We start from the raw sequence: 57,504 nt of genomic DNA, 5'->3' as shown, positions 1-57,504 counted from the left end.
GCGCAACCGTCACTTTCTACAGTGTTGTTCCGCGCAACAAATTCTAATGAGCAATTAGGAAACAGCGTCACGGACTTAGACGAACTGAACAAAACTCTAAGATTAGAGGCGCTCACGCGTGGCGTTGCTGTGCTTGGAGAAACAGTAGTAGACGGTAAGTCTGCACTGAAATTTACTATTTTGAACCCGTGTTTAAAGATTTCGGACTTCGAATCTTTGCTAACTAAAATCCATACACTAGCGGCTGAGCTAGCAAAATAAAGGTAACGAAAACGATGGCAATTCTACAGATTGGTGCAGGTGGCGTAGGTTGGGTAGTTGCACATAAAGCAGCACAAAACAACGACGTACTAGGTGATATTACAATTGCATCACGTACAGTGAGTAAATGTGAAAAGATCATCGAATCTATTCAGAAGAAAAATAATCTGAAAGATGCATCTAAGAAACTAGAAGCTCGCGCAGTCAATGCTGACGACGTAGAGGCACTTGTTGCTCTTATTAAAGAAGTTCAGCCAGATCTAGTGATTAACGCGGGTCCTCCATGGGTAAACATGACTATCATGGAAGCGTGTTACCAAGCTAAAGTCTCTTATCTAGACACATCAGTAGCGGTTGACTTATGTTCTGAAGGTCAGCAAGTACCGCAAGCGTATGACTGGCAGTGGGGTTACCGTGAGAAGTTCGCAGAAGCGGGTATCACAGGTATTCTTGGTGCAGGTTTCGATCCGGGCGTTGTGTCAGTATTCGCTGCGTACGCAGTTAAGCATCTGTTCGATGAGATTGATACCATTGACGTAATGGACGTTAACGCGGGTGACCACGGTAAGAAGTTTGCAACTAACTTCGATCCAGAAACAAATATGCTTGAGATCCAAGGTGACTCTTTCTACTGGGAAAACGAAGAGTGGAAACAGGTTCCATGTCACTCTCGTATGCTTGAGTTTGAGTTCCCGAACTGCGGCTCTCACAAGGTTTACTCGATGGCGCACGACGAAGTTCGCTCAATGAAAGAGTTTATCCCTGCAAAACGTATCGAGTTCTGGATGGGCTTTGGCGATAAGTACCTAAACTACTTCAACTGTATGCGTGACATCGGTCTGCTTAGCCCAGATCCGCTAACACTGCATGACGGTACGGTTGTTCAGCCTCTACACGTACTAAAAGCGCTGCTACCTGACCCAACATCTCTAGCACCAGGCTACACGGGTCTAACGTGTATCGGTACTTGGGTTCAAGGTAAGAAAGATGGTAAAGAGCGTAGCGTCTTCATCTACAATAACGCTGACCATGAAGTCGCTTACGAAGATGTTGAGCACCAAGCGATCTCTTACACAACTGGTGTACCAGCGATCACTGCTGCGCTTCAGTTCTTCCGTGGCGAATGGGCAGACAAAGGTGTGTTCAACATGGAGCAGCTAAACCCGGACCCGTTCTTAGAAACTATGCCTAGCATTGGTCTAGATTGGCATGTTCAGGAGCTAGAAGCAGGTCAAGGATTACCATTGATCCACGAACTGAACAAAGAAGCTTAACTTGTTATTTCTCTTCATTTCGTTGTCGTGTGTGCTCATTTATGCTTATAAACTCCGCGCAGACTCCTAGAACTGAAGAGAAATTCTTGAGTTAATACAAGAATCAAAGAGGTCAGTGATTGATCCCTTTTTGATTAAGACTGTTACTCGAGTGGTGGTGTTTGATATTTTGATTTTGTCTTGTTTGAACGCAGTGAGTTACAAAATGAAAAATATTGAATGGCACCACTAACTGCTCTGTTGAGTGTGTAAAATGACATTTAAGAAAGAAGAACTTAAAACCCCATACTTTATGATCAACGAAGATAAGTTGATTGAGAATCTAGAGAAAGCAAAACAGCTCAAAGAGATCTCTGGCGTTAAGCTAGTGCTGGCGCTGAAATGTTTCTCGACTTGGGGTGTGTTTGACATCATTAAGCCTTACTTAGATGGCACGACAAGTTCTGGCCCTTTTGAAGTAAAGCTAGGCTACGAAACCTTTGGTGGTGAAACTCATGCGTATAGTGTTGGTTACAGTGAAGACGATGTTCGTGAAGTGGCGGAAATCTGTGACAAGATGATCTTCAACTCGCAGTCACAGCTTGCGGCGTACCGCCATATTGTAGAGGGCAAAGCTTCAATCGGCCTGCGATTAAATCCAGGCGTAAGCTATTCAGGTCAAGACTTGGCAAACCCGGCGCGTCAGTTCTCTCGCTTAGGCGTACAAGCTGACCATATCAAACCAGAAGTATTTGAAGATATTGATGGCGTAATGTTCCACATGAACTGTGAAAACAAAGATGTGGATGCATTTATCGGCTTGTTAGATTCAATCTCTGAGCAGTTTGGTGAGTATCTCGATAAGCTAGATTGGGTGAGTATGGGCGGTGGTGTGTTCTTTACATGGCCGGGCTATGACATCGACAAACTCGGTCTTGCGCTTAAAGCATTCTCTGAGAAACACGGTGTTCAAATGTACTTAGAGCCGGGTGAAGCGATCATCACTAAGACAACTGACCTTGTGGTGACGGTTGTTGATATTGTTGAGAACGTGAAGAAAACAGCGATTGTTGACTCAGCGACAGAAGCGCATCGTCTAGATACGCTGATTTACAACGAGCCAGCATCAATCTTAGAAGCATCAGAAAATGGTGAGCACGACTACGTGATTGGTTCGTGTTCTTGTCTTGCTGGTGACCAGTTCTGCGAAGCAAAGTTTGAAGCGCCTCTAAAAATTGGTCAGCGCTTACATATTCTCGATAGTGCAGGTTACACCATGGTTAAGCTCAATTGGTTTAACGGATTACGCATGCCATCGGTCTACTGTGAGCGCTCAAATGGTGATATACAGAAGCTAAACGAATTCGACTATTCAGACTTTAAACGTTCACTGTCACAGTGGTCAGTTGAGTAAGTTGCTAATAAAGAATAAGAACCTCGCCAAGTGCGAGGTTTTTTATTTTTGGTGTTGCCATAGCAAATTCGCGATGTCTTCCTTAGTACTTGTTGTCAAACTAAGAACTGAGTCTCTACCGCGACAAAAGCGTGGTCACTCGCCTGTTTATCGCGATCATAAATTGGATTAATCAGGTGCTGATCTTGAACAAGATAGCTGATTACTTCTGCAATAGAGCGTTGGGAGTCAGGCTGAAACTCTTGAGAGAGGATAACGTAATCGAGCACGTTTCCTTGTGAAAAGTGGTAATGAGTAGCTGCGCGGGCAGGGGAAGAGTCCGCATCTTTGTAAGCATGCCAGCTATCGGTTAAAACCAAAGCTTCGCCTTCATTGTCTGCTTGTTGAGTAAGTAACCCTGTGATATCGCTAGTAAGGGGTTGGTTCATGTCCCCTAGCAAAGCTGTCGGCATTGGTGACTTCTGATACTGCTTGTCCATATACAGTTTAAGCATCACCGCTTCCCAGCCTCTTAGTTGACTTGATAGCCACTGGCCAAGGAGCTGACTTGTCTCGCCTTGCATTGCAGGTTCAGTGGCACGTTGAGATTTCAAGTGACACACATACACAGACACTTCGCCAATAGTTGGCACTTTGATAACGGCGTAGATAGGTTTGCGACTAAATTCAGGTAACTTGACTTGATAGGCTTTAGCCCACTCGTTTAAAGGTTTGACGGCCTCTGCGTGATTGATCGGATACTTCGACGCAAGAGCGACGACGGGGCGAGAATAAATATAATCATTTTCTGATTTTGGCGTATCGACAGTAACGAAATAGGGGAAACCAGATTCCGCGAGAAGCTGTTGTGTGGCCTCGATACTAAAGACTTCTTGAAGGCCAATGATATCGGCATTTAGCTTCGTGATTTGAGACTTTGTCCACTGGCACTTAGCTTGCCAATCTTGCAGATCATAGATATTAGAGAACTCATAAAAAGCGTCGGGTGGTTTAAGGAAATTGAACAAGTTGGCGCTAGCAAAAGTAAGTGTTTTCGTTGCGTTCAATGCGGATGCCTTGCAAAGGTTGACTGACTAGTATGAGAGTAGCAACTGTTAAGGAGTAATTGAACAGATAAGAGTAAACAGCCATCAATAGAGATACTGATGGCTGTATATTGGCTAAGCTTCAACCATCACGCGTGTATCTTCACTCAGAGCTTCTAACTCTTTGGCGACATCGTCGATTAATACTTCCGTCGGGAGGCGCATTGCGATGTTGGCCGTAAACAAGCTAGAGCTAACGCCACCACCACCCGCAATGAAGACGCGTTGGCAGTCCATATCTAAGATGCCAATGCCTTGTCCATCCAGTACGTGAGTAATTTCATTTACGATACCCGCTCGGTCGTTGGAGTCGAGTCGTAACTGGTAAATGGTATCTGCACTGTGGCTATGCAGATCAGAGTCTGTAATCTGCACCAGCAAATCTGGATGGGAAGAAAATGCATCTTTTACTAATTGAACGTTATCAGCAGGCAACTCGACTTTAATAACTGCTGCAACCTGATCTTCGATGAAGTTGACTTTACTAATAAGCCATTTGCCATCGTTTTCATGTGTAATGGCAGCAAGTTGCTTGATGGTTGCTGGGGTTGCTTTACCGACAAAATTTACAATGAATGTGCTGTTCATATTGGGCCTCCTAGCGCTGAGTAAGGCATGACTATTCAATCTCTACAGCGATGAAAGACGAATCGGTGCCTAAAATCAGTTTAGGAAGCTCTGGGGATTTAGGTTTGAGCCAGGTCAACTTTTGGCCCTAATCTATTGTTGGTATTACGGTTATTTTAAGGAGAGCACAAAAAAAACGACGTATGAACGTCGCTTTTTCAAATAACGTGAGCGTGTTAGAAGCTGATCTTCATTTCGACGCCGTAGAATACGTTGTCATAGCTTGCGCCTGCGTCCATCGCGAATTGCGCGGCGTCTTGGTTACCGAACCATGGAGTACTGCTGTATTGGAATTCTGCACTGCCGCCCCAAGCATCACTTACCCAGCCATGAATGTGGCCTACTGGGTTCAGGAAGAACAGAGTTACGCCACCCATGGTTTCAGAGCCCATGACTTCGCCACCGGAAGCGACGATGTCTTGCTCAGCTTCAAACATCATTTCACCGACAACCGCACCGAAGAACGGAGTAATGAAGATATCTTGCCAAGATGGTACTTCAGCGAAAGCTTCTACACCGTATTCCCAGAAGAAAGTCGACATAGTGGCAGAGTAAAGGAAAGACTCAAACTCATTAAAACCAGCATGGCGCGCAGCGGTATAGTAAACACCACCAAAGTATGGGTGCATAACGTAGTTTAAGAAGTGCTCATCACGGTCCCAAACTGGGCCTGAAGTGACGTTGTCCTTCCATTTTGAGCCTAAGCCGCTTAAGTTACGATCTTCCTCATCCCACTTAGTGATTGATTCTGGTAGTAGAGTCATTAAACCTACGGTCGCTACACTCAAACCAAGAATGGTGTAAGTCTGGCCCATTAAGTAATCCCAATCTTTTTCACTTGAAGCTGTAAGGTATTTTGGTAAACCTGGGTCTTCTAGCTTTAAGTTGTCTTCAGTAAGGCTTAATGAATACGGGTCTTGAGAGGTGTACTGATAAGAGTTGTAAGAGAGCGTGTCGAACTCAGCTTGGTCTACAGTGTACGAAAATTCAATATGCTGATTTGAGTCAAAGATATTGGCGTTGGCACATGCAGATGCTGACATCAATAAAGCGGCGATGCTTTTTTTAAACACGGAAAACTCCACAGTTATTATTTTTTAATGATCGGGTTCACAATTATCTATTAAAGTCAGAGTAATGGGAACCAGTATTTGTTCTAAATTAGAAACTTAGACGTTTTTTACCGGATTGCCATAGGAATTAACGGTAAACTCATCAAATGTGTGACATTTCCCACTAAGGATAAACGATGTTGAAAATTGCAATGCTAAGCACTGGGGAAGAGGTCCTCCACGGAGATATTGTTGATACCAATGCCGCTTGGCTGTCTCAACGTTTCTTTGAGCATGGTTACAGCGTGACCAAGCGTTCGACGGTAGGCGATGAAATGCCTTCGCTAGTCGAAGAACTGATGATGCTGAGCTTTAATTGTGACGTCGTTGTGGTCAATGGTGGCTTAGGGCCAACGGCTGACGACCTGAGTTCTGAGGCGGCGGCTGTCGCTGCAGAAACGGAACTGACTCTTTTCCCAGAATGGCAGGCTCGCTTGGAGCAATTTTTTGCTGCTAGGGGAGTTACAATGCCAGAAAGTAATATCAAGCAAGCGATGCTGCCGAAAGGGTCGCAATTACTTGATAACCCAATAGGTACGGCTTGTGGCTTCAAGGTCACCTTTAATGACTGTGATTTCTATTTTACGCCAGGTGTGCCGAGTGAATTTAAGTTAATGGTAGAACAGCAAATTCTGCCAGATATTAAGCGTTGTTACCCAGACATCATTGGTCATGAGTGTAGCAAGCTCTACACCTTTGGTACTTCGGAGTCGGCGCTGTCAGATAAGCTCGATAAAATGCAGCTTCCTGAAGGGTATAGCTTAGGTTATCGCTCATACCTTCCTTATATTGAGGTTAAGCTGTTTGGGCCAAAAGAAGATCTAGAGAGACGTGTAAAGCTGCTTCAAATGATTTTCAGCTTAGTGGAAGCCAATGTTGTGAGCATTGATGAGTCTATGCGAGATCACGTTGCCCATTTGATTTTAGAGAAGCAGCAATCAATCTCGACCGCGGAACAATCAACCTATGGCGCGCTATCTCAGTGGGTTCAGTCTAATGAAGGTGCAGCAGAGTATTGCGGTCACGGCTGGGTACTGGGTGAAAAAGTCGCTTTAGCGGAAGGCAGTGAAGATGCGTTAGCCTCGGTACTCGCGTTAGTTGGGGCGACTAAAGAGAAGTGCGCCACTGATATTGCCATAGTGACAGGGAAGGTGGTCAATAAGACATTTTCAGTTGCCTTGGCGACACCTGAAGGGGAGTGGGGACAGACGCTCACATTTAATCGTGACTACTCGCGCAAAGAGCGCACTCTTGTGATCACCACGATTGCGGCGGATATGCTTAGACGTTACTTGAGCACTAAGCCTATGTTTGCAAACTACAGCTCATTAACTCGCGAAAAAGAGATGTTTATTCCACGAAGTATAATTGGCGCATAATAATTCAATGATCTGACTATTTATATTTGTCAATTCCGCGTGGGTTGGCATTCTGTAATAAGCAAATGAATGCACTTGATATTTCATATTCATCAGTTAAATATTTTTTTATAGCGTATTCATATATGGCTTAACTCAATGATTTTAAATAGAAGCCAAAATTGTCTCACTTTTGGTACTTATTTTTGTTGGAGAAGAGGATAAACTGATTACTCGAATTGCTATTTTCACGGAGGGGTTAGTATGTTTAGTCAGTCAAAAATCCTTGTATGGTACCAAGTTGCTAGTCAAAAAGTTATTTTGGGTGAAGCACTTAAGGATGAACGTCAAGATGTAATCTCTTTGTGGCGACAAGCACCAAAAGAAAAAATCGTTGGAGATAGCTTAGGTTATCATCTTTCGCTTTTTGATGATGATGGTAGAGAGATCGGTGATAAAGCGGTGTCTATGCTGACCGCTGATGCATTTTTGTCACGTGAGCCAGCTAAATTAAATGCATAAAGGTTAACGCGAACCTTAGTCTTTTATAATTTGTATAGTTATGCACTTCACCATTCTTGTCTGAACTCGAGTTGCTCGCTTGCACACCTTATTCTTTATATACAAAAAGCCCTTTAGTGATGAACTAAAGGGCTTTTTTTGATGACTAAAAATGTACTATGCGCGTTTTTCTTTTAGCGCATAGTGAACACCTTCAATCTCGATATCAGACTTCGCTTTGCAGATGCACGGTAAAATTTCGCGCTCTTCGGTGTAAGCCATAGCAAAACCAACGTATTCCACTTCACCTGAGATCAACTTACAGCGACAAGCGCCGCAGTGTCCATCTCGGCAATTGTATTCTGGCTCTACACCTGCGTTTTCCATTGTTTCTAAAATGGTATTCGAAGGGTGAGACTGAATAGGAGTCATCCCGTTGATTTTGATTGTTGGCATTACAGTTCGAAGTCCTTAAAGTCATCCGCACGAACATCACTATCAATCTGACCAACTAGGTAAGATGAAATCTCTGCTTCCTGAGGAGCAACCTGAACGTTATCAGAAGATAACCAAGCGTTGATCCATGGAATTGGGTTCGATGTAGCTTCTGGGTAAGCTGCGCCAAGGCCAACAGCCTGCATGCGGATGTTGGTAATGTACTCAACGTACTGGCAAAGAATGTCTTTGTTCAGACCGATCATTGAGCCATCTTTAAATAGGTATTCTGCCCACTCTTTTTCTTGCTCAGCAGCTTCTTTGAATAGGTCGAAACACTCTTGCTTACATTCTTCTGCGATTTGCATGAATGAGAAGTCATCTTGACCGTTACGAAGCAGGTTGATCATGTGCTGAGTACCCGTTAGGTGTAGCGCTTCATCACGAGCAATTAGCTTGATGATTTTTGCGTTACCTTCCATCAGCTCACGTTCAGCAAATGCAAACGAACAAGCGAAACTTACGTAGAAACGGATCGCTTCTAGTGCGTTCACTGACATTAGACAGACATACAGCTTTTTCTTCAGGTCATGAAGAGTGATAGTCACTTCTTCGCCGTTGATTGTATGTTTGCCTTCACCGTAACGGTGGTAGTCGTTAGTCAGTTGGATCAAGTCATCGTAGTAGCGAGAAATATCTTTAGCACGCTTTAAAATGTGCTCATTTTCTACGATGTCATCAAACACAAGACCCGGATCATTAACGATGTTACGGATGATGTGAGTGTATGAGCGCGAGTGGATAGTTTCAGAGAAAGACCAAGTCTCAATCCATGTCTCTACTTCTGGTAGAGAAACCAATGGCAATAGCGCAACGTTAGGGCTACGACCCTGGATAGAATCCAGTAGCGTTTGGTACTTCAGGTTTGAGATGAAAATGTGTTTTTCGTGGTCTGGTAGCTTGTTGTAGTCGATACGATCGCTCGATACATCCACTTCTTCTGGACGCCAGAAGAAAGACAGTTGCTTCTCGATTAATTTTTCGAAAATTTCAAATTTTTGTTGATCGTAACGTGCAACGTTTACCGATTGACCTAAGAACATAGGTTCTTTTAACTGGTCGTTCTTAGTTCGGTTAAAAGTACTGTAAGCCATGATGCCTCAATTCCTTTTATGCCCCTCAAGCCGAGGGGCGAATATATTTGTTAAGCCTAATAATCCCAACTGGGGGATTATGGGTTAAATCTTACAACCGCCGCCCGCACAATCGTCGTCTTGTGGTTGCACAGCGTCTTTCTGGTCATCGCTCGCACCATCACGAGTGTTATGGTAGTAAAGCGTTTTAACACCATATTTGTACGCTGTTAGAAGATCTTGCAGCAGTTTCTTCATCGGTACTTTACCGCTTTCGAAACGAGTTGGGTCATAGTTCGTGTTCGCTGAAATAGCTTGGTCAACGAACTTCTGCATGATGCCAACTAGGTGCAGATAACCGTCATTAGAACCGATGTTCCAAAGCAATTCATAGTTATCTTTGTACTCAGTAAATTCTGGTACAACCTGCTTCAAGATACCATCTTTAGAAGCCTTAACTGATACGTAACCACGTGGTGGTTCAATACCATTTGTCGCGTTAGAGATCTGCGATGATGTCTCAGAAGGCATTAGCGCTGTCAGTGTTGAGTTGCGCAGACCGTGAGTCACGATCTCTTCACGTAAACCATCCCAGTCGTAATGCAGCTGCTCATCACATACTAAATCGATATCTTTCTTATACGTATCGATTGGTAGTAGACCTTTCGCGTAGTTTGTCTCGTGGAAAGATGGGCATTTGCCTTGTTCTTTCGCAAGCGCAACTGACGCTTTAAGTAAGTAGTACTGAATCGCTTCAAATGTACGGTGAGTTAGGCCGTTTGCACTGCCATCAGAGTACTTAACACCGTTCTTCGCTAGGTAGTAAGCGTAGTTAATCACACCAACACCTAGAGTACGGCGGTTCATTGTTGACTTGTATGCAGCCGGAAGAGGGTAGTCTTGGTAATCAAGCAGCGCATCTAGTGCACGTACTACCAGTTCAGAAAGCTCTTCGAAATCGTCTAGTGACTTAATCGCACCAAGGTTAAACGCAGAAAGCGTACATAGTGCAATCTCACCTGAATCATCTTCTACATTTGTCAGAGGTTTAGTCGGCAGTGCGATCTCTAGACATAGGTTCGATTGACGCACAGGCGCAACCTCTGAGTCAAATGGACTGTGAGTGTTACAGTGGTCAACGTTTTGAATGTAGATACGACCTGTAGAAGCACGCTCTTGCATCAAGATAGAGAACATCTCGATCGCTTTAACGGTTTCTTTCTTAACAGAAGGATCGTTCTCGTATTTCACGTATAGGCGTTCGAACTCGTCTTGGTTCTCGAAGAACGCATCGTATAGGCCAGGTACGTCAGAAGGTGAGAACAGAGTGATGTTGCCACCCTCAACCAAACGTTGGTACATCAAGCGGTTAAGCTGAACGCCGTAATCCATGTGACGTACACGGTTCTCTTCAACACCACGGTTGTTCTTAAGAACCATGAGCGCTTGAGATTCACCGTGCCATAGTGGGTAGAATACTGTTGCTGCGCCACCACGAACACCGCCTTGAGAACAACATTTTACTGCTGTCTGGAAGTATTTGTAGAATGGGATACAACCTGTATGGAATGCTTCACCACCACGGATTTCTGAGCCTAAAGCGCGAATACGACCAGCGTTGATACCGATACCAGCGCGTTGAGATACGTAACGTACAATAGAGCTTGCTGTTGCGTTGATTGAATCAAGGCTGTCACCACACTCGATAAGTACACATGAACTGAACTGACGAGTAGGGGTACGTACACCAGACATGATCGGTGTAGGTAGAGAGATCTTGAATGTCGACGTTGCATCGTAGAAACGCTTGATGTACTCAAGGCGCGTCTCTTTCGGATATTTTGCGAACAGACAAGCAGAAACCAGAATGTATAGGAACTGAGCACTTTCGTAAATTTCACCAGATACACGGTTTTGAACGAAGTACTTACCTTCAAGCTGTTTTACAGCTGCGTAAGAGAAGTTTAGATCGCGCTTGTGGTCAAGATATGCATCTAGCTCATCTAACTCAGCTTTAGTGTAGTCTTCAAGAATGTGCTGATCGTACTTACCCATATCAACCATACGTGCAACGTGATCGTGCAGCGTTGGTGGCTCGTACTGGCCATACGCTTTCTTACGTAGGTGGAATACTGCTAGGCGAGCCGCTAGGTATTGGTAATCTGGCGTCTCTTCAGAGATCAGGTCTGCTGCAGACTTGATGATTGTTTCATGAATATCAGAGGTCGTGATGCCATCGTAGAACTGAATGTGAGCGCGTAGTTCTACTTGCGAGACTGAAACGTTATCTAGGCCTTCAGCAGCCCAAGTGATAACGCGATGGATCTTCTCTAGATCAATGCTTTCTTTACGGCCGTTACGTTTAGTAACGGTAAGTTGTTGGTTCATTCTGCTTCATTTCCCTAACAAAACTGATAAAAGCCGCATTTTTGTGTAATTCTTGTAAAACTTGTGCCGGCTTTGTGATCAAAATCTATCTATATATTGTAGTAGCAAACACAACATATAGGGGTGTATCTGTTTGCGGATTACAAGATAGTGCTATCAATCGTATATTTCAAGGAGCAGATCTGGGATGACTTGTGGATAACTGACAAAAACAAAAAAAACAGTTAGTGGCTACTAACTGATGGCGTTAGGGCTGGCAATAATGGACAAAATTACCATCTCCAGTGTGGTTTATAAGTAACCACAAACAAAAAAAAATCCCTTGATCTTTGAACAAATTTCGGAGCGAAAAAGGAGTCGATTAAATTGGAATCAAACACGCAAAAATTGATGAAAAAATGATTAAAAAAGGCGATGACACTACGTCATCGCCTGAGAAATAAACACAATATATGGTATGTGAAAGTTGTTAAAACTTTTGAGTGTGGACGATATAGTTCACGTCAACATTGCTACCAAGCTTATAGGTGTCTGTAAGAGGGTTGTAATGAAGGCCTGTAATCCCCGTCTCTGTTAAATCAGTGTGGTCAATCATTTTGATAAGTTCTGCTGGGCGAATGAATTTATCATGATCATGAGTGCCTTCAGGAACGATCTTCAGCAGTTTCTCTGCACCAACAATAGCGAACAGATAGGATTTTAAGTTGCGGTTCAGCGTTGAAAAGAAAACGTGACCACCTGGCTTAACTAATGCTGCGCATGATTTGATCACCGATAGGGGATCAGGAACGTGTTCTAGCATTTCCATGCAAGTCACCACGTCATATTTACCCGCGTTGTCAACCGCGTGATCTTCAATTGTGCTTTGGATGTAAGTCAGCTTGGTTCCTGTTTCAAGAGCATGAAGGCGAGCGACTTCTAGTGGCTCTTTGCCCATATCTAGTCCCGTAACCGTAGCGCCTTCTTTAGCCATGCTTTCCGCTAAGATTCCACCGCCACAGCCAACATCAAGAACCGTTTTACCAAATAACCCGTCAGCATTGTCTAAAACGTAGTTGAGACGAAGAGGGTTGATTTGGTGAAGAGGCTTAAATTCACCTTCAAGATCCCACCAGCGGGAAGCCATATCTTCAAACTTTTTAATTTCGTTAGGGTCGACATTTTGTGATTGGGTCATAACAACTCTATTTATTAACCTGCATCCTTGAATTGAACGCATTATACCCGTTCAAGCATAACACTCCATAGAGAGGATCACTTTTCTCTAGAAGCGGGTAAAATATAACCATTTTTCAGCAAGATAAAATTAGAGTGTGCAATTTCTCGGCACTTGATTCACAACCAAGCTCACAACCTTATAAAAGGAGAGGGAAAGTGATGCCGAACTACTGAATTGTATGTTATATTTTTGCACCTTAAGCGTATTGTACATACGATCTATAAATAGAGGGATAATGGCTCTATGAGCGATCTAGCGAAAGAGATCACGCCCGTAAACATTGAAGATGAGCTTCGAGGTTCATACCTAGACTATGCGATGTCAGTAATCGTTGGTCGTGCTCTTCCAGATGTGCGTGATGGCCTAAAGCCTGTACACCGCCGCGTTTTGTTCGCGATGAATGTACTAGGTAATGATTGGAATAAACCATATAAAAAATCTGCCCGTGTTGTTGGCGACGTAATTGGTAAATATCACCCACACGGTGATAGCGCTGTATACGATACTATCGTACGTATGGCTCAGCCTTTCTCGTTACGCTACATGCTGGTCGACGGTCAAGGTAACTTCGGTTCGATCGATGGTGACTCAGCGGCAGCAATGCGTTACACCGAAGTTCGCATGGCGAAAATCGCCCACGAACTTTTGGCTGATCTAGATAAAGAAACTGTTGATTACGTACCTAACTACGACGGTACTGAACAAATCCCAGCAGTTCTTCCAACGAAAATTCCTAACCTACTGGTTAACGGTGCTTCGGGTATCGCGGTAGGTATGGCAACCAACATCCCGCCACATAACCTTGGCGAAGTGATTGATGGCTGTCTTGCGTACATCAATAATGAAGAAATCACTATTGATGAGCTTATGGACTACATTCCTGGTCCTGACTTCCCAACGGCAGCGCTGATCAGCGGTCGTAAAGGCATCGTAGACGCGTACAAAACTGGCCGCGGTAAAATCTACATGCGCTCTAAAGCGGAAGTAGAAGCTGACAAGAATGGCAAAGAAACCATTATTGTTACTGAGATTCCTTACCAAGTTAACAAAGCTCGTCTAATCGAGAAAATTGCTGAACTGGTTAAAGATAAGAAAGTAGAAGGCATCAGTGCACTACGCGATGAGTCAGATAAAGACGGTATGCGTATTGTTATTGAATGTAAGCGTGATGCAGTGGGCGAAGTGGTTCTAAACAACCTATACGCACAAACTCAACTGCAAACGACTTTCGGCATCAACATGGTTGCACTGAACAATGGTCAGCCTCAGCTATTCAACCTAAAAGATATGTTGAAGTGCTTCGTTGATCACCGCCGTGAAGTGGTAACACGTCGTACTATCTTCGAACTTAAGAAAGCGCGCGATCGTGCACATATCCTTGAAGCTCTAGCACTTGCACTTGCGAACATTGATGAGATCATCGAACTGATTCGTAACGCAGCAACGCCTGCTGAAGCAAAAGCTGGCTTAGTTGCTCGTGGTTGGGATCTTGGTAACGTTGCTGCAATGCTTGAAAGTGCTGGTACTGATGCGGCTCGTCCAGATTGGTTGGAAGAGCAGTACGGTATCCGTGACGGTCAGTACTACCTGACTGAGACACAAGCACAAGCGATTCTTGATCTACGCCTACACAAATTAACGGGCCTAGAGCACGAGAAGATCCTTGACGAATACAAAGTGTTATTGGACGAAATCAAAGAGCTAATGCATATTCTTGCAAGCACTGAGCGTCTGATGGAAGTGATTCGTGAAGAGCTAGAAACAGTTCGTGATGCATTTGGTGATGTTCGCCGTACTGAAATCACTGCAGCAAGCCATGATATTGATATGGAAGAGCTGATTGCACGTGAAGACGTTGTTGTGACGCTATCTCATGAAGGTTACGTTAAGTACCAAATCCTAAGCGATTACGAAGCACAGCGTCGTGGTGGTAAAGGTAAGAGTGCAACTAAGATGAAAGAAGAGGATTACATCGAGCGCTTGCTTGTTGCGAATACTCACGACAACATCTTATGTTTCTCAACTCGCGGTAAGACATACCGTCTGAAAGTGTATCAATTACCATTAGCAAGTCGTACTGCTCGTGGTAAGCCAATCGTCAACATTCTTCCTCTAGAAGAAGGCGAGCGTATTACAGCGATCCTACCAGTAGATGAGTTCTCACCTGAGAAGTTCATCTTCATGGCTACAGGTGACGGGACAGTTAAGAAGACGTCTCTAGATCAATTCGCGAACGTACGTGCAAACGGTCTAATTGCCGTTAACCTACGTGATGAAGACTCACTGATTGGTGTTGATATCACTAACGGTGACAGCGATATCATGCTGTTCTCTAAAGCAGGTAAAGTTGTACGCTTCAGTGAAGATAAAGTACGTGCTATGGGTCGTACTGCGGCGGGTGTTCGTGGTATGAAGTTAGCGGATGATGACCAAGTTGTGTCTCTAATCGTTCCTTCAAACGAAGGCGATATCCTAACAGTGACGCAAAATGGTTACGGTAAGCGTACTGAGCTTGCAGAGTACCCAACTAAAGGTCGTGCGACACAAGGCGTTGTATCTATCAAGGTCTCTGATCGTAATGGTCCAGTAGTTGGTGCGGTACAAGTAGAAGAAGGCGACGAGATGATGATGATCACCGACGCTGGTACTCTAGTTCGTACTCGTGTAGCGGAAGTAAGCCAAGTGGGTCGTAATACACAAGGTGTAACGCTAATCCGTACTGCTGAAGATGAGAATGTTGTTGGTCTACAACGCATTGATGAAGTTGAAGAAGCTGAGTTAGTTGAAGGTGAAGAATCGGAAGAGGTAGTGAATGCTTCTGAAGAGTCAGAAGCTCCAGCGCAAAGTGATGAAGACTCTCAAGAATAATACTTCGCTCTAATTTATAAATGCCGAACTTTATGTTCGGCATTTTTTTTGACTAAATTTAAAAGAGCACTTTTAGAACAACGAATTTTGAGTTTGCATAGGTATAACAAAATAAATGGGATCACTATCAAGAAAACGGTGTTCTGTAATGAGTGGTTTCGTATTATTATGGAGTGAGCGAATAAGTACAGAAAGCAGGATGTTCTATGCATAAAAGGAAGGGTAGCGTGTCACAAGTGGCCAATAACCAAGTCATCACGTATATATTGACTGGGGTCTACTTAATCGCCGTCTATCTGATTTCCTATACTCTGATTACCGAGCATCAAATAGTCAGTTGGTTTTACCTACTGTTTCCCGTCTCGATGCTTGTCGCTTACTTCTCTAATAATTTTCGCATTAAAGTCGGCGCATCCATCATTTCTCTTATCGTCTTGTTTGGAGGTGGGTTTGTTGAACCGCTAGAACTCGATGCTATTGAAGAAGCATTTATTGGGCTCCCGCTGTGTTACATCATACTTTTTCCAGGATCACTATGGCCAATTGCTATAGGGGCAGTGTTAATCGTGAGCTATTGGGTCGACTTACCAGCCGAAGAGTTTGATGAGTTTATAGAAGATGCTATAGAAGTGGCATTTATTACGATATTCGCCACCATCATGACTTATTTTCAGCAGAAGTCTGAAAAGCAATCCAACTTATATAAAGAAGCTAGTCTGACGGACTACCTTACCAAGCTCCCGAACCGGAAAGCCTTTTTTAATGTCGTTAATGAATTAAAAGTCAGTGACACAGTTGATTACGCCGTTTTGCAGATTGGGTTAGATAATCTTAAAAAGGTTAATGACGAGCTAGGTTATGGTTATGGCGACGCGCTATTACTCAGCTTTTCTCGTTTGATGAAGCAGTTACTTGGGGAGCAGACCCAGTTGTATCGCCTAGGTGGTGATGACCTCATCGCGCTAATCAAATGTACCGATGATAATCGAAGTGATATTAATAATCTGATTGAAGGGCTAGAGGCCAACTACGATAGTGTTTGTCAAATTAGGAACACATCCCATCGACTAAGATACTATGCGGGTATTGCGATGCTGAGTGATGCGCAAAACAATATTGAGGTATGGGGTAAGAATGTCGATGTTGCTCTGGCGAAGAGTAAGCGCAAAGGTGACGGCGTTATCCAATGGTATGACGATGAGTTGATGAATGAAACCATTCATGATCACCAAGTGGAAACTGAGCTAAAAGGTGCTCTTGATAATCGACAGATGTACTTGGTCTATCAACCAAAAGTGGATATCAATACTCAAGATATAGTGGGAGCAGAAGCGTTGTTGCGCTGGGAGCACCCAGACTTAGGTTTTGTGCCGCCTTGTGATTTTATCGGTGTAGCCGAAAAAACGGCCCAGATTATCCCAATTGGTCGTTGGGTCATTGAACAAGCGATTAAACAATCGAGTGAATGGCGCAAACAGGGCTATGAGATATGTATCTCAGTCAATGTCTCAAGTGTCCAATTTGCCCATGATGATATCTATCCGTTTATTGCTGAAACATTGAATAGATTTCAACTTCCTTCTCGGTGTTTGCAAATTGAAATTACAGAGACAGCAATGATGGATAAGTACTCACGCGTTGCTGATACCTGTCAAAAGCTGCAAGAGATTGGAGTCTCTATTGCGATAGACGACTTTGGCGTTGAATACTCATCATTAAACTATCTTAAGCAGTTACCAATCGATACGATTAAGATTGATAAGTTGTTTATTGATGACTGTGTGGCAGAGGCCACCGATCATATGATCGTCAGAACCATTATTCAGATGGCACACAACCTTGGTAAGACCGTCATTGCTGAAGGGGTCGAACATAGTGAGCAATTAGAGTTGCTAAACCGTGAAAATTGCCACCAATACCAAGGCTATCTGTTTTCTAAACCGATCTTACCTTCAGAATTTGTACAGTTGTTTAATCGATAATTCTCCCTAATTTATCGTCACTTTTTGCGCGTGGCGATGAATTAATTCGTAGTAAGGGTCAGGCCCTTGACGCCATAAAAATGCCACAAATACAAGTACCTATCAAATTTTCGAAAAACAGTCGATTTTTCGTGCGTAAGTGTTTTCTTACTTGTAAACTCACCGCTCCCTAACTGTTCCCAAACCTTTTACTGACACTATGAAAATTTCTTTGAAACAGAAACTGATTGGCGCAAGCTTGTTAGCTGTGGTGCTAATGGCGAGCGCATTAACTTGGCTATCTGCTGACCAACTTTTTCAACAAACACGTAATGGTGTTTACTCACGAGCGGAGAGCCTAGCGACCGCAGCATCTGAAGGTATTTCTGACTGGATCGAGATCCGTAAAAATATCGCAACCGCATTCAATGATTACAGCGAAGAGATGGATGTAGTTCCATTCCTTCAACAAGCACGTAAAGCTGGCGGCTTTGACGACATCTTCCTAGGTACTCCAGAAGGTGGTATGTACCGTTCTCACCCTGAGCGTAACCGAGCGGATTATGACCCACGCTTACGTCCTTGGTATATCGATGCGAATAAAGCGGGCAAGCAGATCGTAACGACAGCGTATAAAGATGCCATCACTAATGCATTATTGGTGACCATCGCTGAACCAGTGCGTCGCAATGGCCAATTTGTTGGTGTTGTGGGTGCTGACGTATTGATCGACCAGCTAATCAACGATGTGATCAGCCTAGACGCAGGCGACAACGCTTACGCAATGTTGATTGATACCCAAGATGGTACTTTCTTAGCGCATCCTGATAAGGCGCTTTCGCTTAAGCCGGTAACAACGTTGTCGAAGAAGTTGAACCTAAATGCTATCGAAGATGCAGCAAACAGTGGTTCAATCGAGATCATTGAACGTGGTGGCAAAGAAAAACTTTACTTCTTCAGCAAGATCGAAGGCACTGACTGGATCTTCGCGATTGAAATGGACCGCGCTACAGAAGAAGCGGCACATACAGAGCTTCTACAAAGCCTTATCATTACCGCTATCGTAATCACACTGATTGTTATCGCGGTTGTTTCGTGGTTAGTGAACTTCTTGTTCCGCGACCTAGTTCGAGTGTCTGATGCTCTAGAAGAAATTGCATCAGGTGAAGGCGATCTAACTCAGCGTTTAGAACCACGTAGTGATGATGAAGTGGGTCAACTAGCGACAAACTTCAATACTTTTGTTGGCAATATGCACGAGATGGTGACGAAGCTAAGTGTGGTTTCTGCCTCTTTGTCTGAGCAGTCAAAACAAACGGCTCAACAAGCAGAAGAGCGTAGTGCGCGCATTCGTCTTCAGCAAGACGAAATCAATATGGTTGCTACCGCGATCAATGAGATGGCCGCTGCAACTCAAGAAATCGCAGGCAACGCGGATAACACAGCTCAGAACTCTTCTGAAGCGGTGACTGCATGTGTGCATGGCGGTGAGCAAGTAGTACAAACCCAAAGCTCTATCCAAAACTTAGCGACGGAAGTACAAGTAGCGACTGAAGTCATTCAAGAGCTGGAAGTGCACGGAAATAGTATCAACACGATTCTTTCTACGATCCAAGACATCGCCGAGCAAACGAACTTACTCGCACTTAACGCAGCAATCGAAGCGGCTCGTGCGGGTGAGCAAGGACGTGGTTTCGCAGTTGTTGCAGACGAAGTTCGCGTATTGAGTCAGCGTACTCATGCGTCAACGCAAGAGATCCAGCAGATGATTGAAACTTTGCAGGGTACGACGGGCAAAGCGGTAAGCATTATGGGCGATAGCCGTCAGCTAGCGGATACCAGCGTAACAGACGCAGATTCAGCTGCAGTGAGCCTAACGCAAATCCAAACGGCTGTTGAACGTATTAGTGACATGGCAACCCAGATTGCTTCTGCAGCCGAAGAGCAAGCGTCGGTGACATCTGAAATTACTCGCAATACAGTGGGTATTCGCGATGTTTCGAATGAGCTAGCCGATGAAGCGCATGATGCGGCGGATCAAGCAGCTAAGCTGTCGGAGCTTTCTCATGAACTAGAGCAAGAGATTCAACGCTTTAAGTTATAATCAGCGTTAACTCGAATGAATAAAAAGCCTCGAATTATCGAGGCTTTTTTTGAGCCTTATATTTCCAAAATGGAAACTATAGCTGAACGTATTTTCAATAGTGGACACGGGTAAGGTTAGATAAAATCCTTAAAAATAATAAGGAATATCTCCATGTCTGACTGCCACATTGCTTTTCAACAGCGCATATCAAAAATTGTTACCGATGCGACCTTATCCCCTAAACAGAAAAACCAGTTTTTGGCTCTAGAGGCCGAAGCCAGTTTACCTTACATGCAGGTTTCGACAGATGTTGCCCAAGCGCTGGAAGAGGGGGTGTTATGCGACATGTTTGAAGGGCATGCACCATTTAAACCGCGTTATGTGTTGCCTGATTACGCTAAGTTCCTAAAGCAAGGTTCAGCTTACCTTGAACTTGATGCCGCAACAGATTTCGATGATGCACTAAACCTACTAACCATCATCTACCATCATGTTCCTTCAGTGACCAATATTCCTGTTTATTTGGGGCAATTGGATGACGTGCTTTTACCATACGTGGGTGATCTCGATGAACAGCAAATCTATACCAAGTTGAAGCGTTTTTGGGTCATGCTTGATCGCACATTGCCTGATGCGTTCATGCACGTGAATATTGGTCCAACTGACAACGTTATTTGCCGTACTATTTTGCGTGTTGATGCGGAGCTTAAACAGATTGCGCCAAACCTAACCTTTATGTACGACCCCGAAGTAACGCCTGATGATCTATTAAGACAAGCGACGAGTAATATTTGCGAATGTAGTAAGCCTCATATTGCCAACTACCCGATGCACGCATTGGCGTATGGTGATAAACAGTTTGGTATTGTGAGTTGTTATAACTCACTACCTTTGGCGGGTGGTTCAAATACGCTTGTACGTATGAACCTTAAAAAGGTCGCGGTTCACGCCAAAGATATTAATCATTTCCTTGATTTTGTTTTACCTCATTATAGTCAGATGATGGCAGAACTGATGGACGCACGCAGCACGCATTTGCACGAAGAGTCTAACTTCTTTAAAGGTTTTTTAACCACAGAAGGGCTGATTGAGGAGAGCCGTTTTGCTCCAATGTTTGGTATCTATGGCATGGCTGAAGCGGTCAATACTCTACTTGAAAAAGAAGGTAAACAGGGTAAGTACGGGCACAGTGAAGAAGCGAATCGTCTTGCATTAGCCATTTCAGAAAAGCTTGCGCACCTCGTTGATACAACGCCGGTGAAATACGGCTTGGATGGTAAAGCGCTGCTTCATGCTCAAGGTGGGATCAGCTTAGATGAAGATGTGACACCGGGCGTTCGTATTCCTTATGGAACTGAGCCAGATCCAGTGACCTACGTACAAGCAACTGCTCAGCAGCATAAATACTACACCTCGGGAATCAGCGATATTCTGACTATCGATGAAACGGTGAAATCAAACCCAGAAGCGATGTTTAACTTGTGTAAAGGTGCGTTCAACCTAGGTTATCGTGAGTTTACCGCCAACGTGGCATCGAACGATTTAGTTCGTGTAACGGGTTATATGATTAAACTCTCTGATATCAATAAGTTTGAACAAGAGGGCTCGCGCAAGAATACAACCTTCTTAGGTGCTGAAGCGGCCAAAAATACAGGGATATTAGATAGAGCGCCGCGTGTAGTGAGTATGGAATCTTCACCAGTTTACGAATAGAAACCGATGACTATGCTGCCAGAAAAACAGGCTAAAGTGAGTCGAATTCTCAATTTTTCCTGTGTAGATGGACCAGGCAATCGTCTGGTCATCTTTCTTCAAGGGTGCAATTTTAACTGCCGCAATTGCCACAACCCGCATACGATCAATCACTGTAATCATTGCGGAGATTGTGTCGAGTCATGCCCAAGCAGTGCTCTGAGTTTGAATGAAAAAGGAGAGGTGATTTGGGACGCATCAGCTTGTACCAATTGCGATAACTGCATCGAGGTATGTCGCTATAAATCCAGTCCGAAGATAAGTCAATATACGGTGTCTGAAATGGTGGCGGTGATAAAGCATCACAGTATATTTATTAGCGGTATAACGGTTTCAGGCGGCGAGGCAACATTACAACTTCCGTTTATTATTCAATTGTTTGAAGCAATAAAATCGGATGAAAGCCTAAAGCACCTAACGTGTTTTATCGATAGCAATGGTGACTTATCTCCAACGGGTTGGGAGCGAGTGAACCATGTGCTTGATGGAGCAATGATCGATCTGAAATCTTGGCAGCGCGAAACTCACCAATGGCTGGTGGGTAAAAACAATCATCGGGTTATCGAATCGGTAAAAAGTTTGGCTAAGCTAGGTAAGTTGCACGAACTGCGCTTGTTGCACATTCCGAGCAAGAGCGATCTCGATAGTGAAATAGTCAGCATCATTAAACTGATACGATCGCTACCTAAAGAGGTAGTAATTCGTTTAAACGCATTTCAACATCATGGGGTTGTTGGCGAAGCACTAGAGTGGGACAAGTGTTCAGAACAAGAGATGAATCGATTCCATTCTCTATTGGCACAAGACGTAGAGCACAAGATCCAGCTACCTTCAGTTTACACTTAATCTGCCCACTGTTGATACAGCCACTGCAGTGCAGGGTCGTTCAAGCTAGCTTGGTTCCACACTAAGCTATAGCCGACTTTGCCATATTCAAAAGGCAGTGGTTTACTCACCAATCCCTTTGCTTGTCTTGACTGTTCAGCCCATCTTTTTGAACACGTCAGCAGGTAATCACTTTGATGACACATCACCGCGGCGGCGCCAAAGTCAGCGACTGAAATAACAACGTTACGCGAACCATGTTGTTGCGTGAGGTTCAGCTCGAAGTAAGGCTCGGCAAGATCTTTATCCAAAATGCCAATATGCGGATAGGCAAGGTAATCATCAATGGATAGCTGCTTCTCAGCCAGTGGGTGATCTTTAACCATTAAACAGACCATTTCGTCAGATACAATCTGCTTCCACATCAAGTCTCGACTGCGAGTCGGAGGCTGACTGATATCGTGAGGCAATATCATAAAGTCGACCTGACCTCTTATTAGTGCGTCAAAGCTTGCTTGCTCTTTGGCGTAAACCTTAATCCCACGTGAGGTGCTAAGTTGCTGAGATATGCTGGCAATTTTGTCTGCAAACAGCTCAAAAGTACTTTCTCGCATTGAAAGAGAAATCTCACCAGTGAAATCACTCGGTTGGAATTCACCTTGGTGAAGAATGCCATTCATGCTCGATAAAATCTTATGTACTTCAGCACCAATGCTAAGAGCAAAAGCGGTAGGGACTAATTGCGCGCCATCTCGATAGAAAAGCTCATCATTCATCTGTTCGCGTAACTGCCCAAGTGTCTTACTAATACTCGAAGGAGTAACACACAAAATACTGGCTGTGGTCGTCACACTATAAGTACTTAGCAGGACGTGGAATGCAGTCAAATGCTTCAAACTGATGCGTGAAAGGGCTAGGTAATCCATACAAGTCACGGGGTTAGGAGGAACTCGCTATTTATAACCTTATCTTGCTTGGAATGGTAGGAGTTTGTCGTTGCTAATCGGCCGAAAGTTAGTGGGCTACACTTGTTATAAGGACAAGGAGGAGCGGCAATGAACAAATTAATGACACTTCTAGTTGCAGGCCTAGCAATGGTTACAGTACATAGCTACGCGGAAGAAGAAGTTGACGAAGACAATAACCGAACCAAAACCCCGCCGAGTATTGAAGAAATGGATACCGATGGTGATGGGCTAGTATCCGCTGACGAGTTCAACGCGTTTCGGCTTGGTGCTGAGGGTGAGGTTGTTGAAGAGGAAGAAGGTAGCGATGAGGATGAAGCCGACACTGAAAACGAAAGTGGTATAAGCGCGTTTGCTTCTTTTGACAAAGATAAAGATGGCTTTGTTAGCGAAGAAGAGCTTGCGGCGCATGCGAAATACTCAAATCCTGGCAACGGTACTGGAGAGCTGAAAATCAGTAAGCAAGAGGCTAGAGAAGCGAAAGCAGCAAGTCGCAGCGAAAGCAGTAGCTCTAGTAGCAGTCAAGGTAACAGCAATAAAGGAAATGGTGGCAATAAGGGGAACAGCGGTAATCGTGGTGGAGGCAACAGCGGCGGTAGTAATAAAGGCGGTAAAGACAAATAAGCTAGACAATAAAAACGCGCTCCGATTTGTACGGAGCGCGTTTCTTTTTGAGCATGAGATCAGTTAATCAATCAGTCCGTATTCCTTGCTTAAGATATCAATGATCTCTTGCTTAGGATTGTCGCTTAACTTGATTGGTTGACCGGTAATTTTCTCTGCAATACCAATATAGGTACGCGAGATATCTTGAAGCGCTTCGAGAGGCAAAGCATTGTCTCGTGCTAACGCTTCACGCTCATCCATACGTTCCTTATTTAGCAGGATATCTGGATCAGGGAAGTGATTTAGCAAGAACTGGCGGAACCCTTCTTTAGAGTTTTCGACAATGTTGCCTGCTTCGTATTCCTTTTCATCCCAAATACGTGATGAGTCAGGGGTGCCGACTTCATCCATATAGATAAGCTTTTCGTTACCAGCCGCGTCATGAACGTAGCCAAATTCAAACTTAGTATCCACAAAAATCTGGTCAACTTGAGCAAGTGCATCACTGATAACGACAAAGCCTTCTCGCAGCAGCTTCTCGTACTGGGCGATATCTTCTGCCTTTGAGAAATTAAATGCTGTAAAATTGTCTTCGATGTTTTGGCGGGTGATATTGACGTCGTCAGCTTCTGGCACACCAGGGATATCTTTCAAAATACCTTTCGTAGAAGGAGTCATCAATAGTTCTGGCAGTGCTTTGTCTTTTGCAAGCCCTTCAGGTAATTCAATACCACAGAATTCACGTTCGCCTTTTTCGTATGCGCGCCACATCGAACCAGTAATGTATTGACGACAAATCGCTTCGATCATGATTGGTTTGGCTTTTTGGACAATCCAAACGAATGGGTGAGGAATATCTAGAATGTGACTATCAGCAAGACCACTATCTTTAAAGAGCTTAAACCAGTGGTTCGAGATCGCGTTGAGTGCAGCACCTTTCCCCGGTACGCCTTTTAAGCCACCTTCTGCGTGCCAAATACAATCGAATGCAGAGATGCGATCACTGATCACCATGATAGCAAGTGGGGCATCTGGTGCTACGTCGTAGCCTTTCTCTTTAATCAGACGTTTGCTGTCTTCTTCTGTTAGCCAATATACAGAGCGAACTTTGCCACTGTGAACCGGTTTATCAGTACGAATTGGAAGATCATCATTTACGGCAAGAACTTGGTCAGCGAGACTCATCTAGACATTCCTATCTTAAAGCAACGTGGAAATTATCATTAGAGATAATGGATTTGAGTCGCATGATACCAGAACTATTTGTGGCTACCAGAGAAAAAGCAAACGTTTGCTTAATTTTTTACTTATCGCTTAAAGTTCGCTTGATGATTGGCCAAAAAAGAAAACCCCCTCGTAGGGAGGGGGCAAAAGGCAGTGACTATCGTTGAGCTTGTTAATGGTACTGGTTAACTCTGCCCTCAACGAAGAAGACTTCACACTGGAACTGTTCGGCCAAATTGTGCAGTAAGCTTTGTTCAACAGCAGCAATATTGGTTGATGCGACTACAGCACTCGCATTACCTGATTGAATGGCTTTTTTGACAATCTCAAACTCGCTCTGAGTATGAGAAGGTTTCATCTGAATGATCTTTTGGCAGCTAATATGAGACGCAGCAAACTGGTCGTAATTAGGACGAGGGCACTCAGAGGTAAATAAGATCCACTGGCTCTGACCTGACAGTCCAGCGAGACGATGTAGCGTAGAATGGTCAATGTTCATTGGCTGAGTCGGTTGAGCAAGAACATTAAACTTAGAGAATGCGCGAGCTGTGTGTTGTGCCTGAATCATAATAACTGTTCCTTTGTACATGCTGTATGTCTATACAGTAGTTATTTTTGGTTTTATGATCAAGTGTTTTTGCCTGTTTTTTCATCTAAAACTCACATTTCTAGGTGTAAGTTTTTCTGTAAGTGATTGAATATATGTGGATTAAGTTGAATTTGGCTTGGATTGGAGAATTCAGGGGAAAACAAGAAATGTGATAAGGCGCACGTGATTTTACACAGTGTTATACAGTAGTCCTGTATAACACTGTACGAAGAAGAGGCGTTGAATGATTAGAGGAAGCGCTCTGGGTAATCGCTAAAAATTGCGTCTAGCCCGTGTTTATTTCGCAAAGAATTAGGGTTATTCACGGTATAACACCATACCTGATAGCCTTGCTGCTTTAGCTGTGAGATCTGTTTGGTGGTTACCGATTGATAGTTCAGGTTACAGCTAAACGCAGAGACTTCCGCCAATAGATTTTTATCTGCACGTTTCAAGCGTTCACTGAGTACACCTAAACGGACGAAAGGGAGCATCTTATGCAAATGTCTGATGACGTCATGATTAAAACTGGATAGCACGATGTGATCTGCATGAATCGGGTGTGACTCTAACGTTTGTTTAATTAGCTGACATACAGATTTAGCACAGTGCCTATCGATTTTGATCTCAATGTTTAATTTTAATTGATGGCTTGTGGCAAACTGCAAAAGTTCGTCGAGGGTTAAGAGTGTCTGGTGTTCGACGTCGTACTTGAAGCGTGCGGCAAAATTAAGCTGCTTGAGCTGCTCTAGGGTAAGCTCATCGACTCTTCCGCTGCCATTGGAACAACGGTCGATAGTGTGGTCATGACATACCACCAAATGGTTGTCCAATGTCGGTTGAACGTCGACTTCAACCCAATCTAAACCAAGTGTCAAAGCTTCTTGAATACTGGCTAACGTGTTTTCGGGAAAGCGTCCTGCTACGCCTCGGTGCCCAACAATAATCATAGTGAAATTCGATAGAATAGTCGTGCTACATAGAGTACCCCTAAATGAGAATTTTGAGTAGATAAGTCGTAGCTATTCGTTGATGAATCTGACACTATCGGCTCATAAATTATAAAATAATTACAATAAAGAGACTCGACTTTGAACGCTGAAAATAAAGCTGCTTGGATACTCGTTGCAACCACTGCATTGGCAGCACTTGGGTGGATTTTCTCAAAAGAAACCATCCAAGGATTACCGCCTTTTGGTTTCGTAGGATTGCGCTTTTTAGTTGCCTCAATCTGCTTACTACCGCTCTGTTTTAAGCAAGTGCGTCAACTGACGCTTCAATTACTATCGCAAGCTGTCGGCGGAGGGATGATCCTAGCGTTTGCGTTACTTAGCTGGGTACACGCAATTTCGATCAGTAAAACCTTGGGTGAAGGGGCGTTTATCGTCAGCTTATCGATGATTATCGTGCCAATCATTGCTTGGTTGCTTTATAAAGAAAGACCTAAACGTGCGTTTTGGATTTCGATGCCTATCGCGGTTAGTGGCTTGGCGATGCTCTCTTTAACCGATGGCTGGAATAGCTCAGCTGGTCAAATATGGTTTTTGGCCAATGCTTGTCTACTTGCGCTGCATTTTAATGTGAACAGTAAACTGGCCCAAAAGATACCAGTGCTTTTGCTGACTGCGATTCAGCTATGTGTTACGGGTATTATTGCACTCATTGCTTCTGCGTTATTTGAAACCATACCAACGCATGTCGAGACATCTATATGGGGTTGGTTTGCACTGAGTGCATTGCTGGCAACCAGTTTGAGGTATGTGATGCAAACGCTAGGGCAGAAGGGGTGTAATCCTGGCAATGCTGCTCTTATCATGTTGCTTGAGCCAATCTGGACTGTAATCTTGAGCATACTTTGGTATGGCGAGCAGCTTTCCAGAAATAAATTGATTGGTTGTAGCTTGATCTTGTTGGCGCTTATTTTCTATCGCACTGACGGTAAGCTACTGAAATTCGTTAAGCGATCATCATCGCAATAAACCTTGTTCACATATTAGAGTGATTACTCTTTCCTAAGCAGTGGCACCTTGTTATCGTTTTTGTAAATTAAATGTTAACAGGGTGAGCTGTGAAACTTCATGCCATTGACGGATATATCCAAACAATCTATTTAGCGGAGTACTCCGACAAGTTAATGCTTCTTGATGGAGCTTCTCGAGCAGACATTTCATACATCAAACAGTTCATCACCCATGAACTACAGCGGCCATTCTCGGATTTATCCGTTGTCGTTGTTACCCACATGCACCCAGACCACGCGGGCGCAGCCCATAAGCTTAGAATCTTAACTGGTTGTAAGATTGTCTCAGCAAAGCGCGATTCTCATTGGTATGGTGGAATCGATGGTTTTGTTATGCATCTCACTGACATAGCACTCGCGCGTTGGGTTGCAAACAGAAAGAGAAGGCCAAAGCGAAATCTGTGGTATTCACGCAAGTTACGCCCAGATATTCAGTTGTCTGATGGCCAATGTATTCCTGATTTCGAAGATTGGAAAGTACTAGAAACGCCGGGGCATACCGACCGCGATTTATCACTTCATCATGAAAAGCAGAGTATCCTTTACGTAGCTGATCTGATGGTTGAGGTGAAAAAACAATTGGTTTCTCCATTCCCTGTCTTTCATCCTAACCAATACAAAGCATCCATTAAGCGCGTATATAACCTTGAACCTGATGTTTTGTTAGTTGCTCATGGTGGAAAAGTGCAGTTTACCAGTGAGGTGTTTCATCATTTACTCAGTACAGCACCACGCACGCCAACCACTCATTGGAGAGCAACAAAAGTTAAGCTACGTAGTCTGCTAGGAGCAGTAACGTGGCGAAAGCTTATGATCAAAAACAAATAACGGTCAGTTAGGCTGGAGATTCTATCGTTTCTTGATTGTGTTTATCGTGCTTCAAGATTAGAATGCGAACCTTTTTCAATTGTACTGTTATTCTCATGTCCAGAGTGTTAGTTGTCGATGACGATATCGAGCTATGTGAGTTACTCACTGATGTATTACAAGCCGAAGGCTATCAGGTAGATAGTGTCCATTGTGGCGAGAGTGCACTTCAGTTTATAGAAAAGACCTCAGTAGACTTAGTGTTACTTGATGTGATGCTACCAAAACTGAATGGTATGCAAGTTGCGCGAAAAATATGCCAACGCTTTGCGACGCCAATCTTGATGCTAACTGCACTCAATGACGAGGCTTCAATATTAGACGGTTACCAGTCAGGTGCAGATCAATACATCGCTAAGCCGTTTAAAGTGCCTGAGCTACTAACCCGAATTAAAGCGATTTTTCGTCGTGTTGGTCTCGAAAAACAAAGGCATTCCTATCAGCTTGATAAAGATGGCATTGCCTCTCAAATACCAAGCTTACCCCTTACAGGCACAGAATCAGATTTACTAAGCTATTTAGTCAGCCGAGAAAACTTGGTGATATCAAAAGCTGAGCTACAGATTGAAGTTTTAAAGAAGGAGCTGAGTCCCTTTGACCGCAATCTAGATATGCACATCAGTAATTTGCGCCGCAAGTTTATCGAGGCGGGACTATCAAAACAGCACATCAAAACAGTGCGTGGCAAAGGTTATAGTTTTGTCGGTAGTGTAGGGCACTAAGCCATGTTTCAGTCGCTTTATCCCACTGCGATAGCGAAGAGGAAAGACTCGCTTTTCTTTCAACTGTTTAGTTATATGTCTGCGGTCATCGTTAGCATTGTGCTTTTGCAGGCGCTCGCCGAACAAGCTTTAGTTTCGGCTGTGCTAAAAGTGCCGCCGCAAGTGAAACAGAAAATAGAATCGCTCGCCGAGCAAGCTAATGTGCTGATTGAAGAAGGGGATATGGACGAACTCGCAGATTGGGGCAATGCACAGCCATACTACTTATTTGTCCTTGATGCGCAAAACCAACCGCTTTCTCATCGCCAAATGCATCCACATTTTGAGTTTAAGCTGCGTTTTCTTCGCGAACTTAATGGTCCATTAAATGACCGAGTAAGTAAGCCTTTGATTGGCGTGAGGCTTGTGAAGGGAAATACACTCGTTGTTCAACTTCCAAGTGAGCTACATCCAGCGCATCGCTTTATCGTTTATTTTGCTATCAGCAAAGTGGTTATTGTGATTGCGATGTTGGCGCTGTTTTCATTGATACTTGCCAGAAAGCTGCAAAAGCCTCTAGACCGTCTGCGTGAGGCAAGTCGTCGACTCGCGTCGGGGGACTTTTCCGTTAACGTTGTCTCGGAGCTGAACTCTAAGACTACAGAGTTCAATGATCTCGCGCGTGATTTTGACAATATGACCCAAGAGATCCATGCGTTAGCAGAGCGACAGAAACAACTTATTCGAGATGTATCTCATGAGTTGAGAACGCCCTTAGCTCGGCAGAATTTAGCGCTTCATCTATTACGCAGTAAGGCTTCTGATATCAGTTTGCCCTTGGTTGAACGACTAGAAAAAGAAGTCGATGAAATGGATGGCTTGGTTGGAGAAATTCTCGAATTTAGTCGTATCGAGAATGCGCGTTATGAATCAAACCTGCGCCCTATATGCTTGGAAGGGGTGGTGACCAACCAAATTGAGCAAAGCAAGCTACAGTTAGGCGAAACTCAGAAAATAGTCGCTCGCATAAGTGATGGTGTGCCAATGGTGACGACCGATGAACGTCTGGTCATGCGTTGTTTAACTAACCTTATCTCGAATGCAATCAAGTATGCTGGGCCAGAAGCCGTTATTGAGGTGTCTTTATATTTATTGACGATCGAGCTTGAGCAAAAGGTCGTGGTTGAAGTTGTCGATAATGGTCCGGGTATTCCGTCTAACCAATTAAATGAGATTTTCAGGCCATTCACGCGTCTAGAGTCTGCACGTGATAAACAGAGTGGGGGATATGGGCTTGGCCTTGCAATTGTCAAAGAATCCATGAAGTTAGTTGGCGGTGAAGTGAAGGCGTCAAACTGCAGTCACGGTGGGTTAAGAATTGAACTGCAATTTCCATGTGACAAGCCTAGAAAAAACGGAACCAAGATCTAGTTATCAATTTAGTCAGTACCGATAGATTGAACTATAGTTTATCTAGTGTTGGTGGCTTATTCGTTGGAACTGATGATTGCGGGTTGACTCACTCGTATTTTCTGGTGAATGACACTTTAGGGAACTAGTGATATTGGCTGAAGCATCGGCCAAGGGGGCTATGGACATGCGTCAGTACCCAAACCGAATACATAATCAGCGAGGTTTGACCTTGGTGATTATGACCATGAGCATGGTTGCGTTTATAACGATAGCAGCTCTTTCTATAGATGTTTCTCACTTTGTGGTTAATAAGACGCGCCTGCAAAATGCCGTCGATACTATTGCTCTGGCAGGGGCTACAGTTGCTAATCGAACGAATGAGAAAAGTGATACCGATACAGCAATCATCGAATCCTACAAGAAAGTCATTGAATCCCCCGGCAACGATGAAATTGAGCTAACTGCCACTGATGATGGTAATGGCCTCAATCTTTTGTCAATTGAATATTCTGACTCTCCAAATAGTGGTTTTTCGACTACTTTTCCAGCTTCTCCTGACATGGTTTATGTGCGAGTTCAAGTTTCCGAAATAGGCCTTAGCGAGTTCTTCCTCGATCTATTTGGTATAGAGAAGACGGTATCGGCAAGTGCTGTCGCAGGCCCGGTTTTTGTTGATGGTACTTCAAACATTCTTCCGATAGGTATGTGTGAAGGTAGTGATGTCGGTCCTGCAGGTTATGAAATTGCAAAAGCTTACGAAATAAAGTCTGGTAGCCAGTCGGACGACCCGGATGGGCTCGGCGCAGGTAATTACCACTTACTTGATATTGGTAGCGGTAAGTCTACGGTCAGTGACGCTTTGGTTGGTAAGAACACCGTAGTGGTTACGGTCGAAGAAAAAATTGATTCGGAAACCGGTAACGCCGTCGGTGCAACGGAAGATATTGATAGCCGCTTTGACGGTGCAACCATTGATGGAGTTTATTACCCACCGGATCTGGTAATCACAGAACCTGATACTGCTATTACGACGGATAATATTGTGGACCATAATGAGTCAACTTCACCTGATAAGTGGACTTACACAGAATATGTAGAGCAAACCAAAGCGTGTTTAGATGATGCTGATTGTAAATCAGCGGGTGGCGCTGCTTGGCGGAGAGTTCTTCCGGTGCCGGTCTTAGACTGTGACTCTGCTACTAAGTCTGGCGGTAAGATTGAATTTACCGTAACCAGCATTGGTTGTTTCTTCATGCTGCAACGTTATGACTCGTCTCAAGAGTCAGGTAAAAAGGGTCAACAAAGTATCTTTGGTGAGTTCATTGAGCAATGCTCAGTAATTGAAGGGGGCGTTTCAGATACAGATACAGGGATAACGCGCATTGTCCTTTACAAAGATCCTTCCTCTGTGGGAGGCGGTTCATGATGTTGCGTAAACAAAAAGGCCTAGCGGCGGTGGAGCTGATCATTGGCTTGCCGATTTTGCTATTGCTACTCGTTGCGGTCGTGGAAATCGCTAGAGTATTTGTTGAGATGAATACGCTGAACAAAGCCGTTAGAGTGGGGGCGAGGTACGCCTCTACCTTGAGCCAAATGTCGGGCTGTGGGCCAGTGATGAACGCACAAAATGATGTAAAACAGTTTGTAGTATATGGAACATTGAATACAGGCACATCTGCACTGATTGATAATCTTTCGACTACCGATGTCACGGTGAGTTGTGAAAATAATCAATTCGTTACAGTTTCGGCAAACTACACATTTGAACCTCTTTTCTCGACGAAAATCCCTAATACAGAATTTTCACTGGCCGTTCCTATGAATGCAGCCACCGTGGCGAGGTTGGATCAATGAAAAAAGTAAAAGGTATTACCATCATTGAGTTCACCGTAATGTCATCATTTCTTATGATGATCATGCTGGCGATCGCGTCAATTGGCTATTTTATGTTTTCAATGCAGGCGGTGAGTGAGTCTGTACGTGCAGCGGCTAGAATGGCTGCAGTTTGTGAAATAAACGATACTGGTATAAAAACCTTTGTTGCCAACACCAGTTATATTTCATCTGTTGGAGAGGCCAACATTACTATCGAGTATCTCGACGAAGGAAGTAACGTGCTAGCGACTCCTGTTGCTGAAGATGTGCGATTTGTTAGAGCGAGAGCTACCGATCTAAACTATCGTTTTGTTGCGCTGCTTTCATTTATTGGTGATAGCGGTGTACTCCCAATGCCGAGCTTTGAAACCACCATCCCAAGTGAGAGTTTAGGCCAAGTACCCAACGATACTGATACTGACTGCTAACATCCTTGCGGCACACCTCTTTTGCTAACTATATTCATACCAAAGTAAATTTTGTAAATTTAATGCAAATGATATTGGTTATCACTTATATTTCGTTTCGTTATAAATGACTAAGCAAAGCGAGAAGCTTTGTATATAAAGAAACGGAGAAATTTATGTTCACTAAGAGTCAGTTAGCACTCGTTATTGGTGCTGTATTAGCGACTCCTGCAGTGGTTGCGGAAACGGTTAAAACAGATGAGCACATGGTCGTAGAAGGGCGTGATTACGGCTACAAAGCTGATACCAATGCCACGGCGATGCGAATGGAGGCGACTCAGCTTGAAACTCCGGGACAAATTGCAGTCATCGATGAGCAAATCATTGATGAGCAGCGCGCAAGTACTCTTGGTGACGTATTAAAAAATGATGCGAGTGTGAGTGCTGGTGGTACAAGCCGCAACCGTGAACGTTTCTCACTACGTGGCTTTGAAGTACAAAGCTCATCAGGTTTCCTACGTGACGGACATCAACACTGGTCTCACTACCGTCAGCCGGTAGAGCTTCTAGAACGCGTAGAAGTAGTAAAGGGGCCATCAGGTCTGCTTTACGGTGTGTCAGCGCCGGGTGGCCTTATCAATATGGTCACTAAAAAGCCAACTTACGAAACTCAAATCAACGTGAGTCAAGATGTGGGCTCTAACGATCACTCGCGTACCATGGTTGATGTGAGTGGTGCGCTAAACGATGATAAAACGCTACGTGCTCGCACAATTATTTCGAAAGAGAGCTACAGCTCTTGGAGAACATACGGTGACGGCTCTAAGCCTCAAACTGAGCGACTTGTTGGTGGTTTGTTCGTTGATTACGATGTTACTGATGATGTAACAGTATCGGTTCACTATGATAAAACTAATGACAAAGGCAGTGTGGATTCTGGCGCGGTTTATACACTTGATGGTCAATTAGTTGGTAACAAAGATCATATCTGGGATGCTCAGTGGTCTGAAATTGAGAATGACGTAGAGAACGTTGGCTTCAATGTAAACGCCCAGCTTACGGACGTTTGGTCCCTAAACACCGGCTTTAATTACCAAGATTTCGAGCGTATTGATGTAGAGAGCTACCCAAGCTTTGCCAATCTAAACCCTGATGGCACAGGCACGGTTACGCAAGGCGGAAATTATCGCCATGACAAATGGCGCTTTAGAACGGGTTACTTAGACTTAGCAGCAGATACTCGCTTTGCTGGAATGGATCATAAGATCTTACTAGGTGGTAACTGGTTAGGTTACAGCTACGAGCGTGGAATGGATAGCTTCAATAAAGGTGAATATGCACCAAACGAAACTGTACCAGTACAAGTTCCAGGAGCGACTAGTCTTGCACCGAAAGGGCGTTACGATACTTGGGGCTTCTATGCACAAGATCTAATGACGATTAACGATCAATGGCAACTTCTTGCTGGTTTGCGTTTCGACCGTAAAGTTCAAGACGGTGTCGCAGAAGAAAACCTTGCTCCAAAACTAGGTGTGATTTATCACCCAGCGGATAACGGTAGCGTTTACGTTTCTTACTCTGAAAGCTTCGAGCCTCAAGGCCAAGTAACCAGTGGTAGCCGCACTTATATTAATGAAGGCGAGCTGCTTGACGCTGCGATTGGTAAAGCATACGAGGTAGGAACAAAATGGGAGTTGCTAGATAACCGCCTATTTGTTTCAGGTGCATTGTTCGACATTACACAAGAAAACATTGAATTAGATGTAGAAGATCCAGCGTCAGGTGACTATGTTGTGACACAGGGTGGTCAGCAAGAGCACCGTGGTGCGGAATTGTCGGCGCAAGGCTTTGTGACAGAGAAACTCTCATTATCTGGTTCTGCTATGTATCTTGATGCGGAAATTACAAACCACGAAACATACGCAGGTAATCGACCTGTAGATGTTCCAGAGTTTGCTGCGAGCGTTTGGTCTACTTATGCAGCGACAAACGAAATGGATGTTAACCTTGGTGTCATCTATGAAGGTTCACGCTACGGAGACGAAGCGAATACATTCAAGAAAGACGCATACACACGCGTCGACATGGGTCTGGCATACACATACAAATATGATGCAGATCTAGACATGGTTGCACGCTTAACAGTAGAGAACCTGTTCGATACAGATTACCTAGCGGGCGGTGGTTCTACATCGAGCAAGCACCAATACGCAGAAGATGTAGTCATTGGTGAAGGTCGCAACTACATGGCAACGCTGCAGATAAAATACTAATACTATGAGAGAGTGGTAGTATTTTAAATACACAAGAGGGAAAGGCTTAGCCTTTCTCTTTTTTTTGTATAATTTGTAAGTACGATTGCAATTTGCGTCAATCAGCTTATATTGTTCGACTGACAATGAGATTGGTTCTCACTTGTATTTAGTTAATTAATGATATCTGTTATGAATATAATCAAATCCAGCCTAGCATTACTTGTTGCTGCATCCTCTTCAGGAGTATTGGCCTCAAACCTCGATGCTGCGCAAAGCATTCAAAGTAAAACCAATTCGGCTTCTGCCTCAAGTCAGCAACGTATCGATAGTAGCGCTGAAACTTCACTCGCTCTCAAAGCAGAAATCGAACAGCTTCAAGAAGAAGTGCAGAATCTTGAAGTATATAAGAACCACTTATCTGCATTGGTAACGAGCCAAGAGCAAGAGATGACAAGTTTCCGTGGTCAGATTGAAGAGATCAAACAAACACGTCAGGGTGTTGTGCCGCTGATGTATCAAATGATTGATGGGCTGAAGGCAATTGTTGCTGAAGATGCGCCAATTAGACTCACTCAACGTCAAGAGCGAATTGCAAAGCTAGACAAGATGATGGTTCGTGCCGACATCAGTGATGCAGAAAAATATCGCCGTATTCTTGAAGCCTACCAGATCGAGTTGGATTACGGCACCAAACTCGGTTTATACCAAGGTCAAATTGAGGTTGCTGGTGAAACGCTAGAAACGGATATCTTGTATTTGGGCCGCCTGTCTTTAGTTGCACGCAGTTTAAATGGTTCAACATTTTGGTCTTGGGACAAAGCACAAAACCAGTGGGTGAGTGTTGACCCATCAATGAAGTCTGAGCTCGACAAAGCATTCAGTATTGCGGCTAAACAGGCTGCGCCTAGTCTTATTACCTTACCTGTTTCACTCACTGTTGCGGAGGCGAAATAATGAAATGCACATTTATTGCCTCACTTATCGTACTGGCGGCGACATCCTTTAATCTTTCTGCTAGTGAAATGACGGTGAATGCTCAAGCTGACTCAAAAGCTCAGGCACAGCATAACCTAGTACGCGAGTCCGGTTTTAAGCAGACGGAAAAGCAGCTAGCAACACTTAAAGCAGAGTTGGTGAACCAGCGCCAAGCGCTTCAAGAGGCCAATGATAAGTTAGCGGCACAATTTAGCACCAATGAAGATGAGCTTGCCCGACTTGAAGAGAGCCTTCGACTAGAAACGGGTAGCCTAGGTGAAGTGTTTGGTGTTGTACGTCAAAATGCTAAAGAGCTAGAGTCAGAACTTAAATATTCCGTGACAGGTGCTGGCGACCAAACTCACACGCAGGTCGTCGAAGAGATCGTCGCGGCGACTAAGCTGCCATCTATGCCTCAACTAACCGGTTTATGGAAAGCACTTGAAGAGCAAATTAAAGCGTCTGGTGAATTAGCTCAGACACAAATCCAACTGGTTGATGGAGAAGGAAAGCAACGCACAGAATCGGTGGCAAGACTTGGCTCATTTGGATTAATTGGTGAGCAGGGCTACTTGAACTGGAACGGTGCGAAGCAGGCTGCAACGGCTTATCAAAAGCAGCCTGATCAAGGTCCAGTAGTAACGGGACTTGATGAGTTACGTTCCGGCTCAATTCAAAATCTAGTTGTTGATCCTTCACGCGGTGTGATGCTTGAGCAATTGGCTCTATCACCAACACTAATGGACAGACTCCAAGCGGGTGGCGTTGTCGGCAAAATTATCCTCGTATTATTGCTGATTGGCCTCATCATCGCGGTTGTGCGCGGTGTGAGCTTATCTATCGCTCGTCAAAAGATACGTCGTCAACTGAAAACTCCAACCCAGCCAGGGGACAACCCACTTGGTCGCGTGTTAGCTGTATACAGCAAAGAGAAGAAACAAAGTGTTGAGGCATTAGAGTTAAGATTACTCGAGGCCGTGGTTGATGAGCAAACGGGTCTTGAGAAAGGCTTATCAATGCTCAAACTTCTCGCCGCTCTTGCGCCAATGTTAGGTCTACTAGGTACCGTCACGGGTATGATTGAAACTTTCCAAGTGATCACTCAGTTTGGTAATGGCGACCCTAAAGTGATGGCAGGTGGTATTTCTATGGCCTTGGTAACAACCGTTCTTGGTCTTATTGCCGCGATGCCGCTTCTTTTAGCTCATAACATTCTGAGCTCTCAAGCAGAATCGATTCGCCATATCCTTGAAAAACAGGGTATTGGACTGGTTGCCGAACAAGCTGAAAAAGAGATGGATGCTAAAGTGACAACTCTAGGGAATGCGGCGTAATGGAAGCAATATTCACACTGCTTCCCGAAGTGATAGCGTCCATGCCTTGGGTGCTGTCTCTTCAAGCTTTTATGCAGCAGGGTGGGCAGGTGCTTTGGTGGCTACTACTGGTTGTTTGTATCTGCTGGGTGTTAATCCTTGAGCGGGTTGTTTATCTATGGGTTCAGTTTCCTAAGCAGCGCAAGCAGTGGGTGGAGGCATGGCTTAGCCGCCCAGATCACCATTCATGGCACGCTCGCTCGATCAGAGAAGGTTGGCTATCTCAAGCCCATTTGTCGTTAACTCAAAACCTCAACATTATTAAGGTATTGGTTGCGATTTGTCCTATGCTGGGTCTACTCGGTACAGTCACTGGAATGATTTCCGTATTTGATGTGATGGCCAGTCAAGGTAGTAGTAATCCAAAACTAATGGCATCAGGAATCTCTTTGGCGACGCTGCCTACAATGGCCGGCATGGTTGCAGCGTTAACAGGTATGTTTTTCCATGCGCGTTTGGTCAAAGTTTGTCACAGACAAGAAATTAAATTAGAAAAATCATTAAGGAGTCAACGATGAGACTCGGTCGACGCCAATCAAAACAAGAAGAAGCGCAAATTGACCTGACTTCAATGCTTGATATCGTCTTTATCATGCTGATCTTCTTCATTGTTACCAGCTCATTTGTTCGAGAGTCGGGTGTTGAAGTGAATCGACCTACTGCGTCTAATGTCGTCAGCCAAAAAGAGGCTGGTATCTTTGTCGCGGTGACATCCGCGAACGATATCTACATTGATAAGCGAATGGTGGATGTCGAGCGCGTTCAGGCAACCTTAGAGCATTTGCTATTAGATAGGCCAGATGCATCATTAGTCATTCAAGCTGATGAGCATGCTTATAGTGGAACCGTGGTTAAAGTTATGGATGCGGCGAAGGGGGCAGGGGTGAAAAATATTGCTCTAGCTGCGGAGAAGATCTAGTGAAGCGATTGCTAATAGTTCTGCCACTAGCCGTAATTTGTGCAATATCGATATTCAGCTTCATGGCTTGGATGGTGGATGGTGGTCATCAGCGAGCGCCTCAACCATCAGAGTCACTGAGTTTTAATATGGTGATGGTTGAAAATGAGCAAGATGTTCAAAGGCGACAGCGCACAGTGCCAGAGCAGCCAAAAGCGCCTGAAGTGCCAGAACAAATGCCCACGTCACAGACTGAAACTAGGCTGACAGAAGTGTCACCAATTTCTCAGCCATCTCTTGGGCTAAATACAGCAATCGATGGTTTGGCCATCAGTGCACCAACATTTGGTGACTTCGGTGTCAATCAACAAGCAATGCCACTGTATCGTGTCGAGCCTCGCTATCCTGCTAAGGCATTAAAACGCGGCGCGGAAGGCTATGTGATTATGAGTTTTACTATCGACCCAACGGGCAAGCCTACTAGTATTGAAGTGGTTGAAGCAAAACCAAAACGCATGTTTGAGCGAGAAGCGATTCGGGCGCTCAAAAAGTGGAAATATCAACCGAAAGTCATTGATGGTGGGGCAATCGCTCAAGTTGGCCAAACGGTAAAATTGGAGTTTAAGTTAGCCCAATGATGAAAAGACTAATCACATTATCCTGCTTACTTGTTTCTGTTTCGTCGATGGGACAAGAGCTGAGTCAGTATACTGCGGTCCGGGTACAGAAGGCTCATGAGCTTGCGCAGGATGACAAAGTGAAACAGGCTATCGCTTCATTGAAAGAGATAGAGACAAACCGTAAATACGATAGCGTATTTGTAGCTCGGATGCTGGGGGTGTTTTATTGGCAAGAAGGTCAAATAAAACCTGCCATCAACCAGTTAAAAATCGCGGTATCGAGCGGTCTATTGCAAGATGAGCAGGCGTGGGTAACCGAGCGAATGCTGGCGGATCTTTACTTAAACGATCAGCAGTTTAAGTCTGCACTTGGTCACTATTATGCCTTGATAAAGTCAGTACCCGAGACACAAAAATCGGATGATTTGTGGCTGCGGATCGCTCAATCGCATTACCAAATTGAGCAATGGAGTAAGGTGATTCCCGCAGCGAACAGTTACCTTAAAACCAGCCCTAAAGAACGCTTGCAGCCCTTGTCATTAAAGCTAGGCTCTCAATTGCAATTAGAGCAATGGAAACAGGCAATTCCTACCTTAGAGCAACTGATCGTTTTACAACCAGAGAAATTAAACTGGTGGCGCCAGCTCGTCGGGCTGCAACTGAGGGTAGGTAACAGCAAGGCAGCACTTGATACGCTATCTTTGGCCAAACTAAATGGGCTAGAGCTCAGTCAAAAAGATCTCCACTTACTGGCGCAGTTATACGCGAAACGTGGGATACCAGAGCGAGCAGCGGTTCAAATTGGTCAACTCGATAACGCAACCACGGATGAGAAGTTGTTATCTGAACAGGCGTCATACTGGCAAGTGGCAAAAGAGTGGGACAAAGCGATCAGCGTCTGGAAACTTGCAGCGCAAATGAATGCTAAGTACCACTGGAATGTCGCTCAACTTATGGTCCAGCAAGGTTACTATAAAGAGTCCTTGCGTATACTGGATAAAGTTAAAGGGAAAGAGGCCGATGTCGCTTTGGCAAAAACGCGAGCGTTTTATAAGTTAAATCAGTTAGAGCAGGCGCTGATTGAGGCGAAAAAAGCCAACAGTGCAGAGCCTTCCAGCCAAGCAGAGAGTTGGATTACTTATCTGACGCAGCTTCGTCAGGCTCAGGCAGTAACAGGTTAACGAAAAAGAGGGAAGCATTTAGCTTCCCTCTTTGTTTTACCGCTGTCGTTACTTTAACTCACAGCATATATATTCAGCCCGCCATAAAAGCTTTTGCGAAGACTTCATGCTGGTAAGTAGCTCTTGCCCCGACATTTGAGGAAAAGCGTGCAGTACAGTAACTTCTTCACTTTCAGCCTGTTTTTGGTAAGCCCTGACGTGTGTAAATGTGCTAGATAAATTGTTGGATAGCATAGACTTAGATAAGCAAATGCCAAATACGTCCCGTTTCATCGCCTTTCCCTTTCAATATTGGCGAGCACTTATATAGTCATTATTGTGTAAATGCTAATGCCAGTTTTTCCGTAAAACGATCTGCTTAATGCGCTTAATAATTATACAAAACAAATGACAGGATCGCGCAAAAAATAACCTAAAATTCATGTGATCTAAATCAACTATTCCACTGGTTTTATATCGATTTTTCTCTATCAATCTAAATTGATGCACACGTTGAGACGCAAGGAATCGAATATTGATACTGAGAATGATTTATTTTTGTCATCATCACAGTTTGAACCATGATAATTCATAGAAGTGTTAGCCAGATGTTATCTTGTTGGCCTATCAAGGAGTTGTTATGAAATGGAGTCGTATCAGCTTTCGTAAACGAATGCTGATTATCATGACACTGTCTGGCCTAATAGAGCTTTTGCTATTAGTCGCAGCTGGATTCGTCTATATCAAATATGCCCAAGAAGATGAAATGGGTCATAAAGCGCTTGGCGTTGCTTCCTTTCTTGCCAAGTCTCCTTATGTTATCGAGATGATTGAGCATGGCGTCACAGGCGAGAGCCAACAGCGCTATCGTAACCTGACAACACTGATCGGTGCGGCATTCATCGTGATTGGTGATCATGAAGGCATCCGACTTGTTCACCCACTCGATGAGCGTATCGGTAAGCCGATGAAAGGCGGTGACAACGACCGTGCATTAGTCAACGGCGAGGCCTATATCTCTATTGCGAAGGGTTCTTTAGGCTATTCTGTCCGAGGAAAGTCGGCAGTATTCAATGAACAAGGTGAGATCATTGGTGTGGTCTCAGTGGGTTACTTGATTGATCGTCTCCAGGATAGAATCGAACCGTTTTTAGCTTACTTAATTGCGATGGCTTTGCTGGTGGTTGCTGCTAATGCCCTCGTCTCTAGTTATGCTTCAAGGAAATTTCAACGCGCAATCTTAGGGTTTGAACCAGAAGAGATTGGTCGTTTATATGTTGAGCTCGACGTAACCTTAGAAACCCTCAAAGAAGGGATTATCACAATTGATGATAAAGGCAAGCTTCGTTCAATTAACAAGAGTGCTTGCCAGATTTTGGGTTTAGTCAAAGCCAATTGTATTGATAAACCCCTGAGCGAAATACTGCCTGATAGCGATTTACAATCAGTGCTACAAACCGCTCGGACTGACCATGACATCAACCTCTATTTGAACAAGAAGCGTCTTATTGCTAACCGAAGTCCGATCATTGTGGAAGGCAAAGTTGTCGGTGCGGTATCGAGTTTCCGACTTAGAGATGATCTCACTGAACTGACTGAGCAGTTGGCGAAAACCAAAGAGTATGCCGAGATGCTGCGTTCACAAACCCATGAGCATCGAAATAAGCTCAATACTATTAGCGGTATGGTGCAAATGGGTGAACTCGAAGCGGTGCAATATTTGATTGGTCAGGAAACGGCGCACTATCAAGCGCTAATAGAGTTTCTACGCGAAACGATCAAAGAGCCACTTATTGCGGGCATGCTGCTAGGTAAAACCGAGCGCGCGCGTGAACTTGGTCTAAGTTTGGTTGTGGAAGAGGGTGCACGATTAGAACCTTTACCAAGTCGCATTAACCCAGAAGATTTGGTGACAATTTTAGGCAACCTGATCGACAACGCGTTCGATGCAACACGTGATGCTTTGACCAAAGAGCCATTACTAGCGCCTCATCGCCGAACCATAGAAGTCTCAATCAGTGATTTTGGCAATGAAGTGATCCTGGAAGTGATAGACCAAGGTTGTGGGTTACCAGATGATATGAGTGTTGAATCTCTGGTAAGACGAGGAGTATCGAGTAAAGATTCTGACACAAGAGGTGTCGGGCTATATTTAATTAATGAACTCGCGATTCGTTATCATGGCGAGTTAGAAATGGTAAATAACAAGGAACATGGGGCAAGGATGACAGTATACCTACCTAAGGAAGAGCTAAGATGAGTACCGTGACTCGAGTGATGATAATTGAGGACGATCTCGCCATTGCTCAGCTGCATCAGCGTTATCTAGAACAAGTGGGTGGCTATGAAGTTATCGGCATCGCTACGACTAAGTTAGAAGCAAAACTTCAGCTTGAGGTGCTCGCCCCAGACTTATTGCTTTTAGATGTGTATTTACCCGATGGTACAGGCATTGAAATCCTCCATGATCTTCGTACCGAGCATCTGTGCTGCGATGTTATTTTAATCACAGCGGCTAGAGATGTAGAAACCTTACAACAGGCTATGCGAGGTGGCGTGGTTGATTATCTATTAAAACCAGTCGTATTCCCTCGCTTAGAAGCAGCATTGAAAAAATATGTGCTACAGAAGCAGCAACTCACTCATGCCGACGGTTTGGACCAAAACATCGTTGATAAAATGCTTCAGGCTTCAACGATCAACGAAACCTCAAAGAACAGACTGCCAAAAGGAATTGATGCGGTAACTTTAGATAAGATCAAAGCGTTATTTGATGAGTCGGTGTTGATGACAGCGGATGAAGCTGGTGAGCTAATTGGCGCGAGCCGTACAACAGCACGTCGTTATCTTGAGTACTTAATCAGTACGGGAGAACTCGAAGCCGATCTTAATTACGGTACGGTCGGTAGGCCAGAGCGAACATATAAAAAAGCCCATTAGAACCTAATGCTTTAGTGCTAGTTTCTAGACGTAAATGCAAACGACCTCTACATTATAAATAGGATCATAAGAGATTTCATAGAGGTCGTTTATGCGACTCGTTATCTACATCATATTTAGTTTTTTCATCATGGTAAGCCCAGTGCGCAGTGCGCAAATAAATGAGCTTACCTATCTGACAGAGCAATATCCGCCTTATAACTTTGAGCAAGACGGTGTTCTCCAAGGCATTGCGGTCGATGTGCTGCAAGCGGTGGGGAAGCAATCGCAAAGTCCAATTACTCTTCCTCAAATTCAGTTGCAGCCGTGGCCTAGAGCCTACCGAACGACCCTGATTAAGCCTAATACAGTCTTGTTTTCAACGACTCGAACGCCGTTGCGTGAGCATATCTTTCAGTGGGCAGGACCTATCAGCCCGACTCGGATTGTCGTGCTAGCAAAACGCTCAAGGAATATAGCGATTAATCATGTGATGGCACTGGCACAGTATCGCATTGGCGTCATTCGAGATGATGTTGGCGAACAATTATTGCTAGAGCTCGGCGTTCCTCGGGATTCAATGGTAGAGAGCTCTGTGCCGGATACACTGGCTGATCAACTGACTAAAGAGCGTATCGATTTATGGGCCTACGAGGAAAATGTCGCCAAATGGTGGATTAAAAAAGGGGGTTACGATACCGAAGAATATGAAGTTGTTTATGTTCTTCGCGAAGGTGAGCTCTATTTTGCCTTCAACTTAGAAGTCGACAGGACTTTGATACTTCACTTTCAGAATGCTCTGAATGATTTGAAGCGTACGCCTGAAAGTGGACCAAGTATTTATCAGCAAATTCTCAACAAATACCGTTAAGGCATGTGTATGAAATTATGGATATACGCGGCTGTTGCTTTGTTTCTATCGATGCAATGTTTCGCAAAGGAATCATTAAGGTTAACTTTGGCCTCGCAAATTGACGGTGGGCATGAGTTTTATCATGAGTTGTTGTATGAAGCATTGACCAGAGAAGGTTACAAGGTACGCATTGAAATACCCAGTGAGCATATTCCGCAAAAACGCGTCATTAAGATGGTACAAGGCGACAAGTTAAGTATGACTTGGTTATTAAGCACGCCGGAACGAGATGGCCGCTATGTGTCCGTTGATGTCCCTTTGACCAATGGATTAATTGGTAAAAGGGTGTTGCTGATCCCGCCAGATTTACAACCGAAGTTTGATGCTATTGAGACCATCGACGAACTAAGGGACTCTAAATTGGTTGCTGGTATGGGCGTGAATTGGTTCGATGTCGATGTGTGGAACAATAATCAGCTGAGCGTATACCTCGAAGATGGTGAGTGGAGAAGTTTGTACGACAAGCTCAGTGTCGATGGCGATGTTAATTATTTTCCCAGAGGGATTAATGAGATAGGTGCGGAAGCGGCGATGAATCGTCACTTGGCGATTGAAAAGCGTCTGCTACTGGTTTATGAAAAAGACTTTAAGTTCTACCTGTCTCCGAGTATGGCTCAATATAAAACGGAAATAGAGTCCGCTCTAAAACAAGCTAAGCAGGATGGGCTTATCGATCAACTCGTCGAGAAGTATTGGGGAGCCAGTTACAAAACCCTAAATCCCACTGAGCGTGTTGTAATAAAATTGACGTTACCGAATCTAGAATCTCAAAAACACTAACATTATGTTGCTCTTCGCGTATAAACTCTAATAATCAGTATATGAGCTTGCTAAAGGGTTGATTTTACATAGATGGAAAGTGTTTTTATTGTCGTAGTGATTTTAGTGGTGTTCTTTGTCGTCGTGCAAAAGCGCTACTTGAAACAAGATGAGCTGAAAGATAGTAGCTATAAAAAGAAAGGACCGTTACTCAATGGTCAGGAATCAGCGTTCTACAATGCACTCACGGCGGCGGTTGGCCAGCATGGCGTTGTAATGACTAAGGTCAACTTGACCAGCGTACTTACACCGCTAGCAACGGATAAGAAGCAATGGTTTATTGCCAACAACCGCATTGCTAAAAGCTACTTTGATTATGTTGTTTGCGATCCAAGAACATTAGAAGTACGAGTGGCTATCGAACTCGACAATGGTAAAGAACTGAGTAAAGGCAAGGTCGATCGTCAAAAGCTGCTTATTCATGTCTGTAAGTCAGCAGGTATCCCTTTAATTGGCACCAACATTAAGCACAGCTATCAAGTGAGCCGACTACGTAGGTTACTTGCGGCACATATCGATTTGATTGAATCCGACAAAGAGGTGCGTTTTTGTAAACGCTGTGGCAGCCCAATGACGATTAAAGTAGCGAGTCAGGGAGAGCATAAAGGTCGCCGTTTCTTTACATGTAGTCGCCAACCACACTGCACCTACACAGAAAATTATAATGTTGTATTTGAGGAAGAGGGCTAAGAGCCCTCTTTTACTATGACAGGGGAAATGTGAGCACTAAACGCACATTGAACATTCGTTTTGATTACACACCATGACTTGATTTCGACCGTTACTCTTCGCTTTATAGAGTTCTTTATCTGCTTCACGCAACACGTCTTCTAAGCACTTATAATGATCACATTGATAGATACCAATGCTTGCAGTGAGCTTGATAGGATTCTCACTATCATTGAAGGTGTATTGCTCGATTCCTATCCGGATTTTCTCAGCCTTCAGCATGGCGTGCTTTACTTCGGTGTTATGTAAGGCAATGCAAAACTCTTCACCACCAATTCGATACACCAAGTGTTCATCGCAAAAGCTATCAATAAGTGCTGCTGTTTGTACCAAAACTCTATCACCAGCGTCGTGACCGTGTTTATCGTTGACTGTCTTAAAGTAATCTAAATCCAAAATCAGCAGAGACAGAGGAACCTTGGCGCTTTCACTGCGGTAACGCTCAAAGTTATGTATCAGGGCATGCCTGTTATAAACCCCGGTTAATGCGTCACGAGAGGCCAGTTGCCCCAATGAGGTCTCGGATGTTTTTCGCTTTACTTCCAAGATATGGGAAGCAAGCCAAATACAAAAGTAAGCGAGTGAGAAATTAACGGATAACTCAGCAAAGTTAAGCGTGCCGTCATTGTAGGTTTTATGCATAACCAGCATCGCTACAATCGTGAAGCCCACACCAGAAGAAATAAAGCCATATCGACGCCCCAATATTAGGTAGAACAATACTGGGAATAATAGACTCCAAATAAAGCTGCCATGCTCTATAGGGTGAATAAACGTCGCAAGAGCAACGACGCCAATGAGGATATAGACAAAACTATTGGCTATGGCAAGTGAGGTGTCACCTTTGTAACTGGTATATGTGACGTATAAAGAGAATAGACAAGAAGCAACTTGTGTCGCTGCGAGCAAGTAGTACCCGCCATGGAATGTGTTTAGATATGCGATGACTAAGGCCAAAAACGCCAATGCGATACTCAGCCAAAACAACACCGTTCTGCGCAGTTGCCGAGTAGGGTTGAATATGTCTAGCTCCATGACGTGACCTTTGCAACCATATGCCTTAGTGTGAATATCAGACTATAGTATTATGTTTAGTTATAGAATCAAGAAGATATATGTACCAAGATCACATTATTGGTACCTGTAATGTACATAAATGAGAATAGAGGTTTGCTGATCTGTACGAGAACGTTTACGTACTATTGCTGCATATTTATCCTTATTTGAATTGAGGGTAAGAAGGAGTTGGTACAAGACCAACTCCAGTAGAGCGTTACTCGTAATCAGAAGCGTAGGTATCTTCATAAGAGTGCGAGTAGAATTCAAACAAGTTACCAAACGGGTCTTCTAGATAAACCATTTGCGCTTGTTTTAGTTCGTCTTCTGGGTGGTAACGCATGATATCCATACGGACCTTGCCGCCGAACTCTTCAACACGTTTAATCGCAGTTTCAAATTGCTCTTTTGATACTTGGAGACAGAAATGGAAGATACCTAAGCGAGAAAAGTCCACTTCATGACGTTCTTGGCGCTCCTTCATCTCAAACAGTTCAACACCGATACCATCTGAAGTAACAAGGTGAGCGATGTTAAAGCCTTTAAAGCCTTCACCGAATACCGCGATACACATGCGGCCGATTGCTGTTTCACGCTCTTCTACGACTTTGGTGTTGTTCATTACAATACGAAGGCCTAAAGCTTTAGTGTAAAACTCTACCGCTTTGTCCATATCGCCGACCATGATACCAACGTGATTCATTTTCATAACTTGTTCCTCAAAATCTGATTTTTTGAATATTGCTCAATTCGATGGGTAGCAGTGTATGCTGGGTTGTTATTTAACAAAAATTATCAATAGTTCTTATAATGATAATTTTGTGTTATTAAAAGAAGATCTCATGCTAGGTCAAATACCGGTTCATGATTGAAATGAGGCCAAACATGACAAACTATGTATAAAGAATTTGAATTGTGTCGTAAAAGAAGATTAATTTAATCATGGGTGTAATCAAGTTACAGGAATAGGGTGGTTATTTTATGTTCATACCCCTTTAGGGTAGTTTAATTCTGTAATTGATTTACATCATTTATTAATTTTCTTTCATAATTAACAATTGGCTCAGATAAAAAACCTAACCCTTAGGAAGTACTATGAGCAAGTTGAAGCTGGTTGTTATCGGTAACGGTATGGTAGGTCACCGTTACATTGAAGACCTAGTTGAGAAGACGGACGCTTCTCAATATGAGATCACTGTTTTCTGTGAAGAACCTCGTGTCGCTTATGACCGAGTCCACCTTTCCTCTTACTTTTCTCATCACACTGCTGATGAACTTTCTTTAGTTAAAGAAGGCTTCTACGAGAAACACGGCATCAACATGCTAATCGGTGAGCGTGCAATTAACGTTAACCGTGACAAACACATCGTTTACTCAAGCTCTGGTCGCGAAATCAAATATGACAAATTGATCATGGCAACGGGTTCTTTCCCATTCGTTCCACCAATCAAAGGTCGTGAGAGCAAAGACTGTTTTGTCTACCGTACGATTGAAGATCTAAAAGCAATTGAAGCTTGTGCTAAAAAGAGCAAAGTGGGTGTTGTAATTGGTGGTGGTCTTCTTGGCCTAGAAGCGGCTGGTGCATTGAAAGCGTTGGGCGTTCAAACGCACGTGATTGAGTTTGCACCAAAGCTAATGGCTGAGCAGTTAGACCAAGCGGGTGGTAATCAGCTTCGTCAAAAAATCGAGAGCATGGGCGTAAAAGTTCATACTAGTAAAAACACCCTAGAAATTGCTCCTGAAGGTAAAGATGCGCGTAACGTTATGCGTTTTGCTGATGGTACAGAGTTAGAAACTGACTTTATCGTCTTCTCTGCGGGTATTCGACCTCAAGACAAGCTTGCTCGTGACATGAAGTTGGACGTAGCGCCACGTGGCGGTATCGCAATCAACGATTTCTGCCAGACTTCAGATGAAAACATTTACGCTATCGGTGAGTGTGCTTCGTGGGATGAAACTTTCTACGGCCTAGTAGCGCCGGGTTACAAAATGGCAACAGTGGCAGTGGACCACATCGTTGGTAACGACAGTAAGTTTGAAGGCGCTGACATGTCAGCCAAGCTTAAGCTTCTTGGCGTAAAAGTAGGTTCAATTGGTGACGCTAACGGTCGTACTCCTGGCTGTAAGAGCTACGTTTACCAAAACGAAGAGCAAGAAGTTTACAAACGTCTAATCGTTTCTGAAGATAACAAGAAGCTTCTTGGTGCAGTAATGGTCGGTGATACGTCTGACTATGGTGATCTTCTACAGCTCATGCTGAATGAAATCGACTTACCAGAACACCCAGATGCGCTTATCTTACCTGCGCACGCTGGTGGCGAAAAACCAACACTTGGCGCTGACTCTTTACCTGAGTCTGCGGTTATCTGTTCATGTTTTGATGTGACTAAAGGCAAAATCGCAGAAGCGGTTGCACAAGGTCACCACACGATTGGTGATATCAAGGCTGTGACAGGTGCAGGTACTGGCTGTGGTGGTTGTATTCCACTTGTCACTTCAGTTCTAAACTCTGAGCTTGAAAAAGCGGGTGTAGAAGTGAAGAACGACGTATGTGAGCACTTTGCTTATTCTCGTCAAGAGCTTTTCCACCTTGTACGCATCGGTGAAATCAAATCGTATGAAGAGTTATTAGAGAAGCATGGTACTGGTTACGGCTGTGAAGTATGTAAGCCTCTAGCGGGTTCTATTCTTGCTTCATGCTGGGGTGATCACATCCTTAAACCGTCACTGGTTAAACTGCACGATACCAACGATAACTTCCTAGGTAACATGCAAAAAGATGGCACTTACTCAGTTATCCCTCGTATGGCGGGTGGTGAAGTAACGCCTCAGGCTCTATCAGTTCTTGCTGAAGTTGCTGCTGAATACAACCTTTACACTAAGATCACTGGCGCTCAGCGTATCGGCCTATTTGGTGCTCAAAAAGACGATCTTCCAGCAATTTGGAAGAAGCTGATTGCAGCAGGTTACGAAACGGGTCAAGCGTACGCGAAAGCACTACGTATGGCGAAAACATGTGTGGGTTCTACTTGGTGTCGTTACGGTGTTCAAGACTCTGTTGGCTTAGGCGTTATGATCGAGAACCGCTACAAAGGTATTCGTACTCCTCATAAGATGAAGTTTGGTGTGTCAGGCTGTACTCGTGAGTGTGCAGAAGCGCAGGGTAAAGACCTTGGTATCATCGCGACAGACGCGGGCTGGAACATGTACGTGTGTGGTAACGGCGGTATGAAGCCTCGTCACGCTGACCTACTTGCAGGTGACCTAGACCAAGAGACGCTACTGAAATACATCGACCGTTTCATGATGTTCTACATCCGTACAGCAGCGCCACTACAACGTACTTCTGTATGGTTTGAAAACCTTGAAGGTGGCATCGACTACCTACGTGAAGTGATTATTGAAGACAAACTTGGCATCAATGAACAGCTAGAAGCAGACGTTGCGAAGCTAGTCGAAGAATACCGCTGCGAGTGGACTGACACTATCAACGACGAAACTCAGCTTAAGCGTTTTGCGCACTTCGTTAACTCTGACGAGCGTGATGACAATGTCATGTTTGTTACTGACGGACGTGAGCAACACCGTCCAGCGACATTTACTGAGAAACACCCAGAAGCGAAGGGCGATATCCTTCACGTAGAAGTCGTGTAAGGGGAGAACAAATTATGGCATTTACAAAAGTTTGTAACATTGAAGACATCATCCCTGGCACAGGTGTAGTGGCTTTGGTAGACGGTGAGCAAGTAGCGATTTTCCGCCCACGTGCGACAGAAGAAGTGTTTGCAATTAATAACATGGACCCTTTCTTCCAATCTAACGTGCTATCTCGTGGTCTGATTGTTGAGCACGATGAGCAGCTTTGGGTGGCAAGCCCGCTTAAGAAGCAACGCTTTAACCTGAAAACAGGGGCGTGTATGGAAAATGAACAGTTCAACGTGAAAGCTTATAAAGCGCGAGTGACCAAAGGTGCGGTAGAAATCGCGGCTTAATAATCCGTTAACTGAGATTTAATAGCTTAAAGGCTCGTCATTGCTTGGCGAACAAACAAAGAAATCACGAGCCTTTCACTATTCAATTTTAACTTTTTAACCTTCAATTTTTTGAATAAGGACACATTCATGTCTACAGACTTTAAACCCGCTGAATTCGTACAAACAATGATTAACGTTGGCGAAGCTAAGACAAAGACAAGTTCTCGTGACTTGCTTTTGCGTGGCACCATGGCAGGTATCATCTTATCTCTAGCGGTAGTCGTCGCGATTACGACAATCGTACAGACAGGTATGGGCATTGTGGGTGCACTTGTCTTCCCTGTGGGTTTTGTGATTCTTTCTGTAATGGGTTATGACCTAGTAACAGGTGTATTTGGTCTTGCTCCACTAGCAAAATTTGAAGGTCGCCCAGGTATTACTTGGAACCGCATCTTCCGTTGTTGGGGCCTTGTTGGTCTTGGTAACCTTATCGGTTCTTTGATTGTTGCTTACCTAGTAGCAATATCACTAACAGGTAACTTCTCTCTAGAGCTAAACGCAGTTGCTAAGAAGTTCATTGCTGTTTCTACAGCACGTAGCCTAGGTTTTGAAAACATGGGTATGGACGGATGGATTACCTGTTTTGTGCGCGGTATCTTCTGTAACTTAATGGTTTGTCTTGGCGTGATTGGTAACATGACAGCACGTACAGTCGCTGGCCGTGTAGCCATGATGTGGTTCCCAATCTTCATCTTCTTCGCACTAGTATTTGAGCACACAGTGGTAAACATGTTCCTATTCCCACTTGGCATGATCCTAGGTGCTGATTTTGGTATCGCGACTTGGTTGAACTTCAACCTAATCCCAACAATCCTTGGTAACATTGTTGGCGGTCTAATCATGACTTGTATCCCGCTATACCTAACACACGCGAAAACAGCACCTTCTCTATCTGATGAAGACGCTGTAGAAGCGAAACCAGCATTGGCGAAATAAGTTAAGTTTCACTGCCAGATTTTGATAGTGAATAAGTCGGGACTCTCTACGATATTAAATATAGAGATTTCCGACTACGTTCTTTCATCGTGAAAGGGGCTGGCATTAATAAAATAGTGATTTGGCTATAAACAGAGTTTTTAAGATAGAGCCTCTTTTTATATCTAAATTTTTCGATAGGCGTTGATATGACAACTGTTCATCCATCTTCAAACTACGGCTTTGTATCTCTAGTGGGCGCAGGGCCCGGTGATCCAGATTTATTGACAGTGAAAGGCTACCGTGTAATCCAGCAAGCAGAAGTCGTTGTGTATGACCGACTGGTTTCGCCAGAAATCTTAGCTTTAGCGGATGAGTCAGCAGAAATGATTTACGTCGGTAAAAGACTTGATTACCACTGTGTCCCGCAAGACCAGATCAATCAGCTATTGGTCGAAAAAGCCAAAGAAGGCAAACGTGTGGTTCGCTTAAAAGGTGGGGACTCGTTCATTTTTGGCCGCGGTGGAGAAGAGCTGGAAGAGTTAGCGCAGCACGGCGTTAGATTTGAAGTGGTACCAGGGATTACCGCAGCGGCAGGCGCAACTGCCTATGCAGGGATTCCATTGACCCACCGTGATCATGCGCAGAGCGTTCAGTTTATTACTGGGCATGTGCAAAAAGATGGCCGAGAAATTGAGTGGCACTCTTTAGCACAATCAAACAATACACTGGTTTTTTATATGGGTCTTAAGCAGTGCGAGTACATTGCGACCAAGCTACTTGAAAATGGAATTGATGCAAACATGTCATGTGCCATTATCGAAAACGGTACTCGCCGAGAGCAACGCGTATTTACGGGCAATTTAACTGAGTTGTCGAGTATGGCCAAAGAGGCGGTCAGCCCAGCTCTCATTGTGGTCGGGAGTGTGACTTCGTTACACGACAAGTTGAAGTGGTTTAATTAATCAAAATGACAGCGGCAAAAGCCGCTGTTTTTTTATCTAGTATTCATACCTTTCAAGAATTTACGTGACGGCGTCACTGCGCGGTGGTTTATGAAAAACGAAGCTGTAATGTTGGCTCGGTTTTGATAAAGTCAGCGCTCAATATGATGAAGTAGGCTAAAAATGGAAACTGTTGCGATATTTGTTGATGTACAAAACATCTACTACACCACGCGAGAAAAATACCGAAGCAATTTTGATTACAACCAATTCTGGTATGTCGCAACTGAGGGAAAAAACGTCGTAGAAGCTAACGCTTATGCTATTGCTTCACACGATCCAAAGCAGCGTCAGTTCCATCATATTCTTCGTGGCATCGGATTTAATGTGAAGCTAAAGCCGTTTATCCAACGTATGGATGGCAGTGCGAAAGGGGATTGGGACGTCGGCATTGCGTTAGACGTTTACGAAGCGGCAGCGAATGTCGATCGCGTTATCTTATTATCAGGAGATGGCGACTTTGAAGTCTTAGTCGATCGTATACAGCAACGATTTAATACCAAAGTGGATGTGTACGGTGTTCCTGGCCTGACAGCTCAGTCCCTTATTGATGCTGCGAACAATTTTATCCCAATCGACGACAACCTACTCATCACGCGAAACTGACATTATCGTAAATAATTTCGTTCAAAATGCTTACTTGTTTCAAACCGTTAGATATTTAGCTCTACTAACTGTTCGAAAACTGCACTGGCTATGGTAGAGTTCCCTCGTTAGGGAAGATAGCTTATTCGTTGTTTTAGTTAGGTTTTGCTGTATGTTAAATCGTGCTGATCAGGTCCAAATCCGTGTTTCAGAACAAACAATCGAAACGTTGGATACGTTACTAAAAACTATTGATACAGATATGGCTGTATCAATGTCATTTGTGCGACGAGCTCAAGGTATGTCGTTTCATGATTTGGAACAGCGTACGACGGGGATCAATGGTTCAACTTTAAAACGTTACATGCAGCAAAGCTATCACTCGATTAGGCCAATCCATATGGTGGCTGCAATGTCATGGGTAATGATGGTACCTATGACCAGCTTCTACTTCGCGCTCAAAATGAAAGAGCACTATCGAGGAATGGATGACAAGGCGATAGAGGCTTTGTATTGTATTGGCCGACTCCCTAGCGAGCAGTTTGAACTCTACTTAGACCTTGTAAGCAACATGATGAGTGAAGAGGGCAAAGCTCACTTCCTTGCGTTTCGTGCTGAAATTGAGTCACAGATCGATCCTGATATTGTTTACAATGAACTACTTCCTCCTCCCGTACTCGATATCAATGCTTTTGCGATTGATTACTACCGTTCAGTCGCGATTACCGTAAAGCGTTTCCGCTTAGAACATCAGATCCCAATTGATGTTATCGCGCGTGTATTGGGACTTTCAGAATATCAATACCTTCAACTGGAAGACGTCAACAAAGTAAGAGACTTTTCAGTGGCCATTGGTTTCAGGGTTAAGCTGGGTTTTGAGCTTAACTCCCATGTAAACTTTACCAGTGAAATGCGCTTGTTCCCTCAATTCCACCAACTACGTCAAATCCAGCATCTTAGAGATGGACTGATTGTTGAAGCGTTACGTAACCTCAATGGCGAATGTAAGAAGCGAGCAGTAGAAATACTGACCACACTATCAAAGATCTACATAAAAAATGTGATCTAAATTCATTGAGTGGAAATAATCAACTCAATATACACATAGCCTTGAGTTGATTATATCTCACTAAAAAATAACAATATTAATCGTTTATTTAGGTTAGCGCTAACAGGGTTTCGTTAAGCGTCATCGCTGCATTGGCTTGAGCTAGCATGATGGCGGCTACCTTATCGGGATACTGTAAATGCACTAAATGGTCGGCATTTTTTATCACTACAAGACGTCCATTTTTAAGCTGACTTGCAAAAGCTTGAGCCGTTTCCTTAGTGACATAAGGATCAAACTCGCCAACACAGACAGTACAAGGTACTGAGATGTTGGCGATGTTCGATGGTGTATGAACCAACAATCTGACTGAGTTTTCAAAAAACACGTCGATGCGTTGTTGTGACATATTGGTGATGTTACGAACCGTTGCTTTAATGATGGCTTTGTTTCGTGGAATATCGCTGTTGTTAACTGTAAGCGACTCGGTAAATGACTTGGCAAAGCTATTTGGGTTGTCCATAGCTGCTGCAATCATTTTCTTGGTTGCTAGACGTCCTGAAGAGGGGATACCAGGTACTCCACCACAGATGGACATTGACAGAATATGCGGCCAAATGTCACATAACTCGACGGCGACAGCAGTAGCATAAGAGAAGCCAATAATATGGGCATTTCTTACACCTAAATATTCAATAAAATCGCGCAACATAATCGCTTGAGAACGAATACTTACTGTCGATTCAAGGTTTTCTGTATGACCGGTTCCAGGAACTTCAATAGTTATACAGTTCAATTTATTCGCAAAATGGGTAGAGAAGCTATGGACACTTTCAATGTCCTGTAACGCACCCAATAAAAAAATAGCGAACTGATCAGAACCTTCACAGTGATGAAAAGAATAGCGGTAGTGATTGCCATTTAAGATCGTTTTTATAGTTTCCATAGTAATGCCTCTGGTTGAATAAGGAGTAAACTATAAACGATTGATTGATAACGTTATGGCTATGAAATCATGAATAATCACACACTTGAACAACACTTGGCAGAAGCTGATCAACCCGTAAAAGATTTTATGGCGGAGTTGTTGGAAACGCTGGGTAAGAAGATATCTGACAACCAAGATCCAAAGTTAGCGTTACGCTATTTTGGTGCTCAGTTAGAGATTAAATTGGTCAATTTTGAAGGTCAGTACGACCAACGACAACTCTAATTCAAAGTACAAGAATTAAAAAAGCCAGTCAGGGTAACTTGACTGGCTTTTTCGAAACTGGCAGTTAGTCTAGGCTTTCTTGCTTGCTCACCACAGACTCTTGAGCAGTTTGAGACTCTTCATTTTTTTCGTTTGCCTCTTCTGCTTCAAGCTTTGCTCGCTCTGCTTTAGAAATGTAGCGAGGCTTATTGCTTTTATGAAGCTTAGCGTTCATCTTTTTTTGCTTAGCTTTTAAGATGCTATTGATCTTCTTTTTGCGGTTCATGGTATTGCTCGGTGCTAAATTTGGCCGCCGATCCTATCAAAAAACAGTGCACAAAGCACGAATATCCGTTGATGGTTACTCGATCGTTAAACGAAAAAACTCCGGTATTTTGCCGGAGTTTTTGTATGCGTAACAGAGATTGGTTAGGAGAGAGAGTGAGATGTTGTCTCTTTATAGTTTTCCCACCAGTAGCCGACAATATCGTGTTGGAACGGAACCCAATGTAGCGGATCATCCAATAATCAAACAGCTACATATTTTGCGTTATCAGCGCCCTGACGACACTGCTCTTAGTGGGAAGTTGGGTGCAATTCAATGGCTACAGCTTTGGTTTAAACGTCAATAAATCTAGTATAAATACGGAGTTAAATTCAATAAGTGTCAATATATAATATAGTCACGAGCAATGGGTTAGAACCTGTATGAATTATTATGGTGATATAAATTGAAGGGCGACTATGATCATCGATATTGTGTCTGAAGGAAGCGTATACGGAAATATAACGACCTTTTCATTAGTAAGAAATAAGCGTGGTGCATATGAGTTATCTAACCGAGAGCGAAGAGATAACAAGAACCCTATGAGCAAAGCTAATATGGTCTATGCTGAGACAATTGAAAAGGTGGTAGAGCTGTTGGAAACAAATCAGTTTAACGTGGTGTTAACCAGTAAGGACTTCAGCATTAAGCGTAGAGTGACGCGTCCACTGACGGCGTGCAAAATTATTCGAACCGTCAGTGTTTAAGTAAACTTACCATCGCTTGTTGTGACTGCTCTGGATGTTAAAGCGTAAACTGTAACCCAACAGTAAATGCTGTTTCTGCTTTCTTTCTCTTTGCGTATTCCAGTCCAGCAGTAAAGCCAAACACAGAACCAAATTGGAATACGTTGTTCAAACGGTAGGTGTCTTTAGCAACGTCGAGAAAAGCGTGTTGATAAGAAGCATCGATGAGCCAATGTTTAGCAATCTGTGCTCTTGCGCCGCCTTTGCAGTACATGGCGTTTTCAGAGTATGAAGGTGAGTAGTCGCTGTCTGCACGATAGTTGATGATGCCGCATGATAAAGGTAGAGCGACTAAAGGTGAGACAGGAACATTGAATCCACCGCCAGCTTGCCACGTATCAATCTCAGAGCTAAAGCGTGTCACAAAACTCGCGTTTCCTTCCAGAAACAGCGTTTCGGTCATGCTAAGCCCAAGGTCTATATACAAACCGCCATAGGTTTTTTCTACATCGTTACTGTATTGACCGTTTAAGTAGGGCTCTGCCGCCCCAGCATCTAGGCTTGAGTGTTTGTAGCCGAATCCAATGTGTGACATTTCATAGACGATATTGCTATCGGCAATGGCTTTAACTGACGCTAATGAGAGAAGAGGGAGTAAAAAGAGAGATTTCTTGAACATAGCGAACTTCTTATATCGATTGTAAACAGTGCAACTTTAAACACATAGTTGGGAGGAATCGATGGAAGTTTTGTAAGCCTGCGTAAGGATATGTAGTAGTACAAAACATATACGCCAGAAACAACAAAGCCCGCTAAAAAGCGGGCTTTGCGTTTGTTCACAAGGAACTAAATTTGGTGGGTCCGGGCGAACTCGAATCGCCGACCCCTACCATGTCAAGGTAGTACTCTAACCAACTGAGCTACGGACCCAAATTTAATGTTCTGCATACTTTGGTTTTAGTATGGCTTTAAGGAGTGGTGGGTCCGGGCGAACTCGAATCGCCGACCCCTACCATGTCAAGGTAGTACTCTAACCAACTGAGCTACGGACCC

General features: G+C 43.9%; 55 protein-coding genes and 2 tRNA genes (1 of these 57 only partly in view). 38 read left to right on the top strand and 19 right to left on the bottom strand.

All coding sequences use genetic code 11. The features are described 5' to 3' along the window. The 3 genes from ACHUFZ_RS01660 to nspC all read left to right on the top strand — a co-directional run. Positions 1–261, top strand: the 3' portion of a protein-coding gene (locus tag ACHUFZ_RS01660) for a pyridoxal phosphate-dependent class III aminotransferase (RefSeq protein WP_394125587.1). Its footprint begins 2,658 nt before the window's first position; the window shows 261 of its 2,919 coding nt (coding positions 2,659–2,919); its start codon lies beyond the left edge, outside the window; it ends in the stop codon at positions 259–261. 14 nt (positions 262–275) lie between these two features. Beyond that, positions 276–1,535: a carboxynorspermidine synthase gene (locus ACHUFZ_RS01655; RefSeq protein WP_394125586.1), complete on the top strand. Its 1,260-nt coding sequence runs from the start codon at positions 276–278 to the stop codon at positions 1,533–1,535. Positions 1,536–1,788: 253 nt separating this feature from the next. Then, a complete protein-coding gene (gene nspC / locus ACHUFZ_RS01650; RefSeq protein ID WP_394125585.1) occupies positions 1,789–2,928 on the top strand; it encodes a carboxynorspermidine decarboxylase in 1,140 nt (379 codons plus the stop codon). A 95-nt stretch (positions 2,929–3,023) separates the two neighbouring features. Here nspC and ACHUFZ_RS01645 read toward each other — a convergent pair whose 3' ends face one another. The 3 genes from ACHUFZ_RS01645 to ACHUFZ_RS01635 all read right to left on the bottom strand — a co-directional run bounded on the left by ACHUFZ_RS01645 (position 3,024) and on the right by ACHUFZ_RS01635 (position 5,713). Continuing rightward, entirely contained in the window at positions 3,024–3,974 is a 951-nt protein-coding gene (locus tag ACHUFZ_RS01645) for an endonuclease/exonuclease/phosphatase family protein (protein ID WP_394125584.1), read from the bottom strand. Positions 3,975–4,088: 114 nt separating this feature from the next. After that, positions 4,089–4,601 carry a glycine cleavage system transcriptional repressor gene (locus ACHUFZ_RS01640; RefSeq protein WP_394125583.1) on the bottom strand — a complete coding sequence of 171 codons (513 nt, stop codon included), beginning with the start codon at positions 4,599–4,601 and terminating at the stop codon, positions 4,089–4,091. 215 nt (positions 4,602–4,816) lie between these two features. Further along, positions 4,817–5,713: a DUF3943 domain-containing protein gene (locus ACHUFZ_RS01635; protein WP_394125582.1), complete on the bottom strand. Its 897-nt coding sequence runs from the start codon at positions 5,711–5,713 to the stop codon at positions 4,817–4,819. Positions 5,714–5,889: 176 nt separating this feature from the next. Here ACHUFZ_RS01635 and ACHUFZ_RS01630 point away from each other — a divergent pair, with 176 nt between their 5' ends. Together ACHUFZ_RS01630 and ACHUFZ_RS01625 are read left to right on the top strand one after the other, a co-directional pair. After that, complete coding sequence (locus ACHUFZ_RS01630) at positions 5,890–7,131, top strand: CinA family nicotinamide mononucleotide deamidase-related protein (protein ID WP_394125581.1); 1,242 nt, start codon at positions 5,890–5,892, stop codon at positions 7,129–7,131. A gap of 243 nt (positions 7,132–7,374) precedes the next feature. Then, positions 7,375–7,632, top strand: a complete 258-nt coding sequence (locus ACHUFZ_RS01625; RefSeq protein WP_134834861.1) for a 30S ribosomal protein S6 modification protein — start codon at positions 7,375–7,377, stop codon at positions 7,630–7,632. A 156-nt stretch (positions 7,633–7,788) separates the two neighbouring features. On the opposite strand, the gene yfaE is transcribed toward ACHUFZ_RS01625, so the two are convergent. The 4 genes from yfaE to ubiG all read right to left on the bottom strand — a co-directional run bounded on the left by yfaE (position 7,789) and on the right by ubiG (position 12,744). Then, a complete protein-coding gene (yfaE, locus tag ACHUFZ_RS01620; RefSeq protein WP_053437971.1) occupies positions 7,789–8,067 on the bottom strand; it encodes a class I ribonucleotide reductase maintenance protein YfaE in 279 nt (92 codons plus the stop codon). Next, positions 8,067–9,200: a class Ia ribonucleoside-diphosphate reductase subunit beta gene (gene nrdB / locus ACHUFZ_RS01615; protein WP_053437970.1), complete on the bottom strand. Its 1,134-nt coding sequence runs from the start codon at positions 9,198–9,200 to the stop codon at positions 8,067–8,069. Before nrdB ends, yfaE begins: the two co-directional genes overlap by 1 nt. An 84-nt stretch (positions 9,201–9,284) precedes the next feature. Continuing rightward, positions 9,285–11,567 carry a class 1a ribonucleoside-diphosphate reductase subunit alpha gene (gene nrdA / locus ACHUFZ_RS01610; protein WP_394125580.1) on the bottom strand — a complete coding sequence of 761 codons (2,283 nt, stop codon included), beginning with the start codon at positions 11,565–11,567 and terminating at the stop codon, positions 9,285–9,287. A 469-nt stretch (positions 11,568–12,036) separates the two neighbouring features. Beyond that, the gene (ubiG, locus tag ACHUFZ_RS01605) at positions 12,037–12,744 is read right to left on the bottom strand and encodes a bifunctional 2-polyprenyl-6-hydroxyphenol methylase/3-demethylubiquinol 3-O-methyltransferase UbiG (RefSeq protein WP_134834858.1); all 708 of its coding nucleotides are present in this window, start codon (positions 12,742–12,744) and stop codon (positions 12,037–12,039) included. A 285-nt stretch (positions 12,745–13,029) separates the two neighbouring features. On the opposite strand from ubiG, the gene gyrA reads away from it, so the two are divergent. From gyrA to ACHUFZ_RS01580, 5 genes are all read left to right on the top strand, one after another. Next, the gene (gene gyrA, locus ACHUFZ_RS01600) at positions 13,030–15,654 is read left to right on the top strand and encodes a DNA topoisomerase (ATP-hydrolyzing) subunit A (protein ID WP_394125579.1); all 2,625 of its coding nucleotides are present in this window, start codon (positions 13,030–13,032) and stop codon (positions 15,652–15,654) included. A gap of 206 nt (positions 15,655–15,860) precedes the next feature. Next, on the top strand, positions 15,861–17,636 hold the full coding sequence (locus ACHUFZ_RS01595) for a putative bifunctional diguanylate cyclase/phosphodiesterase (RefSeq protein ID WP_394125578.1): 1,776 nt from the start codon (positions 15,861–15,863) through the stop codon (positions 17,634–17,636). A 199-nt stretch (positions 17,637–17,835) separates the two neighbouring features. Next, a complete protein-coding gene (locus ACHUFZ_RS01590; RefSeq protein WP_394125577.1) occupies positions 17,836–19,719 on the top strand; it encodes a methyl-accepting chemotaxis protein in 1,884 nt (627 codons plus the stop codon). Positions 19,720–19,872: 153 nt separating this feature from the next. After that, a complete protein-coding gene (locus ACHUFZ_RS01585) occupies positions 19,873–21,414 on the top strand; it encodes a YjjI family glycine radical enzyme (RefSeq protein ID WP_394125576.1) in 1,542 nt (513 codons plus the stop codon). A gap of 6 nt (positions 21,415–21,420) precedes the next feature. Next, positions 21,421–22,299 carry a YjjW family glycine radical enzyme activase gene (locus ACHUFZ_RS01580; protein WP_394125575.1) on the top strand — a complete coding sequence of 293 codons (879 nt, stop codon included), beginning with the start codon at positions 21,421–21,423 and terminating at the stop codon, positions 22,297–22,299. Here ACHUFZ_RS01580 and ACHUFZ_RS01575 read toward each other — a convergent pair. Beyond that, on the bottom strand, positions 22,296–23,204 hold the full coding sequence (locus ACHUFZ_RS01575) for a LysR family transcriptional regulator (RefSeq protein ID WP_394125574.1): 909 nt from the start codon (positions 23,202–23,204) through the stop codon (positions 22,296–22,298). The genes ACHUFZ_RS01580 and ACHUFZ_RS01575 overlap by 4 nt on opposite strands. Positions 23,205–23,333: 129 nt before the next feature. Between ACHUFZ_RS01575 and ACHUFZ_RS01570 the strand changes: the two genes are divergently transcribed. Then, positions 23,334–23,867, top strand: coding sequence for an EF-hand domain-containing protein (locus ACHUFZ_RS01570; RefSeq protein WP_394125573.1), 534 nt, complete (start codon positions 23,334–23,336; stop codon positions 23,865–23,867). A 63-nt stretch (positions 23,868–23,930) separates the two neighbouring features. Here ACHUFZ_RS01570 and ACHUFZ_RS01565 read toward each other — a convergent pair whose 3' ends face one another. The 3 genes from ACHUFZ_RS01565 to ACHUFZ_RS01555 all read right to left on the bottom strand — a co-directional run bounded on the left by ACHUFZ_RS01565 (position 23,931) and on the right by ACHUFZ_RS01555 (position 26,612). Next, positions 23,931–25,034: a phosphoribosylaminoimidazolesuccinocarboxamide synthase gene (locus ACHUFZ_RS01565; protein WP_394125572.1), complete on the bottom strand. Its 1,104-nt coding sequence runs from the start codon at positions 25,032–25,034 to the stop codon at positions 23,931–23,933. A gap of 211 nt (positions 25,035–25,245) precedes the next feature. After that, on the bottom strand, positions 25,246–25,641 hold the full coding sequence (locus tag ACHUFZ_RS01560) for a SulA-like leucine-rich domain-containing protein (RefSeq protein WP_394125571.1): 396 nt from the start codon (positions 25,639–25,641) through the stop codon (positions 25,246–25,248). 269 nt (positions 25,642–25,910) lie between these two features. Further along, entirely contained in the window at positions 25,911–26,612 is a 702-nt protein-coding gene (locus ACHUFZ_RS01555) for a glycerophosphodiester phosphodiesterase family protein (protein WP_394125570.1), read from the bottom strand. 141 nt (positions 26,613–26,753) lie between these two features. Between ACHUFZ_RS01555 and ACHUFZ_RS01550 the strand changes: the two genes are divergently transcribed. The 14 genes from ACHUFZ_RS01550 (at position 26,754) to ACHUFZ_RS01485 (ending at position 40,247) form a co-directional block, all read left to right on the top strand. After that, positions 26,754–27,641, top strand: a complete 888-nt coding sequence (locus ACHUFZ_RS01550) for a DMT family transporter (RefSeq protein ID WP_394125569.1) — start codon at positions 26,754–26,756, stop codon at positions 27,639–27,641. Positions 27,642–27,730: 89 nt separating this feature from the next. After that, complete coding sequence (locus tag ACHUFZ_RS01545) at positions 27,731–28,510, top strand: MBL fold metallo-hydrolase (RefSeq protein WP_394125568.1); 780 nt, start codon at positions 27,731–27,733, stop codon at positions 28,508–28,510. 95 nt (positions 28,511–28,605) lie between these two features. Next, complete coding sequence (locus ACHUFZ_RS01540) at positions 28,606–29,271, top strand: response regulator transcription factor (protein WP_394125567.1); 666 nt, start codon at positions 28,606–28,608, stop codon at positions 29,269–29,271. 3 nt (positions 29,272–29,274) lie between these two features. Then, positions 29,275–30,681, top strand: a complete 1,407-nt coding sequence (locus ACHUFZ_RS01535; RefSeq protein WP_394125566.1) for a histidine kinase sensor domain-containing protein — start codon at positions 29,275–29,277, stop codon at positions 30,679–30,681. Positions 30,682–30,814: 133 nt separating this feature from the next. Next, entirely contained in the window at positions 30,815–32,089 is a 1,275-nt protein-coding gene (locus ACHUFZ_RS01530; RefSeq protein ID WP_394125565.1) for a TadE/TadG family type IV pilus assembly protein, read from the top strand. Further along, complete coding sequence (locus tag ACHUFZ_RS01525) at positions 32,086–32,517, top strand: TadE/TadG family type IV pilus assembly protein (protein ID WP_394125564.1); 432 nt, start codon at positions 32,086–32,088, stop codon at positions 32,515–32,517. The genes ACHUFZ_RS01530 and ACHUFZ_RS01525 overlap by 4 nt, the downstream gene beginning before the upstream one ends. Beyond that, positions 32,514–32,966, top strand: a complete 453-nt coding sequence (locus ACHUFZ_RS01520; protein WP_394125563.1) for a TadE/TadG family type IV pilus assembly protein — start codon at positions 32,514–32,516, stop codon at positions 32,964–32,966. The genes ACHUFZ_RS01525 and ACHUFZ_RS01520 overlap by 4 nt, the downstream gene beginning before the upstream one ends. 155 nt (positions 32,967–33,121) lie before the next feature. Next, complete coding sequence (locus tag ACHUFZ_RS01515; RefSeq protein ID WP_394125562.1) at positions 33,122–35,218, top strand: TonB-dependent siderophore receptor; 2,097 nt, start codon at positions 33,122–33,124, stop codon at positions 35,216–35,218. Between the two features lie 171 nt (positions 35,219–35,389). After that, positions 35,390–36,154 carry a DUF3450 domain-containing protein gene (locus tag ACHUFZ_RS01510; protein WP_394125561.1) on the top strand — a complete coding sequence of 255 codons (765 nt, stop codon included), beginning with the start codon at positions 35,390–35,392 and terminating at the stop codon, positions 36,152–36,154. Beyond that, entirely contained in the window at positions 36,154–37,509 is a 1,356-nt protein-coding gene (locus ACHUFZ_RS01505; protein WP_394125560.1) for a MotA/TolQ/ExbB proton channel family protein, read from the top strand. The genes ACHUFZ_RS01510 and ACHUFZ_RS01505 overlap by 1 nt, the downstream gene beginning before the upstream one ends. Then, a complete protein-coding gene (locus ACHUFZ_RS01500) occupies positions 37,509–38,066 on the top strand; it encodes a MotA/TolQ/ExbB proton channel family protein (RefSeq protein WP_394125559.1) in 558 nt (185 codons plus the stop codon). The genes ACHUFZ_RS01505 and ACHUFZ_RS01500 overlap by 1 nt, the downstream gene beginning before the upstream one ends. Then, positions 38,063–38,467, top strand: a complete 405-nt coding sequence (locus ACHUFZ_RS01495; protein WP_394125558.1) for an ExbD/TolR family protein — start codon at positions 38,063–38,065, stop codon at positions 38,465–38,467. Before ACHUFZ_RS01500 ends, ACHUFZ_RS01495 begins: the two co-directional genes overlap by 4 nt. Continuing rightward, the gene (locus ACHUFZ_RS01490; protein ID WP_394125557.1) at positions 38,467–39,084 is read left to right on the top strand and encodes an energy transducer TonB; all 618 of its coding nucleotides are present in this window, start codon (positions 38,467–38,469) and stop codon (positions 39,082–39,084) included. The genes ACHUFZ_RS01495 and ACHUFZ_RS01490 overlap by 1 nt, the downstream gene beginning before the upstream one ends. After that, complete coding sequence (locus ACHUFZ_RS01485; protein WP_394125556.1) at positions 39,081–40,247, top strand: tetratricopeptide repeat protein; 1,167 nt, start codon at positions 39,081–39,083, stop codon at positions 40,245–40,247. Before ACHUFZ_RS01490 ends, ACHUFZ_RS01485 begins: the two co-directional genes overlap by 4 nt. Before the next feature lie 48 nt (positions 40,248–40,295). On the opposite strand, the gene ACHUFZ_RS01480 is transcribed toward ACHUFZ_RS01485, so the two are convergent. Continuing rightward, positions 40,296–40,520, bottom strand: coding sequence for a hypothetical protein (locus ACHUFZ_RS01480; RefSeq protein ID WP_394125555.1), 225 nt, complete (start codon positions 40,518–40,520; stop codon positions 40,296–40,298). A 346-nt stretch (positions 40,521–40,866) separates the two neighbouring features. On the opposite strand from ACHUFZ_RS01480, the gene ACHUFZ_RS01475 reads away from it, so the two are divergent. From ACHUFZ_RS01475 to ACHUFZ_RS01455, 5 genes are all read left to right on the top strand, one after another. Further along, the gene (locus ACHUFZ_RS01475) at positions 40,867–42,486 is read left to right on the top strand and encodes an ATP-binding protein (RefSeq protein ID WP_394125554.1); all 1,620 of its coding nucleotides are present in this window, start codon (positions 40,867–40,869) and stop codon (positions 42,484–42,486) included. After that, positions 42,483–43,166: a response regulator gene (locus tag ACHUFZ_RS01470; protein WP_394125553.1), complete on the top strand. Its 684-nt coding sequence runs from the start codon at positions 42,483–42,485 to the stop codon at positions 43,164–43,166. Before ACHUFZ_RS01475 ends, ACHUFZ_RS01470 begins: the two co-directional genes overlap by 4 nt. A 91-nt stretch (positions 43,167–43,257) precedes the next feature. Then, positions 43,258–44,016, top strand: coding sequence for a substrate-binding periplasmic protein (locus tag ACHUFZ_RS01465; protein ID WP_394125552.1), 759 nt, complete (start codon positions 43,258–43,260; stop codon positions 44,014–44,016). A gap of 9 nt (positions 44,017–44,025) precedes the next feature. Beyond that, the gene (locus ACHUFZ_RS01460; protein ID WP_394125551.1) at positions 44,026–44,838 is read left to right on the top strand and encodes a hypothetical protein; all 813 of its coding nucleotides are present in this window, start codon (positions 44,026–44,028) and stop codon (positions 44,836–44,838) included. A 72-nt stretch (positions 44,839–44,910) separates the two neighbouring features. Beyond that, a complete protein-coding gene (locus ACHUFZ_RS01455; protein ID WP_394125550.1) occupies positions 44,911–45,567 on the top strand; it encodes a DUF2726 domain-containing protein in 657 nt (218 codons plus the stop codon). A 36-nt stretch (positions 45,568–45,603) separates the two neighbouring features. On the opposite strand, the gene ACHUFZ_RS01450 is transcribed toward ACHUFZ_RS01455, so the two are convergent. Then, positions 45,604–46,641, bottom strand: a complete 1,038-nt coding sequence (locus ACHUFZ_RS01450) for a GGDEF domain-containing protein (protein ID WP_394125549.1) — start codon at positions 46,639–46,641, stop codon at positions 45,604–45,606. A gap of 238 nt (positions 46,642–46,879) precedes the next feature. Further along, a complete protein-coding gene (locus tag ACHUFZ_RS01445) occupies positions 46,880–47,371 on the bottom strand; it encodes a VOC family protein (RefSeq protein WP_134834822.1) in 492 nt (163 codons plus the stop codon). Between the two features lie 386 nt (positions 47,372–47,757). Here ACHUFZ_RS01445 and nirB point away from each other — a divergent pair, with 386 nt between their 5' ends. The 6 genes from nirB to ACHUFZ_RS01415 all read left to right on the top strand — a co-directional run bounded on the left by nirB (position 47,758) and on the right by ACHUFZ_RS01415 (position 54,269). Beyond that, positions 47,758–50,316: a nitrite reductase large subunit NirB gene (gene nirB / locus ACHUFZ_RS01440; protein ID WP_394125548.1), complete on the top strand. Its 2,559-nt coding sequence runs from the start codon at positions 47,758–47,760 to the stop codon at positions 50,314–50,316. Positions 50,317–50,330: 14 nt separating this feature from the next. Then, a complete protein-coding gene (gene nirD, locus ACHUFZ_RS01435) occupies positions 50,331–50,654 on the top strand; it encodes a nitrite reductase small subunit NirD (RefSeq protein WP_126573806.1) in 324 nt (107 codons plus the stop codon). 129 nt (positions 50,655–50,783) lie between these two features. Continuing rightward, a complete protein-coding gene (locus tag ACHUFZ_RS01430) occupies positions 50,784–51,632 on the top strand; it encodes a formate/nitrite transporter family protein (RefSeq protein ID WP_394125547.1) in 849 nt (282 codons plus the stop codon). A 188-nt stretch (positions 51,633–51,820) separates the two neighbouring features. After that, positions 51,821–52,576 carry a uroporphyrinogen-III C-methyltransferase gene (cobA, locus tag ACHUFZ_RS01425; RefSeq protein ID WP_394125546.1) on the top strand — a complete coding sequence of 252 codons (756 nt, stop codon included), beginning with the start codon at positions 51,821–51,823 and terminating at the stop codon, positions 52,574–52,576. A gap of 162 nt (positions 52,577–52,738) precedes the next feature. Continuing rightward, on the top strand, positions 52,739–53,221 hold the full coding sequence (locus tag ACHUFZ_RS01420; protein ID WP_394125545.1) for a LabA-like NYN domain-containing protein: 483 nt from the start codon (positions 52,739–52,741) through the stop codon (positions 53,219–53,221). A gap of 151 nt (positions 53,222–53,372) precedes the next feature. After that, a complete protein-coding gene (locus ACHUFZ_RS01415) occupies positions 53,373–54,269 on the top strand; it encodes a hypothetical protein (protein WP_394125544.1) in 897 nt (298 codons plus the stop codon). An 88-nt stretch (positions 54,270–54,357) separates the two neighbouring features. Here the strand turns inward: ACHUFZ_RS01415 and ACHUFZ_RS01410 are convergent, their stop codons facing one another. Further along, positions 54,358–55,194, bottom strand: coding sequence for an alpha/beta fold hydrolase (locus ACHUFZ_RS01410; RefSeq protein ID WP_394125543.1), 837 nt, complete (start codon positions 55,192–55,194; stop codon positions 54,358–54,360). Between the two features lie 69 nt (positions 55,195–55,263). On the opposite strand from ACHUFZ_RS01410, the gene ACHUFZ_RS01405 reads away from it, so the two are divergent. Next, positions 55,264–55,461, top strand: a complete 198-nt coding sequence (locus ACHUFZ_RS01405) for a hypothetical protein (RefSeq protein WP_053441338.1) — start codon at positions 55,264–55,266, stop codon at positions 55,459–55,461. Positions 55,462–55,525: 64 nt separating this feature from the next. Here the strand turns inward: ACHUFZ_RS01405 and ACHUFZ_RS01400 are convergent, their stop codons facing one another. Then, positions 55,526–55,726, bottom strand: coding sequence for a DUF2986 domain-containing protein (locus ACHUFZ_RS01400; RefSeq protein WP_394125542.1), 201 nt, complete (start codon positions 55,724–55,726; stop codon positions 55,526–55,528). Positions 55,727–56,184: 458 nt separating this feature from the next. Here ACHUFZ_RS01400 and ACHUFZ_RS01395 point away from each other — a divergent pair, with 458 nt between their 5' ends. After that, positions 56,185–56,472, top strand: a complete 288-nt coding sequence (locus tag ACHUFZ_RS01395) for a hypothetical protein (protein ID WP_394125541.1) — start codon at positions 56,185–56,187, stop codon at positions 56,470–56,472. Positions 56,473–56,509: 37 nt separating this feature from the next. Here ACHUFZ_RS01395 and ACHUFZ_RS01390 read toward each other — a convergent pair whose 3' ends face one another. The 3 genes from ACHUFZ_RS01390 to ACHUFZ_RS01380 form a co-directional block, all read right to left on the bottom strand. Then, a complete protein-coding gene (locus ACHUFZ_RS01390; protein ID WP_394125540.1) occupies positions 56,510–57,130 on the bottom strand; it encodes a hypothetical protein in 621 nt (206 codons plus the stop codon). Positions 57,131–57,304: 174 nt separating this feature from the next. Next, a tRNA-Val gene (locus tag ACHUFZ_RS01385) sits at positions 57,305–57,381 on the bottom strand. Positions 57,382–57,427: 46 nt separating this feature from the next. Beyond that, positions 57,428–57,504, bottom strand: a tRNA-Val gene (locus tag ACHUFZ_RS01380).

It is taken from the genome of Vibrio hepatarius (genome assembly GCF_043642085.1).
In the GTDB taxonomy this organism is placed as follows: Bacteria; Pseudomonadota; Gammaproteobacteria; order Enterobacterales; family Vibrionaceae; genus Vibrio; species Vibrio hepatarius_C.
This window is presented reverse-complemented; position numbering and strand designations above follow the sequence as displayed.

Excerpts from the sequence above, each read along its gene's own strand:
- ACHUFZ_RS01655 (WP_394125586.1), top strand. The coding sequence starts at position 276 with ATGGCAATTCTACAGATTGGTGCAGGTGGCGTAGGTTGGGTAGTTGCA.
- nspC (WP_394125585.1), top strand. The coding sequence starts at position 1,789 with ATGACATTTAAGAAAGAAGAACTTAAAACCCCATACTTTATGATCAAC.
- ACHUFZ_RS01640 (WP_394125583.1), bottom strand. The coding sequence starts at position 4,601 with ATGAACAGCACATTCATTGTAAATTTTGTCGGTAAAGCAACCCCAGCA.
- ACHUFZ_RS01630 (WP_394125581.1), top strand. The coding sequence starts at position 5,890 with ATGTTGAAAATTGCAATGCTAAGCACTGGGGAAGAGGTCCTCCACGGA.
- ACHUFZ_RS01625 (WP_134834861.1), top strand. The coding sequence starts at position 7,375 with ATGTTTAGTCAGTCAAAAATCCTTGTATGGTACCAAGTTGCTAGTCAA.
- yfaE (WP_053437971.1), bottom strand. The coding sequence starts at position 8,067 with ATGCCAACAATCAAAATCAACGGGATGACTCCTATTCAGTCTCACCCT.
- nrdB (WP_053437970.1), bottom strand. The coding sequence starts at position 9,200 with ATGGCTTACAGTACTTTTAACCGAACTAAGAACGACCAGTTAAAAGAA.
- nrdA (WP_394125580.1), bottom strand. The coding sequence starts at position 11,567 with ATGAACCAACAACTTACCGTTACTAAACGTAACGGCCGTAAAGAAAGC.
- ubiG (WP_134834858.1), bottom strand. The coding sequence starts at position 12,744 with ATGACCCAATCACAAAATGTCGACCCTAACGAAATTAAAAAGTTTGAA.
- gyrA (WP_394125579.1), top strand. The coding sequence starts at position 13,030 with ATGAGCGATCTAGCGAAAGAGATCACGCCCGTAAACATTGAAGATGAG.
- ACHUFZ_RS01595 (WP_394125578.1), top strand. The coding sequence starts at position 15,861 with ATGCATAAAAGGAAGGGTAGCGTGTCACAAGTGGCCAATAACCAAGTC.
- ACHUFZ_RS01590 (WP_394125577.1), top strand. The coding sequence starts at position 17,836 with ATGAAAATTTCTTTGAAACAGAAACTGATTGGCGCAAGCTTGTTAGCT.
- ACHUFZ_RS01585 (WP_394125576.1), top strand. The coding sequence starts at position 19,873 with ATGTCTGACTGCCACATTGCTTTTCAACAGCGCATATCAAAAATTGTT.
- ACHUFZ_RS01580 (WP_394125575.1), top strand. The coding sequence starts at position 21,421 with ATGACTATGCTGCCAGAAAAACAGGCTAAAGTGAGTCGAATTCTCAAT.
- ACHUFZ_RS01575 (WP_394125574.1), bottom strand. The coding sequence starts at position 23,204 with ATGGATTACCTAGCCCTTTCACGCATCAGTTTGAAGCATTTGACTGCA.
- ACHUFZ_RS01570 (WP_394125573.1), top strand. The coding sequence starts at position 23,334 with ATGAACAAATTAATGACACTTCTAGTTGCAGGCCTAGCAATGGTTACA.
- ACHUFZ_RS01565 (WP_394125572.1), bottom strand. The coding sequence starts at position 25,034 with ATGAGTCTCGCTGACCAAGTTCTTGCCGTAAATGATGATCTTCCAATT.
- ACHUFZ_RS01560 (WP_394125571.1), bottom strand. The coding sequence starts at position 25,641 with ATGATTCAGGCACAACACACAGCTCGCGCATTCTCTAAGTTTAATGTT.
- ACHUFZ_RS01555 (WP_394125570.1), bottom strand. The coding sequence starts at position 26,612 with ATGATTATTGTTGGGCACCGAGGCGTAGCAGGACGCTTTCCCGAAAAC.
- ACHUFZ_RS01540 (WP_394125567.1), top strand. The coding sequence starts at position 28,606 with ATGTCCAGAGTGTTAGTTGTCGATGACGATATCGAGCTATGTGAGTTA.
- ACHUFZ_RS01535 (WP_394125566.1), top strand. The coding sequence starts at position 29,275 with ATGTTTCAGTCGCTTTATCCCACTGCGATAGCGAAGAGGAAAGACTCG.
- ACHUFZ_RS01525 (WP_394125564.1), top strand. The coding sequence starts at position 32,086 with ATGATGTTGCGTAAACAAAAAGGCCTAGCGGCGGTGGAGCTGATCATT.
- ACHUFZ_RS01520 (WP_394125563.1), top strand. The coding sequence starts at position 32,514 with ATGAAAAAAGTAAAAGGTATTACCATCATTGAGTTCACCGTAATGTCA.
- ACHUFZ_RS01515 (WP_394125562.1), top strand. The coding sequence starts at position 33,122 with ATGTTCACTAAGAGTCAGTTAGCACTCGTTATTGGTGCTGTATTAGCG.
- ACHUFZ_RS01510 (WP_394125561.1), top strand. The coding sequence starts at position 35,390 with ATGAATATAATCAAATCCAGCCTAGCATTACTTGTTGCTGCATCCTCT.
- ACHUFZ_RS01505 (WP_394125560.1), top strand. The coding sequence starts at position 36,154 with ATGAAATGCACATTTATTGCCTCACTTATCGTACTGGCGGCGACATCC.
- ACHUFZ_RS01500 (WP_394125559.1), top strand. The coding sequence starts at position 37,509 with ATGGAAGCAATATTCACACTGCTTCCCGAAGTGATAGCGTCCATGCCT.
- ACHUFZ_RS01495 (WP_394125558.1), top strand. The coding sequence starts at position 38,063 with ATGAGACTCGGTCGACGCCAATCAAAACAAGAAGAAGCGCAAATTGAC.
- ACHUFZ_RS01485 (WP_394125556.1), top strand. The coding sequence starts at position 39,081 with ATGATGAAAAGACTAATCACATTATCCTGCTTACTTGTTTCTGTTTCG.
- ACHUFZ_RS01480 (WP_394125555.1), bottom strand. The coding sequence starts at position 40,520 with ATGAAACGGGACGTATTTGGCATTTGCTTATCTAAGTCTATGCTATCC.
- ACHUFZ_RS01475 (WP_394125554.1), top strand. The coding sequence starts at position 40,867 with ATGAAATGGAGTCGTATCAGCTTTCGTAAACGAATGCTGATTATCATG.
- ACHUFZ_RS01470 (WP_394125553.1), top strand. The coding sequence starts at position 42,483 with ATGAGTACCGTGACTCGAGTGATGATAATTGAGGACGATCTCGCCATT.
- ACHUFZ_RS01465 (WP_394125552.1), top strand. The coding sequence starts at position 43,258 with ATGCGACTCGTTATCTACATCATATTTAGTTTTTTCATCATGGTAAGC.
- ACHUFZ_RS01460 (WP_394125551.1), top strand. The coding sequence starts at position 44,026 with ATGAAATTATGGATATACGCGGCTGTTGCTTTGTTTCTATCGATGCAA.
- ACHUFZ_RS01455 (WP_394125550.1), top strand. The coding sequence starts at position 44,911 with ATGGAAAGTGTTTTTATTGTCGTAGTGATTTTAGTGGTGTTCTTTGTC.
- ACHUFZ_RS01450 (WP_394125549.1), bottom strand. The coding sequence starts at position 46,641 with ATGGAGCTAGACATATTCAACCCTACTCGGCAACTGCGCAGAACGGTG.
- ACHUFZ_RS01445 (WP_134834822.1), bottom strand. The coding sequence starts at position 47,371 with ATGAAAATGAATCACGTTGGTATCATGGTCGGCGATATGGACAAAGCG.
- nirB (WP_394125548.1), top strand. The coding sequence starts at position 47,758 with ATGAGCAAGTTGAAGCTGGTTGTTATCGGTAACGGTATGGTAGGTCAC.
- nirD (WP_126573806.1), top strand. The coding sequence starts at position 50,331 with ATGGCATTTACAAAAGTTTGTAACATTGAAGACATCATCCCTGGCACA.
- ACHUFZ_RS01430 (WP_394125547.1), top strand. The coding sequence starts at position 50,784 with ATGTCTACAGACTTTAAACCCGCTGAATTCGTACAAACAATGATTAAC.
- cobA (WP_394125546.1), top strand. The coding sequence starts at position 51,821 with ATGACAACTGTTCATCCATCTTCAAACTACGGCTTTGTATCTCTAGTG.
- ACHUFZ_RS01420 (WP_394125545.1), top strand. The coding sequence starts at position 52,739 with ATGGAAACTGTTGCGATATTTGTTGATGTACAAAACATCTACTACACC.
- ACHUFZ_RS01415 (WP_394125544.1), top strand. The coding sequence starts at position 53,373 with ATGTTAAATCGTGCTGATCAGGTCCAAATCCGTGTTTCAGAACAAACA.
- ACHUFZ_RS01410 (WP_394125543.1), bottom strand. The coding sequence starts at position 55,194 with ATGGAAACTATAAAAACGATCTTAAATGGCAATCACTACCGCTATTCT.
- ACHUFZ_RS01405 (WP_053441338.1), top strand. The coding sequence starts at position 55,264 with ATGAATAATCACACACTTGAACAACACTTGGCAGAAGCTGATCAACCC.
- ACHUFZ_RS01400 (WP_394125542.1), bottom strand. The coding sequence starts at position 55,726 with ATGAACCGCAAAAAGAAGATCAATAGCATCTTAAAAGCTAAGCAAAAA.
- ACHUFZ_RS01395 (WP_394125541.1), top strand. The coding sequence starts at position 56,185 with ATGATCATCGATATTGTGTCTGAAGGAAGCGTATACGGAAATATAACG.
- ACHUFZ_RS01390 (WP_394125540.1), bottom strand. The coding sequence starts at position 57,130 with ATGTTCAAGAAATCTCTCTTTTTACTCCCTCTTCTCTCATTAGCGTCA.